We start from the raw sequence: 56,542 nt of genomic DNA, 5'->3' as shown, positions 1-56,542 counted from the left end.
AAAGTTCCCGAGCCATTGTCGGGAGAAAATCCAAAAATGCGTTCAATGAAATCCATTTCGGCCTCCCTCCGATCCTTTGACGCTACAGAAGGGTTTACCTTACGTCAATCAAGGCTTGGTCCGCGCCGTTCCTCACGCCTGAGCCGGGAACCAGGGAAACCGTCAGGGAATTTCGCGGGTCCTCCCGCAAACTTTCGTGATTTGCCCGTAGTTTGGCTTGGACATTATTTCGCCGGCCACGTAACAAATCAGTGCCGAGGCGCGAAGATCGGGGAGTGAACTCTTGTGAGCGGCAAGGACGAGGCCGAGCTTTCCCGGCTGATGCGGGCCGCGATCGCGGGAGATGAAAAGGCCTATGCCGACTTTCTCCACCGGATTGCCGCGCTGATCCGCGGCTTTGTCAGGCGCAAGATCGTGCAGGGCGGGGTCGATCCCGAGGATGTCGTGCAGGAAACCTTGCTGGCCATTCATGTCAAACGACACACTTGGCGCCAGGACGCGCCGGTGTTGCCATGGGTCTATGCGATTGCCCGTTTCAAGCTGATCGATGCATTCCGGCGACGCGGGCGGCGCATCGAAATTGATGTCGACGACATCGCCGAGACTTTCGCCGAGCCGGAAACCGAGACGGTCAGCGAGCGCGACATCAACCGGGCGCTCGACGGGCTGCCGCCAGCTCAGCGGTCCGTGGTTTCGGCCGTGTCCGTGGAGGGCCGTTCCATCGGTGAGACAGCGGCGAAGTTCGGCATCAGCGAGACGGCGGTGCGTGTGTCGCTGCACCGGGGACTTACCGCCATAGCCAAGCGATTCGGACAGGGGCGACTCGGACAGGGGCGGTTCGGACGGGAATGACATGAAGACCGACGATCTCATCAAGGCGCTCGACGCCGATGCTCGCAGCAAGGCGATGTCATTGCGCTCGGCCTGGTGGCTGGCGGCCGGTGCGGCCGTCGTCGCCGCGGCCGCTGTTTTCATGATGACAATCGGGCCGCGCCCCGACTTCATGGTTGCCGCGCACACGATCCGTTTCCTGTCCAAGTTTGTTTTCACCGTCGTGCTCGCCATCAGCGCCTTCGCCCTGATCCGTGCCCTGTCGACGCCGGGTGCTGCGACAGGCCGTGCAATGGCGGCGATGATCGCCGCGCCGCTGCTGGTCGCGGTGGCCGTGGTGCTGGAACTCTTCATGGTGCCGCAGGCGCTATGGGGCACGCGCATGATCGGATCGAACATGATGATCTGCATGAGCTTCATCCCGCTGATCGGCATCGGCCCGCTGGCCATCTTCCTGTGGATGCTGCGCTATGGTGCGCCGACACGGCCGGTGCTTGCCGGCACTGTCGCGGGGCTGCTTGCCGGCGGGCTGGCGGCGACCTTCTATGCGGCGCACTGCTTCGACGATTCGCCGCTTTTCGTTGCCACCTGGTATACGATCGCCATCGCGGCCCTCGCTTTGCTCGGCGCGCTCGGCGGGCGGCTTTTCGTGCGATGGTAACAGGATACCCGCGCCCACACCCCGTTAATACCGGTCCTTAATCATGCCGGCAATTGTTTGCCGGTTTCCCATGTCGCCGATGCCCCGGTCGCAACCATTCCTTAAAATCGATCCTTCAGGGTCTTAACGGAAAAAAGCGATTGCCCACGGGGGTGGCATAAATCGTGACATTGCGAAGTATCATCGGGCCGGGACAGTACAAGCATGCAGCTCTGGCGCTGCTTGTGGCCGGCTTTGCCGTGGTGGCCGCCTCGCTTGTGCCGTCAAGGCTGGACCTCGGCGCGGAAGCCCTCAGACTTTGCCTTCAAATGTCGGTCGCGGTTACGGTCTGCGCGCTTTTCCTGGCTCATCTGTTCATCACGCGCATCTCTGATGACCGGCGGCATATTGCGGAAAGCGAGCAGCGGTTCCGCCGAGCCATGGAAGACTCGGTCATCGGCATCGCCATCGTCAGCCTCGATGGGCGTATTCTCCAGACCAACCCAGCCTTCGCCGCCATGCTTGGCTATAGCCGCGAGGAAATCGAGGCGCTGACCTTCTTCCAGCTCACGCATCCCGACGATCTGCAGATCGGACGCGAAACGATGGCCGGCCTGAAGACGGGCACCGTCGATACTTTCCAATTCGAGAAGCGTTACCTCAAAAAGGATGGCGCACCCATTTGGGCCAATCTTGCCGGCTCCGTCATCCGAGACGAGAAAAGCGGCCGGCCGCTCTATCTCGTTTCGCAGATCGAGGACATCGACGCGCGCAAGCAGGCCGAGGCGCGCATCACGGAGGCGGAAACACGCTGGAATTTCGCGCTGGCCGGCGCCGGTCAAGGCGTCTGGGATTTCGACATGCGCAAGGGGGGCACCACCTATTCCCCCACCTGGGTCAAGATGCTGGGTTATGGGGATGGCGAGCTCGATGGCGACCCCGATCGCTGGCTGACGATGATCCATCCCGACGACCGCGCCGCGGTCGCGGAGGCTGATCGCGCCCATCTCGATGGCCAGACGGAATTTTTCGAGGCCGAGTTCAGGATGCGCCACAAGGATGGCCGCTGGGTTTGGATTCTCGACCGCGGCAAGGCCATCGAGCGCGATGCGGACGGACAGCTGATCAGAGCGATCGGCAGCTTGACCGACATCACCCTGCGCAAGCAGGCCGAAGAACGGCTCATCGTCTCGGCGGCGATGCTGGCCGACGAGAAGGAGCGGCTGAGAGTGACGCTGCAATCGATCGGCGATGCGGTCATCTGCACCGATGCCGCGAACCGCGTCACCTTCATGAACCCGGTGGCCGAAAAGCTGACCGGCGTTTCCGGCGACGAGGCACTCGGCAAGACGCTGAGCCATGTCTATTGGGCAGTCGACGAGGAGACCGGCCACAGGATCGGCATGACGCGGCCCGTGACAGGCGAAGAGGCGCGCTCCGACCAGAACAGCCGCGCGGTCCTCATCCGGTGCGACGACACACGCTGCAGCATCCGCCAGGTCGTGTCGCCGATCATCAACGAGCGCAACGAATTCGGCGGGCTGGTGATCGTCTTCCAGGACTTCACCGATGCGCGCGCCCTGCAGCGCCAGCTTGCCCATGCCGCCGCGCACGATGCGCTCACCGGGCTCGCCAACCGCTCGAGCTTCATCCTCGCCATGGAGGGATTGGTCGATCAGGCGCGCAAGGACGGCACGATGGCCGGGGACCGCCATCAGTTCATGTTCATCGACCTTGACCATTTCAAGCTGGTCAACGACACGGGCGGTCACGCTGCGGGAGACGCCCTGCTGAAGCGGGTCGCGGAGGCAGTGCGCGGCGTGCTTGGTTCTGAAGACATCGTCGCGCGTCTGGGTGGCGACGAATTCGCTGTTATCCTGAAGTCCGGTTCTGCCGCTGGCGCGCGGCTCGCGGCGCGTTCCATCATCGATGCGATAGCCGGCCTCAACTTCACCTGGGAGGGCCGGCCGCACGCGATCGGCGCCAGCATCGGGCTGACGGCGATCTGCGCCAATTGCGGCGAAGTCGACGAGATCATCGCGAGGGCCGATACCGCCTGCTATGCGGCCAAGGCGGCCGGGCGCGGATGCGTTTGCATGGCACCCGACGGCAAAACCGCCGACGACAGGTCAGAACCACCCAAGCCGCTCGCCGCGGCCTCGTGACCGGACGCGTCAGCGCGTCGGAACGGGGTGCTCGCCGCGATAGTCGTAGAAGCCGCGTCCGGTCTTGCGGCCGAGCCAGCCGGCCTCGACATATTTGACCAGCAGCGGGCAGGGACGGTACTTCGAATCCGACAGGCCGTCATGCAGCACCTGCATGATCGACAGGCAGGTATCGAGGCCGATGAAATCGGCAAGCTGCAGCGGTCCCATCGGATGGTTGGCGCCGAGCCTCATGGCGGTGTCGATGGCATCGACCGAGCCGACGCCCTCATAGAGGGTGTAGATCGCCTCGTTGATCATCGGCAGAAGGATGCGATTGACGATAAAGGCCGGGAAATCCTCCGAGACCGTGATCGTCTTGTCGAGCTGCTTCACATAGGTCTTCGCCGCCTCGAAGGTCTGGTCCTCGGTGGCGATGCCGCGCACCAGTTCGACCAGCTTCATCAGCGGAACAGGGTTCATGAAGTGTATGCCGATGAACCGCTCCGGCCGGTCGGTCTGCGCCGCCAGCCGCGTGATCGAGATCGACGAGGTGTTGGTCGCCAGAATCGCTTCGGGGTTAAGCTGCGGGCAGAGCTGCGCATAGATCTTGCGCTTGACGGTTTCGTCCTCGGTCGCCGCCTCGATCACCAGATCGGCGCCGGCAAGATCGGCCATCGTCGGTGCCGACGCGATGCGTGCCATGGCCTGGTTACGGAGTTTCTCGTCGAGCTTGCCGGACCCCACTTGACGGGCCATGTTGCCGCTGATGGTGGCGATGCCCTTCTCGATACGGTCGGGCGATATATCGTAGATCAGCACCTTGTAACCCGAAAGCGCGGAGACATGCGCTATGCCGCCGCCCATCTGGCCCGCACCAATGATGCCGATCGTCTCGATCTTGCTCATTACCCGATCCCGTCCGGAGCGTTTTTCGCCAGAATCGCGAACCGCCCCATCTCTTTGTTTTCCCGCAATTCCCGGCGCAAAAAACCTGCGCACTGCCGCTGGAATTGCTCTCAGCCTTTGTGGCCTGCTTATTGTGCGGTGCAAACTAAAAGGGTGGGGCGACTTCGTCTACCCCACCCCTGGCAATTTAATACGGTTGCGCGGAAGCGTCAAAGTGCCTTCTGTAACTCCGGCAGGATGACGAAGAGGTCGCCGACGAGGCCGTAGTCGGCAACCTGGAAGATCGGCGCTTCCTCGTCCTTGTTGATGGCGACGATGACCTTGCTGTCCTTCATGCCGGCGAGGTGCTGGATGGCGCCGGAGATGCCGACCGCAATGTAGAGATCGGGGGCGACGACCTTGCCGGTCTGGCCGACCTGCCAGTCGTTCGGCGCATAGCCGGCGTCGACAGCGGCGCGGGAAGCACCGACGGCGGCGCCGAGCTTGTCGGCGACAGGCAGGATGACTTCCTGGAATTTTTCCGAGGAACCGAGCGCACGGCCGCCCGAGATGATGATCTTGGCCGAGGTCAGCTCCGGACGGTCGGTCTCCGACAGCTTGTTCTCGACGAAGGTGGACAGGCCGGGATTGGCAGCCGCATGAACCGTCTCGACCGAAGCCGAGCCACCCTCGGGTGCCGCCTGGAAGGAGGCGGTGCGCACGGTGATCACCTTCTTGGCGTCGCTCGACTGCACCGTCTGGATTGCGTTGCCGGCATAGATCGGCCGCTTGAACGTATCCGGCGAGACCACTTCGATGATCTCGGAGACCTGGGCGACATCGAGCAGGGCCGCCACGCGCGGCGCGACGTTCTTGCCGGCGGACGTCGCCGGCGCGATGATCGTGTCGTAGGCGCCAGCCAGCGAGACGACCAGCGCCGCCGTCGGCTCGGCCAGGCGCTCGGCGAGCTCGTCGGCTTCGGCGAGCAGCACCTTGCTCACGCCCTTCAGCTTGGCGGCGGCATCGGCCGCACTCTTGGCGCCTTTGCCGGCCACCAGCACATGAACGTCCAAGTTGATCTGCAGGGCTGCCGAAAGCGCCTTGGCGGTCTGGTCGGAAAGCGTTGCGTTGTCGTGTTCTGCGATGAGGAGAATTGCCATCTTTTTATCCCTTCCCAGCCTTACAGCACGCCGGCTTCGTTCTTGAGCTTGTCGACCAGTTCGGCGACGCTCTTGACCTTGACGCCCGCCTTGCGGCCGCCCGGCTCCTCGGTCTTGATGACCTTGAGGCGCGGCGTGACGTCGGCGCCGTAGTCGGCCGGGCTCTTCTCGTCCAGCGGCTTCTTCTTGGCCTTCATGATGTTGGGCAGCGAGGCATAGCGCGGCTGGTTGAGGCGAAGGTCGGCGGTGACGATCACCGGCATCTTCAACTCCACCGTCTGCAAGCCGCCGTCGACTTCGCGCGTCACCTTGGCATGGTCGCCCTCGAGTACGACCTTGGAGGCGAAGGTGCCCTGCGCCCAGCCAAGTAGGGCGGCCAGCATCTGGCCGGTCTGGTTGGAATCATCGTCGATCGCCTGCTTGCCGAGAATGACAAGGCCTGGCTTCTCCGCCTCGACCACGCCCTTCAGCACCTTGGCGACGCCGAGCGGCTCGGTCTGTTCGTCGGTCTTGACCAGGATGGCGCGGTCGGCGCCCATGGCGAGCGCGGTGCGCAGTGTTTCCTGCGCCTGCTGCGGGCCGATCGACACGACGATGATCTCTTCGGCCTTGCCGGCTTCCTTGATCCGGATCGCTTCCTCGACCGCGATCTCGTCGAACGGGTTCATCGCCATCTTGACGTTGGCGAGTTCCACCGCCGAACCGTCGGCCTTCACGCGAACCTTCACATTCGCGTCCACAACCCGCTTCACGGGCACAAGGATCTTCATTTGCCTGTCACCTCTTCACGCTAGTTGGGCGCGCTATAGCAGCCTGCGCCCTTTCTGAGTTGTCGAAAGCCGACATTCCGGATGGAAATTCTGGTCTTTGCCCGCCTTGCGGCTGCTCCTTAACCGCCTTGGGCTGCGACGGAGACGTTTCCGTAATTGTGGCAACCCTTGTCGTCAATACGCTGGAAGCTGCTCAAATCGGTTCAGTTCGAGCCAGTAGGGTTTCCGCGGCCCCAGCGCGCCGCAGTGACGGACGTTTGGGGGGTGGCTGGTTCGCCAACGGCCGGCGGCTGTTCGGGGGTCGGAGCCACGGCGTCCTCGTCAGCGGGGGCAAACAGCGGCACGCCGCGACTGCGCAGGACCAGCACCAGGACCGCGCCGGCAATGATGCCGCCGATGTGGCAGGCCCAGGAGATCTGATCCTCTCCACCGGCCGCGAACATGACGACCTGGAACAGCACCCACAGGATGAGCGGAATGAAGGCTGGAATACGCAAGGGGATGCGGGCAAAGGCAAGCACCCACACCTTTACCCTGGGGTAGAGGATCAGGTAGGCGACTACCACGCCGGCAATGGCGCCCGAGGCGCCGATCAGCGGCACTTGCGAATCCCAGGCGATGAGTCCCTGGAAAGCGGCTCCGGCGATGGCGCAGAGGAGATAGAAGATCAGGTAGCGGATGTGGCCGAGCGCATCCTCGACATTATCGCCGAACACCCAAAGGAACAGCATGTTGCCGCCGAGATGGAAAATGTCGGCATGCAGGAAGGAGTAGGTGAGGTAGCTCAGGCTCTCGGGGATGATGATAAAGCGAGGGTCAAGCTCGGCCGTGTCGTGAACGACGGAGGGGATGAAGCCGAGGCCAAGCACGGCGGCATTGGTGAAGTTCTCGCCGCCGAGCGCCGTGGCGCAATAGACCACGGCGTTGGCGACGATCAGCCCGATCGTCACATATTGCAGCCTGATGTGGCGCAGCCTGTTGGTGTCGTAAAGCGGGATGAACATTTGTCGTTGGCCTCCTCCCGCCTTTCAGTCCGTTCAGCGGTTCTTGCCGGGAACCCATAGCACGTCGGCATTTCCATTGTCATTGACCGCCCGGGCGGCGACAAACAGGAAATCCGAGACGCGGTTGATGTATTTCAGCCCGTCGTGGTTGACGTGTTCGGCCGGGTCCTGAGCCAGGGCGACCATCAGCCGCTCGGCTCGCCTGGCCACGGTGCGGGCAAGATGGAGGGCGGCCGCCGCCGGCGTGCCGCCGTTCAGCACGAAGGATTTCAGCGGCCGAAGGTCTTTGTTGAGGAGGTCGATGTCGCGCTCGACACGGTCGGTCTGGGCGGCAACGATGCGCAGCGGCTCGTAGCCAAGCGGCTTGCCGTCATCAGGCACGGCGAGATCCGCGCCGAGGTCGAAAAGGTCGTTCTGAATGCGGGCAAGCATGGCGTCGATCGCCTGATAGCTCTGTGCGGTATGCACGCGAGCCATGCCGATGCAGGCGTTGGCTTCGTCGACCGTACCATACGCATCCACCCTGAGATCGGATTTCAGCCGCCGCTCACCAGTGCCGAGCCCGGTGGTGCCGTCATCGCCGGTGCGGGTGTAGATCTTGTTGAGCTTGACCACATCGCCTCCCGAAGGCCCTCACTTGCGGGTGAAATACACGGCAAGCAGGATCAGCGCCAGCGCCACGGCCTGCAGCAGAACGCGCGCCTGCATCAACTTGTTGGAGGTCACGCCGGAGCCGCCGCGCATCATGTTGATGAGGCCCCTGATCAGCACGACCACCACGGCGGCCATGACCAGAATGGCAAGGATATTGAAGGCAGTGGCCATTTTGTGTTTCCAGTTCTTTGCTTGTTCAGGCGCGCTTGGCGAGCAGGCGGTGGAGCATCGAGGCAGGCAGGATGCGTTTGAGCATGGCCCCGATCTTGGCCGATATTGTTACCACATAGTGCGGGCGCGGGCGCCGCGACAGAAGTGCATGGCAAAGCACCTTGTGGACCACTTCCGGCCCGGGCTTCAGTGCCGATTGGCTGCCGCCGGCGCGCATGCGTTCCAGCTGCGCGGCATAGTCGGCGCGATGCACGGAATTCTTGTGATCGATATTCCTGAGGAACCAGGCCAGGCCATTGCTGGCGATCTTCGATTTCACCGGCCCCGGCTCGATCAGCGAGACATGGATGCCGCTGCCGGCCAGTTCCTGGCGCTGGCAGAGCATCAAGGCCTCCAAGGCATGTTTGGACGCCGAATAGGCGCCACGGAAGCGCACAGGCACGAGACCCAGAATCGATGAGCAATGGACGAGGCGGCCGTGGCCCTGGCGGCGCATCACCGGAACCAGACGGCGGGTCAGGTCGTGCCAGCCGAAGAAATTGGCCTCGAACTGCTCCTTGAGCGCCGCAACGGGCAGATCCTCGACGGCGCCTGCCTGCGCGTAGGCGCCGTTGTTGAACAGCGCGTCGAGCCTGCCGCCGGTGCGGTCGAGCACTGCCGCCACCAGGGCGGCGATCGATGCCGGTTCAGTGTAATCGAGATAGAAGGCCTCGATGCCGTCCGCTTCGAGCGCGGCGATGTCTTGCGGCTTGCGCGCCGTCGCGAACACCCGCCAGCCCTCGGCCTTCAACGCACGGGCGCAATAGGCGCCTATGCCGGAAGACGCACCGGTGACGATGATGGTGCGCAACTCTGCCGCTGGAGAATTCGAGGTTTGACGAAGGGTTGCCATTTGTCGCATTCCCTTCCCATATTCGCGGCGTCGAGACAATCGAAGGGAGCGCGCGTTCTTGCTGCGGAATATTGTCGCCCTGCGCCGCGTGCTCTACGACGCGCTCGGCCATTTCAACACCGATGACGGCTGGGCGATGGCCAGCCATCTGGCGATCACCTCGCTGATGGCGCTGTTTCCGTTTCTGATCTTCGCCACGACGCTGGCCAGCTTCCTCGGCGCCCAGGCCTTTGCCGACACCGCCGTGCATCTGGTCTTCGACACATGGCCCGAGCAGATCGCCAAGCCGATCGCGCGCGAGGTGCTGAACGTGCTGACCGTGAGGCGCACCGACCTGTTGACTTATGGCGTGCTGCTTGCCGCCTATTTTGCCTCTAACGGCATCGAGGCGCTGCGCACGTCGCTCAACCGCGCCTATCGGGTCACCGAGACGCGCGGCATCATCTATCGCCGGGTGCAGAGCATCTTCTTCGTGCTGATCGCGACCGCCGGGTTCCTGGCTATCAGCGTGCTCCTGGTGTTCGCGCCCCTGCTGGCGCGGCTGGCGGAAGCCCATTTCGAGTGGATCAAACCCTATACGGGCACGAGCACGCTGTGGCGTTACGTCATTGCCTCAACGGTCATCATCGGCGGACTTTTTGCCGTCCACTACTGGCTGCCGGCCGGCAAGCGCCGTTTCGTATCGCTGATACCCGGCATCATCTTCACACTGGCCGCATGGCTTATCGGCTCGACGATGTTTGCCACCTATCTCGATCACTTCTCGTCCTATGTGACGACCTATGCCGGTCTCGCCTCGATCATGATCGCTGTGGTTTTCCTCTACATCGTCTCGGCGATCTTCATCCTCGGCGGCGAGCTCAACGCCGCGATCAGCCGCTATCTGGAGGCGCGCGCCCGGGTCGGTTGACCGAACTGAAGAACTGAGGAATTGAAGAAATAGGGAAACGAAGAATGGGGAATTAAAGAGTTGAAGAGAAGTACACAGCGCGAGATAGGCCTCAATTCCTCAATTCCTCAATTCCTCAATTCCTCAATTCCTCAATTCCTCAATTCCGCAATTCTTCCCTTGGTCTGACGAACTGTCGCCAGCCCAACGCCGAACGTGGTGATCGCCATGCCGGCGATCTGAAGTGCGTTGAGCTGTTCGTTGAACAGGGCCCAGGCGATGATGGCCGTCACCGCCGGCACGAGGTAGAACAACGACGCCACTTTCGACATCTCGCCGTCGCGGATCATCACCATCAGAAGGAAGATGGCGCCGAGCGACAGCACCAGCAGCAACCAGGCCATGGCGAAGATCAATTCGCCATTGATGACGACGGTTTGCGTTTCGAAGGCAAGCGAAGCCAGGATCATCAGCGAAGCGCCGCCGACATATTGCCACATGGTGGCCGCCACGAGATCACCGCCGGAAGCAAAACGCTTCTGCCAGATGGTGCCGGCACTCATGCCGAGCACGGAGACCAGGGAGGCGATCAGCGTGGCCGCCGTCACGCCGCCGCCGAGCGCCCCGAGTTTTGGCCACAGCACGATGACGATGCCGACAAGGCCGATAGCAAGGCCAAGCCAGTGGCGCGGCAGGATGGCCTCGCCCAGAAACTTGCCAGCGAGCATCGCGGTGATCAGCGGCTGCAGGCCCACGATCAGGGCCGAAAAACCGGCCGGCATGCCCCTATGAATGGCCCAGAAAACGGCGCCGAGATAGACGCCATGCATCAGCACGCCGGCACCGGTGGCATGCAACGCCTCGATGCGGGTGGCTGGTTTCGAGCCCAGCACAAGCATCAGGACGCCAAGCAGGGCGGCGGCCAGCACGAAACGCGCCGCGAGGAAGGTGAACGGCTCCGCCCACGGCATGGCGTAACGCGCACCGATGAAGCCGGTCGCCCAAAGGACGACGAAGGTGGCGGGGATGAACCGCTTGAGGCTGGACATTTTCCGGAAACCGCCGCGCTGGTGAGAATTGACCGTCGAGATGCTCTAATCTCGTTCAACCCTGCACGCAAAACGAAACGATTGATCCATGCGTCATGGGGATTCAACGTGCCCGATCGATTTGACGATCTTCGATCGCGATTGAGATCAAAGCCCGACGGCTCCCTGCCTGCGGCGACGCCCGGACGGCATTTTCTTGGCGAGGCAGCCGCGTCTGTGGCAAAATAGCCGTATGGACAAGAACGACGGCATCTCAGACGACCTCTTGCGGCGCATCGATGCGCTAACGGCACGCTCGACGCTGACGCGTGCCCAGATCATTGAAGACGCGCTTGCGCGCGGACGCTCGCTCGCCTGGCAAGAAAATTGGATCGCTGGCGTCCAATCCGGACTTGAAGAGGCCGACCGTGGCGAGTTCGCCACGGAGGAAGAAATTGCTTTGGTGCTCAACCAATACAGCCAGGCGTAAGCCGGGCGATCATGCGCATCATCTGGACCAGACGCTACCTGACGGAGCTTGAAACTATCGGAGACTACATCAGCGAACGCAATCCACGCGCCGCTGCATGCCCTTACAGTCCGACCATCTTTCTGACATCGTCCGGCGAAGCGCCGGCTTCGCGCAAGGCGGCGAGACCGGTATCCCTGAGGCTCTTCGACAGTTTTCGCCCGTCCGGCCCGAGGATCAGCCGATGATGGAAATAGGCCGGCCGTGGTAACCCCAGAATCTTCTGGAGCAGCCGCTGCACCCCGGTCGCGGAAAACAGGTCCTGTCCGCGTACGACATGGCTGACGCCTTGCAGTGCATCGTCGATGACGACCGCGAGATGGTAGCTGGTCGGGATGTCCCGGCGCGCCACGATCACGTCGCCCCAGTCTTGCGGACAGGCTTCGACCGGGCGCGTCGCGGAAAGCGTCTCATCGGTGAATTCGGCCCATGTGATGTCCTTGCCGGCACGCGCCATGGCGGCGCCGACGTCCAGCCGCCAGGCGAAAGGCGCATTCTCGGCGATGCGCCGTTTGCGTTCCTTCATCGGCAATGCCTTGTCGACCTGGGGATAGAGCGGCACACCGTCGGGATCGCGCGGCCAGTCGCGTCCGCGCCTTTCGCTGGCGATGAAAGCCCTGATCTCGCCACGGCTCATGAAGGCGGGATAGACCAGTTCCTCGCGGATCAGCCGTTCCAGCACCGCTTCGTAGTCGGCGAAATGCTCGGATTGCCGGCGCACCGGCTCTTCCCAGCCCAGGCCCAACCATTTCAGGTCGGCAAACATGCCCGCCTCGAACTCCGGCGTGCAGCGCGTGGTGTCGATGTCTTCGACACGAAGCAGCAGGCGGCCGCCCGTATGCCTCGCCAGCTTCTGATTGAGCAGCGCCGAATAGGCGTGGCCCAGATGCAGTTCGCCGTTGGGGCTGGGCGCGAAGCGGAATGTCAGGAGCGTCATGTCTCAGGCGGCAATCGGGTTGTGCTGCGGTTTTGGCCATTGCTACTTTGCGGCACATTTTCGGACAAGGATATCATGCAGCGCATCGCGACAGTTGACGACGTTGAGCGGGGACTGGACGCGCTTTGCCTCATCGACCCGCGCCTGGAAAAAGTGCGCGGCATGGCCGGCGAGGTGCCGCTCAGGCTTTCGGAGCCCGGCTTCAGGAGCCTGGCCTCGATCATCGTCTCGCAGCAGGTGTCGCGGGCCAGCGCCGATGCCATCTTCGGCCGGCTGACGAAACTGGTCGATCCGCTGACGCCGCAAGCGATCCTGGCCGCCGGCGAGGACATGTTTCGCGAGGCCGGCCTGTCGCGGCCCAAGCAGCGTGGCCTTGTCGCGGTCGCCCAGGCCGTAGCCGACGGGCTCGACCTGCATCACCTTTGTTCGCTGGACGCTGGGGAGGCAATCGCCAGGATGACGGCCGTGCCCGGTATCGGTCCCTGGACGGCGGAAGTGTATCTGTTGTTTGCCGCCGGGCACCCCGATATTTTCCCGGCGCGCGATGTCGCCCTGCAGAGCGCTGTCGGCCACGCGCTGGGCATCGACCCGCGTCCAGCGGAGAAAACACTGATCGCATTGGCCGAATCATGGAGCCCGTGGCGAGGTGTCGCATCGCGGCTTTTCTGGTCCTATTATCGCGAAACCAGGGGCCGGGACGCCGCACCGCCGGCCTGAATTTGCAAAAAAGCATAAAAATCATGCGTTTTTGGCACGTCGCGCGAGCGACAATCCGCTTCACATCCCTGTCATGTCGGGCTTACAGTATCCGCGCCGAACGGTCGGGCTTTTGAAGCAGCGCATGATCCTTTCCGAAAGTCGAATTCGATTTTCGGGATCATGTGCGAACCAAGGAGGTCAACAAGGTGACGGTTGCCGTATCTCCGGATGGGCTTCCAGCGCTGGTGCTGAATGCGGATTACCGCCCGCTCAGCTATTACCCCTTGTCGCTCTGGTCCTGGCAGGATGCCATCAAGGCGGTGTTCCTCGACCGGGTGAACATCGTCGCCGAATACGAGCATGCGGTATCCTCGCCGACCTTCTCGATGAAGCTGCCGAGCGTGGTCAGCCTGAAGGCCTATGTGAAGCCGTCCAGGCATCCGGCCTTTACCCGCTTCAACGTCTTCCTGCGCGATCGTTTCCAGTGCCAGTATTGCAGCACGCCCGACGACCTGACCTTCGACCATGTCATCCCTCGCCATCGCGGCGGTGCCACGACATGGGAGAATGTCGTCGCCGCCTGTTCGCCCTGCAATTTGAGGAAGGGCGGGATGATGCCGTCGCAGGCAAAGATGTGGCCGCTGCAGAAGCCGTATCAGCCAACCGTGCACGATCTGCACAATAACGGCCGGCTGTTTCCGCCCAACCATCTGCATGAAAGCTGGATGGATTATCTCTACTGGGATGTCGAACTGGAGCCTTGAGTCCGTACGAGAATTCGGCAGGCTGGCCGCCTGAAGCGTTTTTTGGGTCTGAGCGGCAACGGGGCAACAAAGGATTTCACGCATCGTCGCCATCGGTGCTTGAGGGTCGCGCAGCAGCCGGTGCTCCCTCGTGCGCTAAAATCCGGTAGTGCGAAGGCATATCGACCGAGCGCCGCATCGTGTCATGGACGTTTAATCCTGAGCGGTCGGCCGGATAACGATGCTGCTCGCCCACAAGCAGACCGGCGCATAAGTCCGACTTCTCCGGCCACAATGGGTCACTCAATCTGCCGAATTCTTGAATGATCTCGCGACGGCGCTGTTGTGTCAGTCACGAGACAGAGCGCCGCGGAAGGCGACGGCGGCGAGGATCAGGCTGGCGATGGCATTCCAACCGGCCAGGGACAGGCCGAGAATGCGCAAGGCGGCCTTGTCGCAGGAGGGCGGCACGAATTTGTCGAGCGCGTCGAGCACGCCTTTGCCGCCGGTGTCGACCGGTCCGGCCCCGGCCGTGCAATCGGCCGGACCCTGCCACCAGCCCCATTCGACGCCGGAGTGATAGACGCCGAGATAAAGGCCGTAGAGCATCAAGAGGCCGCCGATCGCCAGCAGGCCGCGCGTCAGCCATGCCGGTGCGCGCAGCATCGATGCGATCACCGCCAGCACCATCAAAGGCACGCCAATGTAATATGGGGTGCGCTGTTCCAGACAGAGATGGCAGGGTATGTATCCGCCGATGTGCTGGAAACCGAGTGCCGAACCAACGGTCGCGGCCATCGCGACCGCGAGAAACAAGGCAGCGCGTGTCCGCTGGCGGCCGGTATCGGCATTCATGGTCGCTGTCATCGGTCTCTCGTCCATCGTGTTCGCCGTCCGCCAGATCTGCTTGCACGCTCTCGAAACCGTTGCGCGGTTTGAGCGACAAGCGTCAGAGAGCGTATTTGATCAGGATATAGAGCAAAATCAGGGCAACCGCGGCGGCGCCGGCGATCAGGCCCAGGCGTTTTTCGATGAATTCGCGGATTGGCTCGCCATAGCGGCGCAAAAGCCACGCCAGCAGCACGAAGCGGCCGCCGCGCGCGATGATGGCCAGCACGATGAACAGCGCCAGATTGACGCCAAGGGCGCCGGACAGGATCGTCACGACCTTGATGGGCGGCAGATGCGCGGCACCCGAAGTGACCAGCATTAGGGCGATGAATTCGATGCTCACGCCGGCAGAGGAGCGCAACTGCTCGAACTCGTCATACTTGCCGTAGAATTCGAGGATGGGCCGCGCCACCGCGTCATAGGCGTAGTGGCCGATGAACCAGCCGGCAATGCCGCCCAGCACCGAGGCGACGGTGGCGATGAAGGCATAGCGATAGGCGCGATCCGGCCGCGACAACGCCATCGGCAGATAGAGCACGTCGGCCGGCACTAGGAATACCGAGCTTTCGACGAAAGCGATGAAGGCCAGCCACCATTCGGCCGATTTGCGGGCCGCCAGCGACAGGGTCCAGTCGTACAGTCCGCGAAGCATCGGCTCTCCTAGTGCAAGTGACCCAAAACCGCACGGCCGCCCTGGGACAAGGGCATGGATGAAAAAAGGACGCAAAGCGCGCCGCAGCATGTCTCCAGACACGGCGCGCTTTGGTGCGCCGCCTGTCTAGAAAGATTTTCCGCGCTGCACAATGGCAGCACCGCCACGAAATCGAAAGGCGAAGATTGGTCGCATCCAGTGCGATACCGAAAATTGGCCAGTTGACGAACAGGCGTCCGACCGTATAGTCCGCGCCCATCCAGGCCGCCCGGCCTGAGCCCCTATGGCGGAATTGGTAGACGCGCTCGACTCAAAATCGAGTTCCGCAAGGAGTGCTGGTTCGATCCCGGCTAGGGGCACCATTTGATCGCTTTGAAGTCAACAAATCCAACCCCAAGACCGTGGGCGTGAGCCAACTTGGTCAGACCACATTTTAGCTCGCTGACCTCGGGGCTTCGCGCTAGGCTCTATCTTTAACGTTCATCGTTGGGAGGAAACGCGGTGAACAGGACGCGGCATCGGATATTACCCCGCCTGACAAGCGAAGAGCTTGTTTCCATGACGCTATCGGGGTGGGAGGCATTTGCGATAATCTCCACACGGGACGTGATCGCGGAGGTTCGACGCATGGCGCCGGACTGGCCGTGCAGCGATGACGCCCTGGTGGAGGCGGTCGTCAAATTCGCAACTGGTCGGACCATGGCCGTTTGTTTTGATCATCGCGACCAACATCCCCTTTGAAGTTCAGCGAGCATTTCACCGGAGGTGGCGCGCGCGGGAAGGCTTTCAAAGCGGGAGGCGCCCGTTTGCCGGCGTCAGCCAGTTCTCGATCCGCAAGACCAAGCTGAGGACACCGCAGCTGTCTGCCCAGGACGGAGAAGGACGCCGGCCCATGCCGGCGCCCTCTCAACAAAATGGACGTTTGAACGAACTACCAGCTTTGGCGGCGATACCAGTCGTCGACCTCCTGGCGAACGCGATCCTTCGCGATGCCGTAGCGTTCCTGAATCTTGCCCTCCAACTGGTCGCGCCTCCCGGCGATCTGGTCGAGATCGTCGTCGGTGAGGTCGCCCCACTGTTCCTTCACCTTGCCCTTGAATTGCTTCCAGTTTCCTTCGATGCGGTTCCAATCCATGGTTCTCTCCTCGATGGTCTGTCGAAAGCAGGGCGAGCACGGCCCCGTCATGACATCCAAACATCCAGCTCTGCTAAAATGTTCCGGGATGGCTCGCCAATATTCACATACGGATGTCGCATTGAGCGCTTCGGGAGGTGGGCAGCGATGATCGCCGGCTTGGTCGCGCGTTTGCCTATCTGCATGGTCGGCGAAGTATCCATCGGGAAATCAGGAAGTTGAGGATCGTCGTGACGGCAAGGGTCAGGAAGAACGCGACCGCGGTCTTCTGCAGGATGCTTCGCAGAAAGTGAAGACTCGCCAATCCGATCAGGAAGACGACAATGATCGAGCCCCCCATCGCCAGGCGATCGGCAAAACCGGTGCGTCCTCCGGGAAAGACACGCTCGGGATAGAACATCATGACGAACAACAGACCGGCCAGCCAGGCAATGGCATAGGAAAGACCTGAAGGCAGGACAACGAGGCCGGCAAAATAGATGAGGCTGGTCAAAGCTGTGTTGAGACCACCGGCGACGAGGAAGCGGACAGCGTCTGCGCGCATTCGGTCAGCGGCCATCCTGTCTGACTACGCTGAGGAAATCCGCATAATCCCTGATGTAGTCACTGGCGTCATAGTGATGCGAAGCCATGACCAGCAGGACCGTGTCTGGCTGGAATTTGTATTGGATTCCCCAGATGCCTGGCGGCATGTAGAGCCCGATCGACGGTTCGGCCAGTGAAACCTCTTTTCTGTCATGGCCGTTGTCGAGGACAACCGACAGCCGGCCGTGGGCCGCGATGAGGAATTGGTGGCATTCGCGATGCGCGTGCTCGCCTCTGACCTTATCGGAAGGCACGCCGTAGACCAGAAAGGAGCGTGCCGGTTTGAAGGGCAGGTTCGAACCGAACTCCAGCGGTGCGATCTCGCCGCGCAGGTCGCCAAAATGCGGCAGCCGCCAGAGTTCGCCGCCGCCGATGCCAAGCGGCATTCTTTCGCCGGGCGTATCGGGGAATGTCTGGGTCACTGTCGGCTGGATTTGCGGACCGGTCTGGTAGCCGATGATGATGGCTGGATTTCCGACCACCACGGCATTGGGGGGGACGTTTTTGGTCACCACCGCGCCGGCACCGATCATCGCCTGACGTCCGATGACTATGCCTGGCAGGATGGTCGCATTAGCGCCTATCGATGCGCCGTCCTCCACCGTCGTCAGAAGAAATGCCTCAGGATACTCTTTCGAGCGCGGGAAACGATCGTTGGTGAATGTCGCGTTTGGACCAACGAAAACGCGGTTCCCAAGGCGGAGGCCGTCCCACAATTGAACGCCACTTTTTATGGTCACGTCATCACCGATCACCACGTCGTTCTCGATGAAAACATGGTCACAAATGTTGCAGCCCGCACCGATAACGGCGCCCGGCAGAACGTGGGCAAACGCCCAGATGCGTGTTCCCTGGCCGATATGCGGACTTTCGCAGATGCCCTGCTCATGAACAAAAAATGCCTTGTCGGTCATTTCGATGTCCCCTCGACGACGCGGCTGATCACCCGGAGGGGCCGTGACTTGGTGTTTTCAACCGCCCGCCAGAGATAGCAGCCGAGAATGCCCTGGACCATCAGACTGGCCGATCCGAAGCCCACGATCAGCAGCACCAGCGTTGTGTAGCCGGCCGCGTCAATGTTGCCGAGCAACCGCGCCGCGACGGTAACGGCTGCAAACAGCAGGCTGAGCAGGCAGCCCGCAAAGCCCACCCAAAGGGTCAGAATTATCGGGAAGTCGGAGAACGAAAAGATGCTGTCCATCATGTATCTGAACCGACGGGCCATGCTCCAGGCACTCGTTCCGTGCTCTCGTTCGCGGCGGCGATAGGGCACGAATTCCCGCCTGAAGCCGACCCAGAACAATTGTACGACAAGCGAGGAGTTGGGCTCCTCGATGGACAGGATCGCTTCCAGCACCTGGCGGTTGCAGGCAAAAATATCGACCCCGCCGCTTGGCATGCTGGGCAGGACGAGCCTGCGGTAGGCCGCCCAGAACGCTTTCGACAAAAACCGTGTGATCGGCGGATCATTGCGGCCGGTCCTGCGTCCAAATACGACGTCGGCGCCATCCTTATCCAGGATCGAAAAGAACTCCACGATCAGTTCCGGCGGCTCCTGGAGGTCGGCGGCCATGGCGGCGACATGATCGCCAGAAGCATGCTCGAGACCGGTTCGAATGGCGGTGAAAGAGCCGAAATTCCGGCTGTGAAAGATGATCTTGTAGTCGAAGCCGGAGGTCTTCAGCGCATTGAGAAGCAAGGGCCCCGATTCATCCGGCGACCCATCGATGACGAAGACGAATTCGATATCGCCCCCATATCTGGCATGAAAATTGGCGACCGCCTGCATCAGGGAGGGGATATTCGCCTGATTGCGGTAGATCGGAAAAACGATCGAGCGTGTCGTCACATTGCCTCCCATTGGGCGAGCGCCAGACAGACCTGGTCGACCTCGTCATTCGTCATGTCGGGATAGCATGGCACGGTGCAGAGACGGTTTACGCTGGCCCTTGAGACCACCAGATTTTCGGTTCCTTTCATCGGCAGTCCTGCCCAGCCGACCTGGTCGCAGTCAAGGACGGGGTAGTGGATCTCGGTATCGACGCCACGCTCCTTCATGAAAATCCTGAACGCATCGCGCTCGTCGCACAGGGCGACGGCAAGGTGCGCGACCGCGCCGTCACCGCCTTCCACGAACTGCAGCCGCCGCCCGGCGGCCGACTTGTAGCGGCCCAGAATAGCACGGCGCTGTTCGTTTCTATCGCCCAGATCATGCAGAAAGACATCAAGAACGGCCGCCTGGACCTCATCCATGCGGGAATTCCGGCCATAGGGTACGCCGACATGGTATTTTGAAATCCAGCCATATTGCTGCAGCCGCCGTACATGTTCGGCGATCGCCGGGTCCGACGTCAGAATGGCGCCTCCGTCACCCGCCGCGCCAAGATTCTTGGTCGGGTAGAAGCTGAAAGTCGACACGTCCGCGAGTGAACCCGCCACGCGCCCGCCGATACGTGCGCCATGCGCCTGCGCACAATCCTCCACGATCGGAATATGTGAGAGCCCGGCCTCGGCGAGCGCGCTCTTGATGGCACCGACATCGACGACGCCGCCATAAAGATGCGTGACCACGATGGCAGCGGTATCGGTGCCGGCCGCGGCCAGCACCGATGAAACGCTGATCAACTGGCTGGCTGCCTCGACGTCGACATAGTGGGGGACAAGGTCGTTGTGCCAGCAGGCGCAACTTGCGTAGCCGCCGGCATTGGCAGCCATGATGACTTCGCGTCCCCGAGCGCCATTGCGTGCGACAACCGCGGCCAAGGCCAGTTCGAGAGCGTCCGTTCCGTTGGCCACAAGAACGCAATCCGAGACGCCGATGAAGCCCGCAAAGTTGGCGGCAAATTTCTTGCCCATCGCGCCATTGAGCCACCATCCGGAGCGCAGTGTGCTTGTTACTTCACGTTCAATTTCGACCTGGTATCGTTGATACAGTCGCTTGAGGTCGTTCATCGGGACGGAATCTTGTTTCGTCATCGGCGACTCAATGGCTGAATCTGTTTTTCACTTCGAGAGTGGTCGCTGGACACAACTCTTGGCAAGCTGAATTAATGCTGTTGTCAAGAAACCGCGACCTCCATTGCAGAACGCGATACGCCGGCTGCGCGACAGGTTGATTGACCGCGGCCAGGCTCGTCTCGACGGACCCCTTACCGCCTTTTCAGCAAACTCTTCATCCGGTTGCGCAGCAGTCGCGCCATGTTGCGGGTCTCGCGGTAGAGGTGCAACTGGGAGGCGGCCTGGCGGGCGAGGCGGTCGGCGTCGCGAGTCAACCCGATCACCAGCGTGCCGACCGGCTTGCGCTCGCTCCATAGCCGGCTCATCACCGGGTGATCGGGCACGGTGCAGGAATCGGTCATCATGATGTTGGGGTCTTCGAGATGCTGCCTGGTGACCTCGATCATCAGCAGCGTGCCGGGCGAATAGACGGCCAGCGTCTCGTCATAGGCTGTCTTCCAGGTGTAGGCGACGCCGGCCTCGATGAAGACGATCAGGCAAGCGATGGTGCGGCCGTCGAGCGTCAGCGAATGAATGCGGCACATGTCCTGTTCGGCCAGCCGGTGCACAGCCTCGCGGGCGAAGGCGGCGCGGAAGCGGTCGATCGCCATGGCGGTGCGCTCGCGGCCTTTCCAGCCGGACGCTTCCAGCGTCAGGAAGTGCTCGATGGCGTGGCGGATTTCCTCGGGGCCGCGTGCCACGACATGTTCGAGCTTGCCGAGATCGCCGAGGCGCCGCTTCAGGCGGCGAAACTCGCGATAATGGTGCGCGCGCAGCGAAGCCTTCAGATAGTCGTCGCCGTCGAGTTCGCTCTCCAGCACCGGGCGTGAGGTCTGGCCCGTGGTGACCAGCATCAGGCCGCGCGTCTCGGCCACGGTGCCGATCAGGCTCGCCACCGGACCGTCCAGCCTGATGTCGGGCAGGACCATGACTTTCGGCAACTTCAAATGCGGGCGCGACAGCATCGAGAAGAAATCCTCGACCACGCCGACCGGATCGTCGCGGTCGATCAACGGCGTGCCGAGCGGACCGAACGGGCTCGACCATGTGCGCATGACCGGCACGCCCAGCGGCACCACCGGCCGTTCCACCGAGATCGGCACCAGCAGGCGCAGCCGGTTGCGGTATTCATCACCGTCGCGGATCACTGCAAGGCGCACCTCGCGGTCTTCCAGCCGGGGCATGGCCGGCGCCAGGAAGCGTGGGTTGAAGAAGACGTTCGGCTCGATCGTGCGGGCGCAGAGATAATCGAGTTCCTCGACCAGGTCGAAGCCGGCCGATGCCGGGTAGATCGCGAGTTTGCGCTCGGGCCGGTTGTTGGCGAGGATCTCGATATGGGCCGGATCGGCGTCGCGCGCCAGCCCGGCAAGGCCGGACACCATGGCGCCGGCGGAACCGCCGCTGGTTTCCTCGAGCAAGGGGATGGCGGCCATCAGGCGGCTCCTTTGGCTGGCACGAAGATCGCCATGACGATGCCGAGCTTGTGCCGGACCGTGAAGGACAGCGCGCCGGCCTCGAAGATCATGGCGAAGGCGGTGGCCACGGCCGCGCCCNACAGGCCGAAAAACGGGATCAGCACCACGATGAGCCCGATGTTGAAGGCCAGTGTCACGGCATGGACGGCTGCGCGGACATTCTGGTTGCCGCTCATGGCGAGCAGGCTTTCGCAAGGACCGACGGCGGCGCGAGCCACGACGCGCTCGTCAGCGGTAAGCAGCACGGCGTCGATGCGGTCAAGCAGCGGCCCCAGCGCCAAACGCTGCGGCAAGAACCGCCCGGCAGTCGTGGCCGCGGAAAAGCGCACCCCGATTTCTCTCCGTTTTCCGCCTCTTTTCAGGCTTTGGTGTAGCGAAGACACCTTAAGAAACGGTTGGGTGGGGAGCTTTCTTCTACCCGTCACTATACGGGGAGAAGGTGCCGGCAGGCGGATGAGGGGCGGCGCCGGCTTCGGAGATTTACGTCGGGAAGGTTGGAGGAATCCGCCTACAGGCGAGCCGCGGTTGCGAAGTCATCTCCAGGTGGAGACATCAGACAAAATCGCAAGCCTCGGCGCCGCCCTCATCGCGGCCCTTCGGGCCACTTTCTCCCCGTGAAACAGGGAGAAGGAAAGAGCCGCGCCGCTACGCGAACGCGCCGTGGCAGTGCTTGTATTTCTTGCCGGAGCCGCAGGGGCAGGCTTCGTTGCGGCCGACCTTGCCCCAGCTTGCGGGGTTGTTCGGGTCGCGATCTTCGGGCGCGACAATGGCGGTTGTGTCGGGGCGGACCAGAAGGGCGGTCTCGCCGCCATCATTCTCGCCGGTGGTGCCGTCGATATGCGTGCCGAACATGTCGGGCGCTTCGGGCGGTGGGGCTTCGGCGGCCTGGCGGACCAGTTCGACGCGCATCAGCTGCGCGGTGACGGCCTGGCGCAGATTGCCGAGCATCGCCTGGAACAGCTCGAACGCCTCGCTCTTGTATTCCTGCAGCGGATCGCGCTGGGCGTAGCCGCGGAAGCCGACCACCGAACGCAGATGGTCGAGATTGACGATGTGCTCGCGCCACAGATGGTCGAGCGTCTGCAGCACCACCGAGCGCTCGACATAGGTCATCACCTCGGGGCCGAAACGGTCGGCGCGCTCCTTGGCGGCGTCGGCGGCGGCGGCGGAGATGCGCTCGCGGATGTCGTCCTCGGCGATGCCTTCTTCCTTCACCCAGTCCTCGACCGGCAGGTCGAGATTGAGGAATTCGGCGACCTCGGCCTTCAGGCCCGCGACGTCCCACTGCTCGGCATAAGCGTTTTCGGGTATCGCCTTGGCGACGATCTCGTCGATGACGCCTTCGCGCATCTCGCCGATGGTTTCCGAGAGGCCTTCGCCGTCCATCAGCTCGATGCGCTGCTCGAACACCACCTTGCGCTGGTCGTTGGAGACGTCGTCATATTTCAACAGGTTCTTGCGGATGTCGAAGTTGCGCGCCTCGACCTTCTTCTGCGCCTTTTCCAGCGCCTTGTTGATCCACGGGTGGATGATCGCCTCGTCTTCCTTGAGGCCGAGCTTCTGCAGCATGCCATCCATGCGCTCGGAGCCGAAGATGCGCATCAGGTCGTCCTGCAGCGACAGGAAGAATTTCGAGCGGCCGGGGTCGCCCTGGCGGCCCGAACGACCTCTGAGCTGATTGTCGATGCGGCGTGACTCATGGCGCTCGGTGGCGAGCACGTAAAGGCCGCCGGCGGCCAGCGCCTTTTCCTTCAGGCGCTCGACGTCGGCATAAATCTCCTTTTCACGCGCCTCGCGCTCGGGACCCTCCGGCATGTCGCCCAGCTCGTCGGCGATGCGCATCTCGGCATTGCCGCCGAGCTTGATGTCGGTGCCGCGGCCGGCCATGTTGGTGGCGATGGTGATGGCGCCGGGCTTGCCGGCCTGGGCGACGATCGCTGCCTCGCGCTCGTGGTGACGGGCGTTCAGCACCTCGAAATCCGTGAAGCCTTCCTTGCGCAGGCGCTCGGCCAACTGCTCGGACTTCTCGATCGACGTCGTGCCCACCAGCGTCGGCTGGCCCTTGGCGCTGGCTTCGCGGATCTCCCGGACGATCGCCTTGTACTTCTCCTCGACCGTCCGGTAGACCTCGTCGTCCTCGTCCTTGCGGATAACGGGCAGGTTGGTCGGGATCTCGGTGACTTCGAGACCGTAGATGTTGCCGAATTCCTCGGCCTCGGTCAGCGCCGTGCCGGTCATGCCGGAAAGCTTCTTGTAGAGGCGGAAATAGTTCTGGAAGGTGACGGAGGCGAGCGTCTGGTTCTCCGGCTGGATCGCCACATGTTCCTTGGCTTCGAGCGCCTGGTGCAGGCCTTCCGAATAGCGGCGGCCCGGCATCATGCGGCCGGTGAACTCGTCGATGATGACGATCTCGCCGTTGCGCACGATGTAGTCCTTGTCGCGCTGGAACAGCCGGTGCGCCTTCAGCGCGTTGTTGACGTGATGGACGATGGCGACGTTCTCGACGTCGTAGAGCGACTCGCCCTTGAGCAGGTCGGCATCGCGCAGCATGTTCTCCAGCTTCTCGGTGCCTTCCTCGGTGAAGATCGAGGTCTTCTGCTTCTCGTCGATTTCATAATCCTGCGGCTGCAGCTGGATGATGAAGGTGTCGATGGTGTTGTACATTTCCGAACGGTCCTCGAGCGGACCGGAAATGATCAGCGGCGTGCGTGCTTCGTCGACCAGGATGGAATCGACCTCGTCGACGATCGCGTAATTGTGACCGCGCTGCACCATCTGGGCGCGCTCATACTTCATGTTGTCGCGCAGATAGTCGAAGCCGAGCTCGTTGTTGGTGGCGTAGGTGACGTCGGAGGCGTAGGCGACGCGGCGCTCCTCGTCCGACAGGCCGTGGACGATGACGCCGACCGAAAGGCCAAGGAATTTGTAGACGCGGCCCATCCATTCGGAGTCGCGGGTGGCGAGATAGTCGTTGACGGTGACGACATGGACGCCATTGCCGGCAAGCGCGTTGAGATAGACCGGCAGCGTCGCGACCAGGGTCTTGCCCTCGCCGGTGCGCATCTCGGCGATGCCGCCATTGTGCAGCACCATGCCGCCAACCAGCTGGACGTCGAAGGGGCGCATGCCGAGCACGCGGCGCGCCGCCTCGCGGGCGGTCGCGAAGGCAGGGATCAGCAGGTCGTCAAGGCTGGCGCCATTGGCGATGTCCTGGCGGAATTTTTCCGTGCGGCCGGCAAGCTCGGCGTCGGAGAGTGCCCGCATCTCGTTTTCCATGGCGTTGATCGCCTCGACGCGGGGGCGGGTCGATTTGACCCGACGGTCGTTGGAGGAACCGAAAACCTTACGGGCGAGACCGCCGAGACTGACCATCCAATGGTCCTTTCGATAGAATTCTCAATCTTGAGACAGGCGCCGGCCGGCCCCATCACATCCACGTGAACGCACCGCCTGAATGCGGGCAAACACAAAAAGCGCCCGGAAAACGGTTCTGGACGCCAAGTCGATGGACAGATAAGAGGGGGCTCAACTGATGTCAACGCCGCGCTGGCCCTGCCGGTCGCGCCAAATTCCGCCACAATCTGGCTGATCTGGAAGCCGCCCTCCTTACAATCCCTCACCGGAGTCATCCTTATGTCCTTGTTGTTCAGCCGTGCGTCGCTTGCCAGCCTTGGCCTTGCCCTGGGCCTGTCGGCTCTTTGCCTGTCGCCATCGATGGCGCAGGAGACCGCTCCCGCACCGGCTGCCCCGGCGGATGCGGCCGCACCGGCCGCGGCGCCGGTCGACCCGAATACCGTGATCGCCACCGTCAATGGCCAGCCCTTGACCGAAGCCGATCTGGTGCTTGCCGAGGGCGAACTGTCGCAGCAGTTCGCGCAGTTGCCGCCCGAGCAGCGCCGCGCCGCGGCCCTTTCGGCGGCCATCGAAATCCGCGTCATGGCCGCCCAGGCGGTCACCGCTGGCCTCGACAAGGATCCCGACTTCCAGCGCCGCATGGCCTTCCTGCAGCAGCGCGCGCTGCATGGCGAAATGGTCGAGAAGGGCGTCGTCGACAAGGTCACCGACGCCGAGGTTCGCGCCCGCTACGACCAGGAAATCGCCAACACGCCGCCGGTCAACGAGGTGCATGCCCGTCACATCCTCGTGAAGACGAAGGAAGAGGCCGACGCGATCATCAAGCAGCTCGACGGCGGCGCCGACTTCCAGAAGCTCGCCAACGAACACACCAGCGATCCCTCAGGCAAGTCCAATGGCGGCGACCTCGGCTGGTTCGGACCTGGCCAGATGGTGCCGGAGTTCGACAAGGCGGCGTTCGCGCTCGATGTCGGCAAGTATACCGAGCAGCCGGTCCAGTCCCAGTTCGGCTGGCACGTCATCAAGCTCGAGGACAAGCGCGCCAAGCAGCCGCCGGCCTTCGACGAGGTCAAGGACCAGGCCAAGCAGGCTGTCATCCGGGACAAGTATTTCGCACTGGTCAAGTCGCTGCGCGCTGGTGCCAAGATCGAGATCCCCGACGCCAAGCTGAAGAAGGCCGTCGATACGCTGGAAAGCGCCAAGTAAGCCCGAACAGCTTCGAAAAGGGCGCGGCAGCCGAAAGGCGCCGCGCCCTTTTTTCTTTGGCACTTGCCAGCGGTGCCTACCTGCCGGGCGCTGCTATGCCTTGCAGGAGATATCGAACCACCTTGCGGATCGTCGCTTCGGGTTCGCCGAGCCGGTTGGTCAGGAGATGCCGCCAGGCGTAGGAAGCCACGAGATCGGTGACCACGGCCGGATCGATGTCGCTGTCGATCTCGCCCCTTGCGTTGGCGCGTTCGATGATCTGGCGGGTGTGGGCCCGGCGTCCGCCAGCATAATCGGCAAGGGCTTCGGCGGCGGTTTCATCCGACTGCGCCTCGGCGATCAGGGACCTGAACACGCTGCCCGACGATGTCTCGCGCCAGTGCGAGAACAGGTTCATCAAAAAGCCGACGAGGTCCTCCTCCAGTTTTCCCGTATCGGGAACGTCGACGCGCTTCTGGCGCTGATAGACCTCCAGCAGCAGCGCCGCCTTGCTTGGCCACCAGCGATAGATAGTCGGCTTGCCGGCGCGTGCGCGCCGCGCCACCGCTTCGATCGAGAAACCGGCATAACCGGCCTCGACAAGGACTGCCTCGGCCGCCTCCAGTATGGCGTCCGCACTGTCGGGATTGCGCCGCGCACCGATCGATTTGCGCGCCGTATCAGCCTCCTCGGCCATTCTTGTCGTCCTCATTTGAATTCGCTGGCAACGATAAGCGATCCGGCGATGAAACGAAACGACCCGTTTTGTGACGCAGGGGCGCCGCAGTCATCAAGCGGTGTCTCACATCGCCCGCGATGTCTCTGACACGACGCGCCATCCCTTATCGGTCTTGACCAATTCCAGCGTCACCCGCGCCTTGCCGGCCACAGGTGCCGCGGACTTGTCCTTTGGCCTGTAGTCGTAGTTCATGGCAAAGACGGCCTGGGCGCTGCCCTCGCCAAGCGGTGTGACCTCCAGGCTGCCCGGTTCGAGGCCGAGCGACCACGAGGCCCATTGCGCGAACCAGTCGCTCTTCACCTTCACAAGCGTCTCGGCATCGTAAGGCGTGCCGAAGATGGTGGCCGATGGTCCGTAAAGCCGGCGGACGGCGGTGCGCATGTCCTTGACGTCCGGCGACAGGTAGTCGTCGCGCAGGAATTTCTCGATCGCGCTTTTGTCGTTGCCGACCGAACGCTCGAGCGTAGCCACTTGCGTCGAGGGCGCGGGTGGGGTGGCCGGCGCAGGCGTTTTTTCCGGTCCTTCGCCGGGCACAAATTCGAAGCGTTCGAGCAGCGAACCCTGCTCCCAGGGGCGCTGGGCATCGCGGGTTTGCGAAACCACGTCGCGGCGCACCGCGATCATCATGTCGTTGATGCTCTGGCCGGGTTCGGCGATGTGGCGCAGCAGGGCCTGGGCGAAGGGCGAGTTGCGCCCGCTACCGTCCATGGCGACAGCACCCGGCGCGGTCGAAAAGGCGATGAATGAGCCGCGCGTCGAATCGAACTGCGCCAGACCCGCCAGCGCCGCCGCGGAGCGGGTGGAGGCGGTGCGGCTCAAGCTGCGGGCAAACGGGTTGTTGCGACAGGCATCGAGAAAGACCAGGCTGACCTTGGTCTGTTGTTCCATGATGTCGAGGACTTCGTCGATCGGCACTGCTTCGAGCTGCAGCTTCACCGGCATGTCGAGCCTGGCATCGACCGGCACGATATAGTTGCGGCCTTCGACCTGCAGGCCGTGGCCGGCATAATAGAAAAGCCCGACGCCGGCACCTTCGAGCGCATCTGAGAACTCGCCAATGCTGCGTTCAAGCGCGCGCTTGCCGAGATCGTTGCCTTCGATGACCTCGAAGCCGATGGAACGCAGCTTGTCGGCGATGTCGAGCGCGTCGTTGACGGGATTGGCCAGCGTGCCGGCCTCGGCATAGGTGCCGTTGCCGATGACGAGCGCCACGCGCCGCGCCGGCTCGGCGTCGGCGCGCAGCAGCAAAAGCCCCAGAAATGCCCAAGCGAGGATCGCAAGCCTGCCCATGGGGAGGATCATAGCGCCATGGACCCTGGTGACGCCAACAGATTTGAAATGCAAGCTTGATCCTGAACGTGTTTGCCCTGGCGGGAGCGACGAAAACGGCGCTTGCACCGGCGCGCCGTATCGGGCAAACCGGCCTTCCCCTTGCGATTTTCCCGCCCGAGGTTCCATGTCCACGACGATTTCGCCGCTCGCGCCAAAGAAATACCCCAAAATGCCGGAAATCGAAGGGGTGCGCATCGCCACCGCCGAAGCGGGAATAAAGTACAAAAACCGTACGGATCTCCTGGCCATGGTGTTCGACGCCGGCACCGCGGTCGCCGGCGTGTTCACCAAGTCGAAATGTCCCTCGGCGCCGGTCGATTTCTGCCGGCAGAACCTTGGCACCGGCAAGGCGCGGGTGCTGGTCGTCAATTCCGGCAACGCCAACGCCTTCACCGGCAAGAAAGGCCGCGAATCGACCGCGCTGACGGGCCAAGCAGCGGCCAAGGCGGCCGGCTGCACGGCAGCTGAGGTTTTCCTCGCCTCGACCGGTGTCATCGGCGAGCCGCTCGACACGACCAAGTTCAGCCATCTGCTCGCCGGGCTGGTCAGCGACGGCAAGCCGGACCTGTGGACCGAGGCGGCAAAGGCCATCATGACCACCGATACCTATCCGAAGGTCGCGACGCAGACGGTCAAGCTCGGCGACGCCGATGTCACCATCAACGGCATTTCGAAGGGCGCCGGTATGATCGCGCCCGACATGGCGACGATGCTGTCCTTCATCGCCACCGACGCGCCGATCGCGGCACCGGTCCTGCAGGACCTGTTGTCGCGCGGCACGGCCAAGACGTTCAACGCGGTGACCGTCGACAGCGACACCTCGACCAGCGACACGCTGCTGTTGTTCGCCACCGGCAAGGCGGCAAAGCGCGGCGCGCCTGAAATCACCGATCCAAGAGATGCCCGCCTTAGCCAGTTCCGTCGGGCGCTCGGCAAGGTGCTGAAGTCGCTGGCGCTGCAGGTGGTGCGCGACGGCGAGGGCGCCCGCAAGCAGGTCGAGGTCACCGTCACCGGGGCCAAGTCGGCCCGCTCGGCCAAACGCATCGCGCTGTCGATCGCCAATTCGCCGCTGGTGAAGACCGCGGTCGCCGGCGAGGACGCCAATTGGGGCCGCGTTGTCATGGCCGTCGGCAAGGCCGGCGAGCCCGCGGATCGCGACCGGCTGTCGATCTGGTTCGGCGACAACCGGCTGGCGCATGAGGGCGAGCGCGACCCCGGCTATTCGGAAGAGGCGACCTCGGCCTACATGAAACGCGACGACATCCGCATCCGCGCCGATATCGGCATCGGCCGTGGCAAGGCGACGGTTTGGACCTGCGATCTCACCAAGGAATATGTCGCCATCAACGGCGACTACCGGAGCTGATTGCCTTGGGTTCGCGTCATCCTGCAAGCATGCTCGCGACAGTGCGCCGCTACGAGGCGGCCGGCTTTCGCGCCTGGCCCGCGGCCGCCGTTCATTATGACGGCACGTGGGTGGTGCGCCTGACCGCCGGCCATCCGGCCAAGCGGCTGAACTCGGTCAATCCGCTCGATCCCGGCGACATCCAGCACATCGCCGACCGCATCGGTCGCGCGAGCCGCCGTTTCGATGCCTATGGCCGGCCGTTGACGTTCCGCATGTCGCCACTCTCCGGGCCCGATCTTGCCAGCCATCTCGACAAGGAGGGCTGGAGCCGGTTCGACGAATCGCTCGTCATGCGGCTGCCGTTGGCCGACGCGCATCTCGACGCCGCCATGGACCAGATCCCGCTCAAGGACATTAGCCGCTTCATCGGCGCATTGCTCAAGGTCAGCGGCTCTGACGTATCGCTGCGGCCGGGCCTGTCGGAGATCATCGGCGCTATCCAGCCCGAGGCCGGGCTGTTCGCGCTCGAGGATGGGGCGGAGCCGCTGGCGACGCTGATCTGCGTGCATGACGGCGATCTGGCCGGCCTGTTCGAGGTCGCCACCGACAAGGCGGCGCGCAACAAGGGTCACGGCCGCAACCTGATCCTGTCGGCGCTGAAATGGGCGAGGCTGCGCGGCGCGCGGGAAGCCTGGCTGCAGGTCGAGGCGGGTAACGCGCCGGCGCTGGCGCTCTACCGCGCGCTCGGCTTCGAGGAAGTCTATCGCTATCATTACCGCCGGCCGCCCGGACATGAATGATGTGATATCCAGCGGCAAGCGCCTGCTCCTGGTCGCCGCTTGCGCGCTGGTCGATGCCGACGGTCGCGTGCTGCTGGCGCAGCGGCCGCAAGGCAAGCAACTTGCCGGCCTCTGGGAGTTTCCCGGCGGCAAGGTCGAAGCCGGAGAGACGCCGGAACAATGCCTCATCCGGGAACTGCATGAGGAGATCGGCATCGAAACCGAGATCCCATGCCTGGCGCCGCTGACCTTCGCCAGCCATTCCTATGACGACTTCCATCTGCTGATGCCGCTGTTTGTCTGCCGCCGCTTCCGCGGCATCGCCCAGCCGAGGGAAGGGCAGGCGCTGAAATGGGTGCGGCCGAAACAGATGCGCGACTATCCGATGCCGCCGGCCGACGCGCCATTGATCCCCTTCCTGATCGATCTCCTCTGAGAGCTGATTGGACCACGGTCCATGTCGGTTCAGCGTTAATGGAAGATTTATCTCATCATGAAAAATTGATGGATGGCCGTTCTGGTACGGCCGCCGCCATGCGCTGGGGAGCGATAGAATGAGCCTGGACAGGGATTGGGATACGATCCGGCCCGACCGCGGTTTTCGTGCCGCCGATGCCGGCATGGGCGTCCTGCGGATCACGTTGCTGTTCGGATCGGCCGCGGTGGCGCTGGCGCTGATCGCGACCCCCTTCCTCGACAGTCAGACGCGCTCGCAATCGGCCCGCGAAGATTTCCCCGGCCTCGACATGACGGCTACGGGTTCGATCAGTCATCGCAGCACCTATACAGTGCGCCGCAGCGTGCTGCAGGCCGAGCCCGGCGGGGTCTGCATTATCCGCTCCGACGGCAAAAGCAGTGGCGACTGCTGACAAGGTTAAGACATTTCCGAAAGGCGGCGATTTCATCGCCTGTTAAGCCTGTGCCGTTAACCTTTCTTAACAGGTCGGCGGTAGGGTTGCGGCAAGAGGGATGAACGTGATGAAAACAGTGCTGCTACGCTTTCTGAAGGACGAAAACGGGGCCACGGCCATCGAATATGGCCTGATCATTGCCGTGCTGTCGCTGACGATCGTCAGCGGCATCAGTCAGGTCTTCAACGCGATCACTTGGTTGTTCAGCGACAATTCCAGTAGACTTGCCAACGCCTTCGCCCAGTAGGGCGGTCATTGTTTGATAGAACCGCTGGACCGCTCTAACTCCTGTTTTCACGCAATTCCGCAAGGCAAAGCGCTACGCGTTTTCCCGGGGAAAACCGCTACGCGGTTTCCTGGATTGCTCTGGGGCTGATGCCCGCGAACGGGTCAGTGTCCTTCAGGCTTCTCTAATATCGTCTTTAGCGAAACCTTGGCGGAACCGGGCTTCAGCGGCTTTTGCTGCGACGCGTCGGGCGCCCAGCCGGACATCCAGACAATCGAGAAGCTTGCCCTGATGCGACCATCGGAGTCGGAAAAGCGTTCGGCGTAGATTTCCGCGGCGCGGGCAAACAGCCTTCGTGACCCCGGCCGCCGGCTGCGGTCGGTAAGCGCGGTGGTTTCGCCCATGGCACGCAGATCGGCCATAAGCGCAAACAGGTCGGCATAGCGCACGGTCACCGTCTCGACGTCGGCGACCGGCAGTGCGAAACCGGCGCGCTGCAGCAGTGCGCCGGCATCGCGCACATCGGTAAACGGGATGACGCGCGGGCTGGCGCCACCGTAGAGTTCGGTCTCCGCGGCAAGCAGGCTTTCGCGCAGTTCCGCAAGCGTGCCCGCGCCTGCGAAGGCGCCAAGGAAAAGTCCGTCCGGCCGCAGGGCGCGGCGGATCTGGATCAGCATGCCCGGGATGTCGTTCATCGTCTGCAGCGACAAAAGCGACACCACCAGATCGAGATCCTGCGGCTCGAACGGCACGGTCTCCAGCGGCGCAATCAGGCCGGCGGCACCATTCAAGAAAACCGCGTCTGCCTCGACACGGGCGATGTCGGCTACCTTGCCGCTCCGCGCAAGGACGTCGGCCGCGGCCGAGGTCTGGCAAAACAGCACCGCCGCCTTGGCGAACCTACGCTCGACGGCGCCCAGCCGGTCGGCAAGGTCCTCGACGGCGCGATGCATGAGGAAGTCGGCACCGTCAACCGGATGGATGAGCGCACGCCGCTTGTGCGCCAGCCACAGGGAGGTATCCATTATAGGTTGCAAGGGATGGGTCCTTGTATATCCGCGCCCATATGGTTCGTATGGTGGCGACGAGAAACCAACCACGTGGCCGATCCGATGCCCAAGATCAAGTCCGAGGAGATCAGGAAGCTGGCCGGGTCGGCAGCCCGGTCGGCTCTTGGCTGGCCGGCGCGTATCCTGTTTCCGCCGGTCTGCGCCGGTTGCCGCCGGCAGGTGTCGCAGCCCGGCGTGCTGTGCGGCGCCTGCTGGCCGAAGCTGCGGCTCCTGGAGCGGCCCTGGTGCCCGGTAATGGGCACGCCGTTCACCCATCACATGGGCGAGGGTTTTCTGTCGGCGGAGGCGATCGCCGATCCGCCGCCCTTCGAGCGGGCGCGGGCAGCGGTCGCCTATTCCGGCGTCGCCCGCCAGATGGTGCAAGGGCTGAAATACCAGGATCGCACCGATCTCGCTCCCTGGATGGCGCGCTGGATGGTCCGCGTGGGCGCCGACCTCATCGCCGACGCGGATGTGGTGGTGCCTGTGCCGCTGCATTGGCGCCGTTTTTTCAGGCGGCGGTTCAACCAATCGGCGGAACTGGCGCGCGCGGTTTGCGAGCTCAGCGGGCTATCTTTCGCGCCTTCCGCCATGCATCGCGTGAAACTCACCCGCCAGCAGGTGGGGCTGGAGCGGCAGGAGCGCGAGGAGAACGTGCGCGCCGCCTTTCGCGTGCCAGCCGAGGCCGAGATCGAGATTGCCGGCCGCAGGGTGCTTCTGATCGACGATGTCTACACCACCGGTGCCACCGTGCGTTCCGCCACCAAGGCGCTGAAAAAGGAAGGTGCCGCCGCCGTCGACGTGCTGACCTTTGCCCGCGTGTTGCCGGGGGACTTCCGGGCGGACGAGTCCGCGACTATATAAGTCGGCAACGGAAGCGGAATTCGTCATGGTCGATGTCACGATTTATACGCGCATGATGTGCGGCTACTGCACGGCGGCCAAGCGGCTGCTGGAGCGCAAAGGCGTCGCCTATACCGAGCACGATGCGTCCTTCTCGCCGGAACTGCGCCAGGAGATGATGTCGCGGGCTCACGGGCGCACGACCTTTCCGCAGATTTTCATCGGCGACACGCATGTCGGCGGCTGCGACGACCTCCATGAACTGGAGGCGGAAGGCCGGCTGGACAAACTGCTCGCCAACGGCGCGTCGATTTGAGGGTGTGAGAATGGGTGTCTTCAAGGCAGCGGCAGTGCAGATGCGTTCAGGCGAGAGCCCCGAGCGCAATGCGGCCGATATGGAGCGGATGGTGCGCGAGGCGGCAGTCCAGGGCGCGACCTACATCCAGACGCCGGAGATGACCGGCGCGCTGATCCGCGACAGGCAAGCGCGTGCCGCCTCCTTCACCTCCGAGGACAAGGACATCATCGTCTCGACGGCGCGCAGGCTGGCGCGCGAACTCGGCGTGTTCCTGCATATTGGCTCGACTGCCATCCTGCGCGCCGACGGCAAGCTCGCCAACCGCGCGCTCCTGTTCGGACCCGATGGCGCGACGCTCGCCACCTACGACAAGGTCCACATGTTCGACGTCGATCTCGATAATGGCGAGAGCTGGCGTGAATCGGCCGCCTACGAGCCCGGCACAGAGGCCGTCGTCACCGGGATCGGGGGTGCGAAGCTCGGCTTTGCCGTCTGCTACGATCTGCGTTTTCCGCAACTGTTCCGCGCCGAGGCGATGGCCGGCGCCGACCTGCTTTCCGTGCCGGCCGCCTTCACCCGCCAGACCGGCGAGGCGCACTGGCATGTGCTACTCAGAGCACGCGCCATCGAGAACGGCGCCTTTGTCGTAGCCGCCGCGCAAGGCGGTCTGCACGAGGACGGCCGCGAGACCTATGGGCATTCGCTGATCGTCGATCCGTGGGGCCGCATCATCGCGGAAGCCGCGCATGACGAACCTGACGTGATCGTTGCCGAGATCGACCCGGCGCAGTCGATTGCCGCGCGCAAGAAGATCCCCAATTTGAAAAATGCGCGGGATTTCACCATCAACGCCGGCGAGGCGCCGCGTCTCAGGGGTGCCGCCTCTTGATCCGCTTTTCCCTCATCTGCGAAAACGAGCACCAGTTCGAGGGCTGGTTTCGCAGCAATGACGATTTCGACACGCAGAAGAAGCGCGGCTTTGTCGATTGCCCCAGCTGTGGCTCGCACAAGGTCGAGAAGGCCCTGATGGCGCCCGCCGTTTCCACGGCCCGCAAGCAGGAAACCATAGCACTTGCCATGGGCGAGGCGCAGAAGCAGGCCATGGCACAACTGAAGGCGATGGCCGAGAAGGTGCGCGAGAATGCGGACTATGTCGGCGACAAGTTCGCCGAGGAAGCGCGCAAGATCCATTTCGGCGAAACCGATGCCCGCGGCATCTATGGCGAGGCGACGCTGGAAGAGGCCAAGGGCCTGGCCGAGGACGGCGTCGATTTCATGCCGATCCCGGTGTTTCCGGACGACCGGAACTAGCTAGCAATTAGCTTACGCTGCCGATCAGTTTTTCCAGCAGACGCGAAAGTGTTTCTCGTTCGGTTTGTGTCAGGCCGGACAGGATCTGGTGCTCATTGGCCACGTGGGCGGCAACAGCTTCGTCGATCAAGGCGAACCCCTTTTCGGTCAACCGCACGACGATGCCGCGCCGATCGTTGGGGTGTGGCGCGCGCTGGATCAATCCGGATGTTTCGAGCCGATCCAGCCTGTTGGTCATGGCGCCGGAGGTCACCATCGTCGCCTCGTAAAGCGCTGTCGGGGTCAGCGCGTAAGGCGAGCCTGAGCGGCGCAGCGTCGCCAGCACATCGAACTCTCCCGCCTGCAGTCCGAAACGGGCAAAGAGCGGCGCAAGGCGATCGCGGGCGATCAGCGCGGAGACCTCATTCAAGCGCCCGATCACCGCCATCGGCGACACGTCCAGGTCCGGTCGTTCCCGCTGCCATTGCTCGATGGCTTTCCCAGCACGGTCCATCTATCTCACCGTAATGTATCTTGACGCTAAGAATCTTCCCGCTATCTTACCCGAAGATGCAATACCGGCCAAGGGCCGCACGCGACAGGGCTCGATGATGAAGCTTCTCTGGGATTCGGCGCTCGGCCTGCTGGTCGTCACCGGCGGCCTGCTTGGCCTGACGCTGCCTTTCGGCAAGCTCGCCACGGCGGCCGGCGTGCCGGCCATGGTCTGGGCCTTCGTCATCTCGCTCGGCGCCGGCGGTGTGCTTCTCGTCGTATTGCTGCTGCGCGGCCAGCGCATCCGGCTCACCGGGCACAAACTGCGCTATTTCTTCGTCACCGCCGCGGTGTCTTATGCCGTCCCCAATCTCCTGATGTTTTCGGCCATTCCGCATCTGGGCGCCGGCTACACCGGCATCATGTTCACGCTGTCGCCGGTCATCACGCTGGTGTTTTCAATCCTGCTCGGTGTGCGGCGCCCCAACATGCTGGGCATCATCGGCATCGCCGTCGGCTTCGTCGGCGCGGTCATGGTGGCGGTGACGCGCGGCGAGGCCGGCCAGCCGGCCGAAATCTTCTGGGTCGTCCTGGGCCTGCTCATTCCTGTCAGTCTCGCTGCCGGCAACATCTACCGCACCATCGACTGGCCGGAAGGAACCGGTCCTATCGAACTCGCGGTCGGCAGCCATCTGGCGTCCGCGACGATGCTGCTCGTCGGCATCCTGATCTTGCTTGGCGGCAAGGCCTTCATCCAGCTCGGCACCGTGCCGCTCACCGTGGTGGCGCAGATGGCCTCGGCATCGGCGATGTTTGCTTTCTTCTTCCGGCTGCAGGCGGTGGGGGGTCCGGTCTATCTCAGCCAGATCGGCTATGTCGCGGCGGCCGTCGGGCTGTTTGCCGGTACGATCTTCCTTGGCGAACACTATCACCTGCTGACCTGGATCGGCGCCGTCATCATCACCGCCGGCGTGTTCATCACCACCAAGGCGCAGAGCCAGAAAGCCTGACGGGTTCGGGCTTATTTCGCCGGCGTCGCCGCCGGTTCGGACTGTGGCTATCGGCGGCGGCTGAGGATTGGCCGTTCAGACCGATCCCTTTTCCGCCAGCACCATGTAGTTGACGTCCATGTCCTTCGAACGCGACCAGCGGTCGGCAAGCGGATTGTAGGTGACGCCGGTGCGGTCGATGATGGTCAGGCCGGCGCCGCCCAGCGCCTTTTCCAGCTCTTCCGGGCGCACCAGCTTGCCGAACTGATGGGTACCGCGCGGCAGCCAGCGCAACACATATTCGGCGCCGATGATGGCCAGGCCGAGCGCCTTCAGCGTGCGGTTGATGGTGGCCACGAACATGATGCCGCCGGGCTTGACCATCTCGCCGCATTTGGCGACGAACAGGTCGATGTCGGCGACATGTTCGACCACTTCCATGTTGAGGATGACATCGAATTTCTCGCCGGCCTCGGCGAGATATTCTGCCGTCGTGGCGCGATAGTCGATGCTCACATTGCCTTCGGCGGCATGCAGTTTCGCCACTTCTATGTTTGTTTCGGAGGCGTCCGCTCCGACCACCTCGGCGCCGAGCCGCGCCATTGGCTCGCACAAAAGCCCGCCGCCGCAGCCGATGTCGAGGATACGCAGGCCCTCGAACGGCCGCGCTGCGCGCGGGTCGCGGCCGAAGCGCGCCGCGATCTGATCGCGGATATAGGAAAGCCGGATTGGGTTGAATTTGTGCAGCGGACGAAACTTGCCGTTCGGGTTCCACCATTCGGCGGCAAGGGCGGAAAAGCGTTCCACTTCTCCGGCATCGATCGTCGATCGTCGGGGCTCAGGCATCGGTTGGTCTCCTCGGACGCTAGGAAGTCGGGCGTGAGGCATCGAATGTCAAGGCAACATTTTCCCCTGCTGACATCGCGGCGCTCCATGTCAGGCCGTGTCAGCTGCCGCGCATCGCCATGAAACACGATCGGCCTCGCGGACGAATGAGAAGCATCGTTTTGAACCAGAGGAGTGAGCGATGACAGCGACGCCGGTTTCGATCCTTTGGCGGAGGCTTGACCTCGAAGGGCATGACGGATGCCTGCTTTCGCGGACCGATAGCGGTCACAGCCTCGAGGGGCAGGCCATCTTCATCCAGGACGACAAGCCATGCTGCCTTGCCTATCGGGTAGACTGCGATACCGGTTGCGTACCCAGTCGGCGCGCGTCGACGGCTTTGTCGGCAGTCGCAGGCTGCATTATACAATCGAACGGGATTCCGGCGGCCGGTGGATGCTGAACGGCGAACCGCAGCATGATGTGACCGGTCTTATCGACGTCGACCTCGGTTTCACGCCCGCGTCGAATCTGCTTGCGATCCGCCGGTTCGATCTTGGCATCGGCGCAACGACGCCCGCTCCGGCTGCTTACCTGACCTTTCCCAGACTGGAACTGGTGCGTCTCGAGCAGACCTATCGGCGTCTTGATGAGACGCGCTACGCCTACGCCGCGCCCTTATTCGGCTATGACGAAATCCTCGGCGTCTCGCCGCACGGCTTTGTTGTCGACTACCCCGGCCTATGGACAAGCGTGACTGCGTCAGGATGATGCGAGTTCCGGCGCCGCCTATTTCGTGTCCAGCACGTCGCGCAGCTTCGCTGCCAGTTGATCGATGGTGAACGGCTTGGCCAGGAAGTGCACGTCATGGTCGAGCACGCCGTTGTGGACCACGGCGTTCCTTGTGAAGCCGGTGGTGAAGACGACTTTCAGCCCGGGCTGGCGCGCGAGCGCTTCCTCGGCGAGCTTGCGGCCGTTCATCACCGGCATGACGATGTCGGTGAAAAGCAGGGCGATGCCGGGTGTCGCGGCGAGCTTCTGAAGGGCCTCCTGTCCGCCTGCCGCGTGGATGACGGTGTAGCCGAGTTCGCGCATGACGTCCGTCGTGGAAGCCCGCACGCGGGCGTCGTCCTCGACGACGAGGATCGTCTCGGTGACCGTGGCGGCACCCTTGTCGCGCCCGGCTGGAACCGCCGGCTCCTCAGGTCCGAAAAGTCGGGGCAGATAGATCTTGATCGTCGTGCCTTCGCCGGGCTCAGAGTAGATCTTGACGTGGCCGCCCGACTGTTTGACGAAGCCGAACACCTGGCTCAGCCCAAGCCCCGTGCCCTTATTGACCGGCTTGGTCGTGAAGAAGGGCTCGAAGGCCCTGGTGATGATGTCAGGCGACATGCCCGCACCGGTGTCGGTAACCGCGATCATCACGTATTGGCCAGGCGCGACGTCAGCGTGCGTCGATGCATAGGCCTCGTCGAGGTGGCTGTTGACGGTCTCGATGGTCAGCTTGCCGTCATTGTCCATGGCATCGCGGGCATTGACGGCCAGATTGAGGATCGCGTTCTCGAGCTGGTTGGGATCGGCGTGGATTTTCCACAGGCCGCCCGCCAGCACGGTTTCGATGCGGATGCCTTCACCCAGGGCACGGCGCAGAAGATCGGACATGCCGGTCAACAGCCGGTTGGTGTCGACAACCTGCGGCGCCAGAGGCTGCAGACGGGAGAAGGCAAGCAGGCGGGAGGTCAGATTGGCCGCACGGCTGGCCGCGTCCGTCGCGGCCTCGACGAGCTTTTCAATGTCATGTTCGCCCCGCTTCAGCTTGCGCTGGGCAAGGTTCATGGCGCTGAGGATGACCGCCAGCATGTTGTTGAAGTCGTGGGCGATCCCACCGGTCAACTGCCCGACGGCTTCCATCTTCTGCATCTGGCGTATCTGGGATTCGGCATTTTCACGCGTCTGGATCTCATTGCCGAGCTCGATGTTCTTGCGCATCAGCTCTTCCTGGGCGAGGAGCACCTCGCGGAAGCGGCGGCGGGATTGACGAATGGTGTAGACACCAAGCAGGAAAATCCCCAGCAACGCAGCCAGCGAGCCGATGCGCAACCAGGCCTCGACCCGATCGGTATGCTCGTCGCGCGCGGCTACCGCGGCGGCGCCGATACGCCGGATCGTATCCATGCTGGCGCGGATTTCGTCCATGGCTGACTTGCCCTGGCCGCTGCGGACCAGTTGCAGGGCCTTTGCCGCGTCGCCTCGATCATAGAGGGCGATCGTCTGGGACAGCACAGCCTGCTCTTGCGAAAGCGCTTGCTTGATGTGGCTGATCTGCTGGACGATCTGATCATCGGGAGCGGTCGCGCTCTCGATCCGCGCCAGTTGTCCAGGAATTGCCTCGATGGCCTTCCGATAAGGCTCCAGATAGGATTTTTCACCTGTCAGCAGGTAGCCGCGCTGACCACTCTCGGCGTCTTGCGCCAGTGAAAGCAGCCCGGAAAGCTGCTCCTGGTATTCAATTGTCTCGCGCGCGGCGGCACGATTGGCCCTCTGGCTCTCGACGAGCACGGCACGGGCGCCGACGATCAGCGCCAGCGCGGCGAAGCCGGCGATAATCGGGAGCGATTGCAGTCGCATGGCGCGCCGAAGACGAGCAATCATCTGTTATGCCGAACCAAGAGGAATTCCCGCGGGCAGCATTTGGTAAGCGGCACCGGCCTGGAAGGCAATATGTCGTGTTGTTACGCAATCCGCCGTCAGCCTTGCGAAACCTTGCTCATTTGGTTAAGGAGGCCGCGCATTGAGCGGCCGGCGCCAGCCGGGCGCTTTTCTTCCGTTTTCGGCCTCGGGCCGGCTCCAGTCAAAGGCATTTCGCTTCCATGGCGCGTATCGTGATGAAATTCGGCGGAACCTCCGTCGCCGACATCGCCCGCATCCGCAATGTGGCGCGTCACGTCAAACGCGAAGTCGATGCCGGCCACGAGGTGGCGGTGGTGGTTTCGGCGATGGCCGGCAAGACCAATGAACTGGTCGGTTGGACGCGCGAAGCCTCGCCGATGCACGACGCACGCGAATATGACGCGGTCGTCGCTTCCGGCGAACAGGTCACGGCCGGCCTGCTTGCCATCACCTTGCAGAACATGGGCGTGCATGCGCGCTCCTGGCAAGGCTGGCAGATCCCGATCAAGACCGACAACGCGCATGGCGCGGCGCGCATTCTCGACATCGACGGAGCCTTCCTTGTCAAGCGCTTCGGCGAGGGGCAGGTGGCTGTCATCGCCGGTTTCCAGGGCATCGGGCCGGACAACCGCATCGCCACGCTTGGCCGCGGCGGCTCCGACACCAGCGCCGTGGCGATCGCCGCCGCGGTCAAGGCCGACCGCTGCGACATCTACACCGACGTCGACGGGGTCTACACCACCGATCCGCGCATCGAGCCCAAGGCGCGGCGGCTGGCCAAGATATCGTTCGAGGAAATGCTTGAAATGGCTTCGCTCGGCGCCAAGGTTCTGCAGGTGCGTTCGGTCGAGCTTGCCATGGTGCACAGGGTGCGTACCTTCGTGCGATCGTCCTTCGACGATCCCGATGCGCCCGGAATGGGGGATTTGCTCAATCCTCCGGGAACGCTCATTTGCGACGAGGAAGAGATCGTGGAACAGCAGGTCGTCACCGGAATTGCCTACGCCAAGGACGAAGCGCAGATTTCGCTGCGCCGTGTCGGCGACCGGCCAGGCGTCGCCGCCGGCATCTTCGGTCCCCTGGCCGAGGCCAACATCAATGTAGACATGATCGTCCAGAACATCTCCGAGGACGGCAAGCTGACCGACATGACCTTCACCGTGCCGTCGGGCGATGTCGACAAGGCGCTGGCCGTGCTCGACCGGCTGAAAGCCGAGATCGGCTATGATGTCGTGCAGTCGGAAGCCGGCATGTCGAAGGTTTCGGTCATCGGCATCGGCATGAGGAGCCATGCGGGTGTTGCCGCCACCGCCTTCAAGGCTCTCGCCGACAAGGCAATCAACATCCGCGCCATCACCACCTCCGAGATCAAGATTTCGATACTGATCGACGGCCCGTATACGGAACTTGCGGTTCGCACTTTGCATTCCGTCTACGGTCTGGATAAGCAGTAGCAAGACTGAATCAGTTGTTGCGTGCATGCCGGCCGCGGCGGAAACTGCGCCGGCAAGTGTTTCATTGGAGAAGAAGCCGCGATGCGTGACCAGGCCAGCGGCCCGCGCGTTTTGCTGAAACGGCTCCGCGAGCTCATGCAGGAGCCGCTGGAGCCGCAGGAGCGGCTTGACCGGATCGTGCGCGACATCGCCTCCAACATGGTCGCCGAAGTCTGCTCGCTCTATGTGCTGCGCGCCGATTCGGTGCTCGAACTCTACGCCACCGAAGGTCTGAACCCGAACGCCGTCCACCTGGCGCAGTTGCGGCTGGGGCAAGGCCTGGTCGGCACGATCGCGGCGAGTGCCAGGCCGCTCAACCTGTCCAACGCGCAGGAACATCCGGCCTTCGCCTACCTGCCGGAGACCGGGGAGGAGATCTACAATTCCTTCCTCGGCGTCCCGGTGCTCAGGGCAGGGCGCACGCTGGGCGTCCTGGTTGTGCAGAACAAGACCATGCGCCACTACCGCGACGACGAGGTCGAGGCGCTGGAAACCACGGCCATGGTCATCGCCGAGATGATCGCCACCGGCGATCTGGCGCGGCTGACCAGGCCTGGTCTCGAACTCGACCTGCGCCGGCCTGTCAGCTTCACCGGCCTGTCCTTCAACGACGGCGTCGGGCTCGGCCATGTCGTGCTGCACGAGCCGCGCATCGTCGTCACCAATTTGTTCAACGAGGACAGCGAGGAAGAGGTCCGGCGGCTCGAAGCCTCGCTCGGTTCGCTCAGGCTCTCGATCGACGACATGCTGGAGCGCCGCGATGTCGCCTTCGAGGGCGAGCATCGCCAGGTGCTGGAAGCCTACCGCATGTTCGCCAACGACCGCGGCTGGGTCCGGCGGCTGGAAGAGGCGGTCCGCAACGGCCTGACAGCGGAAGCGGCGGTGGAAAAGGTGCAGAGCGACATGCGCGCCCGCATGCTGCACATGACCGATCCCTACCTGCGCGAGCGGATGAGCGATTTCGACGATCTCGCCAACCGGCTGTTGCGCCAGCTGATGGGACGTGGGCCCGAGGATGTCGCGGCCTCGCTGCCGAAGGACGCCATCATCGTCGCCCGCTCGATGGGCGCGGCTGAACTGCTTGACTATCCCCGCGACAAGCTGCGTGGCCTCGTGCTCGAGGATGGCGCGGCGACCAGCCACGTCGTCATCGTCGCGCGCGCCATGGGCATTCCCGTCGCCGGCCAGATGAAGGGCGCCGTTTCCATGGCGGAAAACGGCGATGCCATCATCGTCGACGGCGAGGAAGGCGCGATCCATCTGCGGCCGCAATCCGATCTCGAAGCCGCCTATGCCGAAAAAGTGCGGTTCCGGGCGCGCCGGCAGGAGGTCTACCGCGAGCTGCGCAAGAAGCCATCGACGACCAGGGACGGTGTCCAGGTCGACCTGCTGATGAATGCCGGGCTTGCCGTCGACCTGCCGCAGTTGGCGGAGGCGGGCGCTGCCGGCATTGGCCTGTTTCGCACGGAACTGCAGTTCATGGTCGCCTCGACCTTTCCACGCGCCGAAGCCCAGGAAAAGCTCTATCGCGACGTGCTCGAGGCCGCACGCGGCAAACCGGTCACCTTCCGCACCATCGACATTGGTGGCGACAAGGTGCTGCCCTACTTCAAGGGCGCGATCCAGGAAGAGAATCCGGCGCTCGGCTGGCGGGCAATCCGCCTGACGCTCGACCGGCCGGGCTTGCTGCGCACACAGATCCGCGCCTTGCTCAAGGCCAGCGGCGGGCGCGAGCTCAAGCTGATGCTGCCGATGGTGACCGAGCTTGGCGAAATCGCCCAGGCGCGCGAAATCATCGACCGCGAGGTGCGGCATCTCTCACGCTTCGCCCACCACCTGCCGACCAGTCTCAAAGTGGGCGCCATGCTGGAAGTGCCGTCGCTTCTGTTCCAGCTCGACGAACTGATGAAGGCGGTCGACTTCGTCTCGGTCGGGTCGAACGATCTTTTCCAGTTCGTCATGGCGGTCGACCGCGGCAACACGCAACTGGCCAACCGCTTCGATACGTTGTCGGCGCCGTTCCTGCGCGTGCTCAAGCAGATCGCCGACGCCGGCGTTCGCAATCATACGCCCGTCACCCTGTGCGGTGAACTCGCCGGCAAGCCGATCTCGGCGATGGCGCTGATCGGGCTTGGTTTCCGCTCGATCTCGATGTCGCCAGCCTCGATCGGTCCGGTCAAGGCGATGCTGACGGAGCTGCCGCTGGAGGAGCTGGAGGCTTTCTTCGACGACAATCTGATGGCGCCGGCGCAGGGGCTGCCGATGCGGGCGCTGCTGCAGGCCTTCGCCGACGACCGCTCGATCCCGTTGTAGCACCCTCATCATGGTCAATTTGCCCCGCGATCGTATGGATCAAGTCGTCAAGCGTTTCGAGATGCTCGAAGCGCAGATGTCGGCCGGACCGGCGCCGGATGCCTATGTGAAGATGGCATCCGAATATGCCGAGTTGCAGGAGATGGTGGCCAAGGTCAGGGAATTGCGCTCGGCCGAGCATGAGCAGGCCGATCTCGAAGCGATGCTCGCCGACAAAGGCACCGACGTCGAGATGCGGGCGCTCGCCGAAGCCGATCTGCCCGGCGTCGAGGAGCGCATCGAGGCGCTGCAGAAGGACATCCAGATCCTGCTCCTGCCCAGGGATGCCGCCGACGACAAGAACGCCATCCTCGAAATTCGCGCCGGCACCGGTGGCGATGAGGCAGCACTCTTCGCCGGCGACCTGTTTCGCATGTATGAGCGCTACGCCGCCGAACGCGGCTGGCGGTTCGAAACGGTATCGGCGAGCGACGGCGATGCAGGCGGCTTCAAGGAAATCATCGCCACGATCTCAGGCAAGGGTGTGTTCGCCCATCTGAAATTCGAGTCCGGGGTGCATCGCGTCCAGCGTGTGCCGGCAACCGAGGCCAGCGGGCGCATCCACACGTCCGCCGCCACCGTCGCCGTGCTGCCGGAAGCGGAAGAGGTCGACATCGACATCAGGGCCGAGGACATCCGCATCGACACCATGCGCGCCTCCGGCTCCGGCGGCCAGCACGTCAACACAACCGATTCCGCCGTCCGCATCACCCATTTGCCGACCGGCATCATGGTGGTGCAGGCGGAGAAGTCGCAGCACCAGAACCGGGCCAAGGCCATGCAGATCCTGCGTGCCCGGCTCTACGACATGGAGCGCAGCAAGGCGGACGAGGAGCGTTCCGAATCGCGCAAGTCGCAGGTCGGTTCGGGCGACCGCTCGGAGCGCATCCGCACCTACAATTTTCCGCAAGGCCGCGTCACCGACCATCGCATCAACCTGACGCTCTACAAGCTCGACCGGGTGATGATGGGTGAACTCGACGAAATCGTCGACGCGCTGATCGCCGATCACCAGTCGAAGCTGCTGGCCGATATCGGCCTCGATGGCTGACCATCTGCCCGAGGCGCTGGGACCACTGCTGCGGGAAGCGCGGACACGGCTTGCCGCAGCCGGTATCGATGATCCCGCGCTCGATGCGCGGCTGATCGTCGAGCACTATTCCGGCACCACGCGCACCCAGGCCATTGCCGACCCCGGGCGCAAGATCGACGGCGACGCCATCGCCGCGATCGACGGCGCCCTAATACGGCGAGCCGGTGGCGAACCGGTGCATCGCATCCTCGGCTATCGCGAATTCTACGGTTTGCGCCTGTCGCTGTCGCCGGAGACGCTGGAGCCGCGGCCGGACACCGAAACGCTGGTCGAGGCGGTGCTGCCTTTCGTCAAGGCAATGGTCGCGCGGAAGGGGGCATGCCGCATCCTCGATCTCGGCACCGGGACCGGCGCGATCGCCCTGGCGCTGCTGAGCGTCGTGCCGGCCGCGACCGCCACCGGTGTCGACATTTCCGCCGGCGCGCTGGCAATGGCAGCCCGCAATGCCGGGCAATTCGGGCTCGGCCGCCGGTTCACGACGGTTCAGTCGGACTGGTTCGAAAAAGTTTCCGGCCGGTACCATGTAATTGCCGCAAACCCTCCCTATATACCAACTCAAGAGATTGGAAATCTGCAGGACGAAGTCCGCGATTTCGACCCGCGTATTGCCTTGGATGGCGGCGTGGATGGGCTGAACTCCTACAGGATCATCGCCGCCGAGGCGGCAAGGTTTCTGGAAGCCGAAGGCAGGATTGCGGTCGAGATCGGCCACACACAAAGCAACGACGTCAACGATATATTTCGCGCGGCCGGTTACACGGGCGGCGAGGTGTTTGGCGATCTCGGCGGAAACGACAGGGTTCTTGTTTTTCAACGGGCAACGTCTTGACGCAGTGCAAAAAAAAGCGCTTGGCAATACCGGGGAATGCGGCTAGGGTCGCCTTACCGGATGAGACGAAGCAGGCAGTGCTCTCAGCGATTCGGTTTCCTTGGAAATAGCTGCCTTCTTGCGCAAACGACGCCCAAGCTTCGTGCGGGAATCGTCCGGCAAGTGATGCAACCGGAACAGGATGACACGTGGCGCCAACGCAATCGATGCGGGCGAACGCCGGTGAAGAGACGAAACGGTCGGCTGCATGAGCGCCTCCGTTCGTGAAGAGTTTTTCGAAAATTTCAAGATGAAGAGAGTCGAATGAGGCCACAACAGCAGAACAGGCGCATGCGCGGTCGCAACAACAATGGCGGCGGCGGTGGGAACAACAATAACAATAGCAATAACAACAACCGCAAGGGCCCGAATCCGCTAACGCGCAATTACGAGAGCAACGGCCCAGACGTGAAAATCCGTGGATCGGCTCAGCAGGTCGCCGAAAAATACGCCACCCTTGCCCGTGACGCGCACAGCTCCGGCGACCGGGTGATGGCGGAGAACTATCTCCAGCACGCCGAACACTACAACCGCATCATCGCCGCCGCGCAGGCGCAGATGCCGATCCAGAACGTCCAGCAGTCGCGCGACGAGTTCGACGAGGACGGCGATGAGGATCGCGACGAGTTTGACAATGCGGTCAACAGCGGGGCCGTTAACAGCGGGGCAGGCAATAGCGGGGCAGGCAATAGCAGCGGCAATGCCGGTTCCGATGCGCAAATTCCGGTGGTCAACCATGGCGCCGGTCCTCAGCCAGTGATCGAGGGCATGCCAGCGGAAGTTGCGCTGAACCGGGAAAGCGGTCGTGACAACCGCGACAGTGGCGGGCGCAACAATAGCGGCCGCGACAACAATGGCGGGCGTCATCGCGATCGCCGCCCTAACGGCGGCTACGGCCAGAGCGGCCAGCGCGATTATGCTTCTTCAGCCGAACAAGGCGGCCAGCAGCAGCGCAACGAGGCCTCGGGGCAGACAGAAGTTCAGGCAGAGCCCGCTTCGCCGTCCGAGACTGTCGCGGCAGCCGAGCCGGCTCCACGGTTCGAGAATTTTTCACCGGCAGGTCTGGCCGCCCAGGCCGAACTCAATGAGGCGGCCGCCGAGAGCGGTGCTGCCCGCCGCCCACGGCGTCCGCGCCGTCCGCGCACCAATGCCGATCAAGTCGGGAGCGGCGGCGAAAATGGGGCTGCGGGCGAGACAGCGGCGGCTCCGGTCGACAGCGGCAGTGCCGAACCCGTGGTTTCCGACATCGACAATTGAGCGAACGGCATTTCAAGGCATTGGACGGCGGAGAGAAATCTCCGCCGTTTTCGTTTGGGCTGACGTGGAATATTATGCACCTGCCATGTCGCGACGTCTTGAGGGGCCAGGGTCCGTGCACCATATCTGGCCTGAACAGGATCCGGCTCGAATGGGCGGGTCCGTCACCGCAATCTGATCCGGTGCCGCAAAGCGGGCCGGTGATGGAAGGAGACAAATATGAACCTCGAGAAATACTCCGAGCGCGTGCGCGGCTTTATCCAGTCCGCGCAGACGATGGCGCTCTCCCGGAACCACCAGCAATTCACTCCCGAACACATTCTGAAAGTCCTCGTCGACGATGACGAGGGCCTGGCCGCGTCGCTGATCGAGCGTGCCGGCGGCAATGTCCGCGACGTCAAGCTCGGCGTCGAGACGGCGCTCGAGGCGATGCCCAAGGTGGAGGGTGGCAATGGCCAGCTCTATCTGGCGCAGCCGCTGGCCAAGGTGTTCTCGACCGCCGAGGACCTGGCCAAGAAGGCCGGTGACAGCTTTGTCACCGTCGAGCGGCTGCTGCAGGCGCTTGCCAAGGAAAAATCGGCAAAGACGGCCGAAATCCTGGCCAAGGCCGGTGTCACCGCACAGGCGCTGAACCAGGTCATCAACGACGTCCGCAAGGGCCGCACCGCCGATTCGGCGAGTGCCGAACAAGGCTATGACGCGCTGAAGAAATATGCACGCGACCTCACTGCTGACGCACGCGCGGGCAAGCTCGATCCGGTCATCGGCCGCGACGACGAGATCCGCCGCACCATCCAGGTGCTGTCGCGCCGCACCAAGAACAACCCGGTGCTGATCGGCGAGCCGGGCGTCGGCAAGACGGCCATCGCCGAAGGCCTGGCGCTGCGTATCGTCAATGGCGACGTGCCGGAATCGCTGAAGGACAAGCAGCTGATGGCGCTCGACATGGGCGCGTTGATCGCTGGCGCCAAATATCGCGGCGAGTTCGAGGAGCGGCTGAAGGCCGTGCTCTCCGAAGTCACCTCGGCAAGCGGCAACATCATCCTATTCATCGACGAGATGCACACGCTGGTCGGTGCCGGCAAGGCGGACGGCGCCATGGATGCGTCGAACCTTCTGAAACCGGCCCTGGCGCGCGGCGAACTGCACTGCGTCGGCGCCACCACGCTCGATGAATACAGGAAGCATGTCGAGAAGGATGCCGCACTCGCCCGCCGCTTCCAGCCGGTCTTCGTCGACGAGCCGACGGTGGAGGACACGGTCTCGATCCTGCGCGGCCTGAAGGAGAAATATGAGCAGCACCACAAGGTGCGTATCTCCGATTCGGCGCTGGTGGCGGCGGCGACGCTGTCCAACCGCTACATTGCCGACCGCTTCCTGCCTGACAAGGCGATCGACCTCGTCGACGAAGCCGCCTCGCGGCTCAGGATGCAGGTCGATTCCAAGCCTGAGGCGCTGGATGAGATCGACCGCCGCATCATGCAGCTCAAGATCGAGCGGGAAGCGCTGAAGGTCGAGACGGACGAAGCCTCGAAGGACCGGCTCGCCCGGCTGGAAAAGGAACTTGTCGGCCTGGAGGAGGAATCGACCGAGATTACTTCGAAGTGGCAGGCCGAGAAGCAGAAGCTTGGGCTTGCCGCCGACTTGAAGAAGCAGCTCGACGAGGCGCGCAACGACCTTGCCATTGCCCAGCGCAAGGGTGAGTTCCAGCGCGCCGGGGAGCTTGCCTATGGCAAGATTCCGGAACTGGAAAAGAAGCTGAAGGAGGCCGAGGCCCAGGACGGCAAGGCCGGCATGGTCGAGGAAGTGGTCACGCCCGACCACGTCGCCCATATCGTGTCGCGCTGGACCGGCATTCCGGTCGACAAGATGCTGCAGGGCGAGCGCGACAAGCTGTTGCGCATGGAAGACGAGATCGGCAAGCGTGTCGTCGGCCAGGGCGAGGCGGTGCAGGCGGTTTCCAAGGCGGTGCGGCGCGCGCGTGCGGGCCTGCAGGATCCGAACCGGCCGATCGGCTCGTTCATGTTCCTTGGCCCGACCGGCGTCGGCAAAACGGAGCTCACCAAGGCTTTGGCCAACTTCCTGTTCGACGATGAGACGGCGCTGGTGCGCCTCGACATGTCCGAGTACATGGAGAAGCACTCCGTCGCCCGGCTGATCGGCGCGCCTCCCGGCTATGTCGGCTATGAGGAAGGCGGCGCGCTGACCGAAGCGGTGCGGCGCCGGCCCTATCAGGTCGTGCTGTTCGATGAGATCGAAAAGGCGCATCCCGATGTGTTCAACGTTCTGTTGCAGGTGCTCGATGACGGCCGGCTCACCGACGGGCAGGGCCGCACCGTCGATTTCCGCAACACGCTGATCATCATGACGTCCAACCTCGGCGCCGAATATCTGGTCAATCTTGGCGAGGACCAGGATGTCGATGCCGTGCGAGACGAAGTGATGGGCGTGGTCAGGGCATCGTTCCGGCCGGAGTTCCTCAATCGCGTCGACGAGGTGATCCTGTTCCACCGGCTGCGCCGCAAGGACATGGACCGTATCGTCGAGATCCAGCTCAAGCGGCTGGAGAGCCTGCTGACCGATCGTAAGATCACGCTGTCGCTGGATCCCGAGGCGATCGAGTGGCTGGCCGCCAAGGGTTACGACCCCGCTTATGGTGCGAGGCCACTGAAGCGGGTGATGCAGAAGGAACTGCAGGATCCGTTGGCGGAAAAGATCCTGCTCGGCGAGATCCTGGACGGCTCGACGGTCAAGGTCACGGCCGGTTCCGACCGGCTGAATTTCCGTTCCAAGCCGACGATCGTGGCGGCCGAGGCGGCGGCCTGATCGATGCATGTCGCCCAAAAGTGACCTCGCTTTTGGAACAACGACATGCACAAGACAAAGATCTGAAGCGCGCCGCGCTTTGGAGTGCCGCGCGTCCATTCCGGATGCGCGGCGTTTTCTATGAGAAGTGGGGGGCAGGATTGACGCTGGACGATTACAACGGCTTCTGCGCCTCGCTGCCTGCAACGAACCACGTGGTGCAATGGGGCGGCGCCCATGTCTGGAAGGTCGGGACCAAGGTGTTTGCGATCGGTGGCTGGGATCAGGGCCAGCAGCTCTTCGTCACCTTCAAATGCTCCGACATCGCCTATGACGTGCTCAAGGAGCAGCCGGGCCTGCGGCCCGCACCCTATCTTGCCTCGCGCGGCATGAAGTGGATCCAGCGTCAGACAAGCCAGAGCATGGATGATGGTGCGCTGAAGGACTATCTGCGCGAGAGCCATCGCCTGGTTGCCCTGAAGCTGACGAAGCAGGCGCGCAAGGAATTGGGGCTTGGCGCAGGCTAGCCAATATTCCTCGAGGCGCCGGAAAACCGCCATCTTCATGCCCGGTTCATATCGGAACCATATGGTGGGTAACTGGTTTGCTGGCGAAGGGTTCGCCGAACTGGACAACGCCGGGCGGCGGCACATACGGACCGGAGAGTTTCGCCACTATGCTGCGCACTATTTTCACCCTTTCGGCGCTTGTTGCGGGACTGGTGTTTTCCAACGCGTTCGCCGCGCCGACGCGTGACGGCGCAGCCCAGCCTGTCCGCGCGGCCGGGAGCGGCGGCATTCTGCTCGCCCAGGACGGCAATCTCGATATTTATTACGATGCCAGGGGCAATCGCGTCATCGTCGATGCGGATACCGGCAAGGTGATCGCCATCCAGCCGCCGCAGACACGGCTTGACCGACGCGCGCTACGCCGCGAGACAAGACTGCGTCAACTAGGCCGTGTCCCCGCCGACGACGACCGCTACTATCTCGACGATCCCCAGGACATGGCCCGCTTCCGCCGCAAGCAGCTGGAAGAGGAAGGACGGGTCATTCCGCCCCCAGCCGATGAATATGATTCCGACAATAGCAATTCCGTCGATGCCTATCCGCCGGCGCCGCAGGACGATGGCAGTTACGACAACAATTATCCCGACGCGCCGCCGCCGGCAGAGCCGCGTACGATTCAGCGCCAGCCGCTGAACGAGGCGTCGATAGACCCCGTCCAGCCGGCAGTCCCGACGGAAGAGGCGGCGCCCTCCGGCCAGGCGGCACTGCCGCCAAATGCTGGCGGCAAGACGTCGGTCGATCCGTCGCTTTCGCTGGGCGCACGCCAGGATGTGGCAGCACTGCAGGTGCTGCTCGACCGGGGCGGAGCTTCGCCGGGCGTCATCGACGGGCGCTTTGGTTCGAATGTCGACAAGGCGCTGGCGGCCTACAACCAGATCAACGGCAGCAGCCTCAAATCGACCGATGCGGTCGGCATCCAGTCAGCACTCTCGCAATCCGGCGGCGACGCGTTCGCCAACTATACCATCACGGCGGAGGACGCAGCCGGTCCCTATGTCGCCTCCATCCCGGAAGACTACAGCCAGAAGGCGCAGCTCGACCGCATGGGCTATACGTCAGTGACCGAGGCGCTGGCCGAGCGCTTCCACATGGACGAGAACTATCTCAAGGCGCTCAATCCGGACGCCAACTTCAATCGTCCCGGCACGATCGTCAAGGTCGCGAATTTCGGCAGACTGGTCTCGACGCCGGTTGCCCGCATCGTTGCCGACAAGGGCAAGAAGGAAGTCTTCGCCTATGACGCGTCGGGCAAGCTGGTCGCGGCTTATCCCGCCACCATCGGCTCATCAGACACGCCGTCCCCGACCGGCATCCATGCCGTGTCGCGTGTCGCGCTCGATCCGAACTACACCTACAATCCCAACATCAACTTCAAGCAGGGCGAGAACAACAAGATCCTGACCATTCCGCCTGGGCCCAATGGTCCGGTCGGATCGGTGTGGATCGCCCTAGACAAGCCGACCTACGGTATCCACGGCACGCCGGAGCCGTCGAAGATCGGGAAGACCGAAAGCCATGGCTGCGTGCGGTTGACCAATTGGGATGCACGGGAGCTCGCCAAGCTGGTGTCGCCGGGCGTGCCGGTGGAGTTCGTCGAGTAGGGTATGTCGATAGTCAGGTGACGCCGGCCGCACGTCCGGTGTCCACGTACCCGAAAATACGCTCCGCTCCGGTTCTCGGTATCAACCATTTTCGACTCGGCCTGACCTGAATCTCAACGCATCCCAAGTCAGCTTCGCCAAATTTCAACCAATGATCCTGCGCACCCACTTCACATTCGGCGTTGCCGCATAGATCAACTGCATCACCAGAATGAAGCCGACGCTCAGCAGCGGGGTGATCAGGCAAAGTGCGGCACCGACAGCCCACAGGATCTGCGCCTTGACGATGCGCAGGTAGACGGTGCGCTTCGTGTGCGCGTCGACATCCTCCGCGACAAAGCCGCTCTTCTCCGCATAACGCCAACTGGCGAACAGCGTGATGCCGAGCATCAACAGGTTGAGCCAGTAAACCAGCACCGCGGTCCTGAACTCGAGGAAGTCGGCCAGAAGGTCGGTTGAGAACGGCAAGAGCGCGATGAAGGCGAGAAAGCAGAGGTTCAGCGTGGCCAGCCGTCTGTCGGATTTGGCGATCAAACCATGCTGCGCCTGCTGGCCGAACCAGAAGATGGTCAGGGTCAGGAAACTCAAGGCATAGGTGAGAAAGCGGGGCGCCAGTGCCGCGACGGCGGCGAGAAGATCGTGTTCGGAATGGATGGCCTCATGTGCCGGCACCCTGATCTCGAGCACGATCAGGGTGAGTGCGATGGCGAACACGCCATCGGTGATACCGACGATACGGCCGCGCCCCTCAACCGATGCTTCGAGTGGACGCTTCATCGATTTCTCCCGCCTGCGGCTCTTGGGAAATCTAGCATGACTGCGGCGGTTTGCATCGGGGCAGATGCGATCCCTAGCAATATGGCTGGTTTCAAGGACAACAAGCTTCTGGCTGGTTGTTGCCGGCGCGTCGGCGGTCTAATTAGGGTGGCATGCATTCGCCCAATGAAGCCGCCGTTCCGCTGACCGCTCCGGTCGCGAACGGCACGTTCTGTCCGCGATCGCAGCGCAGGTACGTGCTGATCGCGGCGATACTGGCTTCGGCGCTCGGCTTCATCGACGGTTCCATCCTGGCGATCGCCATGCCGGCGTTGCGCGCCGATCTTGGTGCCAGCCTGGCGCAAGCGCAGTGGATTTCCAATGCCTACGCGCTGACGCTCTCGGCGCTGATCCTCGCCGGCGGTGCCGCGGGCGACCGGTTCGGGCTGCGCCGTGCCTTCGTGGCCGGCATTGGCCTGTTCGTCGCCACCTCGCTTGCCTGTGCGCTGGCGCCGAACGCTGTCGTGCTGATCGCGTTTCGCGCTCTCCAGGGCATCGGTGCCGCGATCATGGTGCCAGGCAGTCTCGCCATCATCGCCAAAGCCTATCCGAAGAAGGAACGCGGCCGCGCGATCGGCATCTGGGCGGCGGCCTCGGCGCTGACGACGGCGCTTGGCCCGGTGCTGGGCGGTTTCGTGCTTTCGACCTTCGGCAACGGCGTCTGGCGCGCCATCTTCGCCATCAATCTGCCGCTCGGGCTGGTTTCGATCTATCTGCTGTTGGCCAAGATCCCGGCGGACCAGCCAGCCGAAAAGCGCAGCCTGGACCTCGGCGGCGCTGGGCTCGCGACACTGGCCTTCGGATCGCTGGCCTACGGGCTGACGGCGATGAGCGCCGAGGGGGGCGGCCTGATGTCGGGCCCGGCGATCGTTGCCGGCGTGATGCTGCTTGTCGTCTTCATCCTCTACGAGCGCTGGCAGCGCGAGCCGATGATCGATCTCAGCCTGTTTCGCGTCAAGGCTTTCGCCGGCGCCAACCTGGCGACCTTCTTCCTCTATTTTGCGCTGTCGGCCAATTTGTTCTACCTGCCGATGCTCTTGATCGCCGGCTGGGGGCTGAGTTCGGCCGAGGTCGGTTTCATCTTCCTACCGCTGTCGGCATTGATCGCGCTGCTGTCAGGGCCGGTCGGGCAGTGGTCGGACCGGATCGGCCCCCGCTTTCCGATCGCCGCCGGCAGTCTCGTCGTCGCCATCGCTTTTGCCGGCCTTGCGCTGCTTACCTATGCCGGCATCCACAATTTCTGGACCGGCACCTTTCCGCTTATGGCGGTGATGGGGCTTGGCATGGCGCTGGTCGTGTCGCCGCTGTCGACAGCGATCATGACTTCGGTCGAGGATAAGGATACGGGTGCCGCGTCCGGCATCAACAACGCCGTCTCGCGCGTCGGCGGCCTGATCGCGGTGGCGGCGATGGGCTCGCTCGCCGCTTGGGTTTATGCGCTGGGCGTGCGCCACGCGTCCGGAATCCCCGGTTTCGGCGAGCCGCCGCCGGCCGGGCTTGCAGCGGATATCAATGCAATAAGGGTTGCCGCCGGAGATTCGGCTTTTTGCGGCGGTTGCCGTGGTCACGGCGCTCCTTTGCCTGCTGTCGGCGATCGTCGCCTGGATTACGGTGCCTGGGCAAGCGTCGCCCTGGCCGGCGCAAACGGAGAATTCGCGCGACTGACTCAGCCTTCGATCTTGGCGCTCGCGACCTTCAGCGAATTGCCGTCTTCCTGTTTCAGCAGATCGTCGATGCGCTCGCGCTCGCGCTTGAAGGCGACGAGATCGTCGCCCTTCAGCACCTTGCCGACCGGCAGACGCACGCGCATCGAATCGACCTTGGTGCCGTTGACGATCAACTCGTAGTGCAGATGCGGACCGGTGGAGAGACCGGTCTGGCCGAGATAACCAATGACCTGGCCCTGGCGAACCCGAACGCCCGGCTCAATACCTTTGGCAAAGGCGCTCTGGTGATTGTAGGAGGTCTCGTAGCCGTTGGCATGGCGCAGGATGATCTGCTTGCCATAGCCGCCGGCCCAGCCCGCCTTCTCGACGACGCCATTGCCGGCGGCGATGATCGGCGATCCGATCGGGGCAGCCCAATCGGTGCCTGTGTGCATGCGGACATAGCCTAGGATAGGATGCTTGCGCGCACCAAAGCCGGAGGTGAATCTCCCGTTGGGCAGTGGGTTGCGCAGTAGAAACTGCTGGGCGCTCGATCCATCCTGGTCGAAATAGTCGGTGCTGCCGTCCTGCATCTGGAAGCGGTAGAAATTGCGCGTCGTGCCGCCAAAGGTTGCCGAGACATAGAGAAGCTCGGAATTGTCCGACGTCTGGTCGTCGCCATCAGGCTGCGAGAACAACACTTCGAGGCGATCCGACGGATTGAGTCGCGACTGGAAGTCGACGCCAGACGCCAGCAGCTTGATCAGCCGCTGGGTCATCGCCTTGGACATGCCATAGGAATAGGCGGTGCGGTAGATGCCGTCATAGACGTTGGGCAGATTGCCGCGCACCACCACCGGCGCCGATGAATCGTCGAATGCCGTCAGCAATTCGGGATTGGGCTCCGGCTCCTGCGCCGGCACGTACTGGCCGCGATCGTCGAGCGCGATGGTGACGATATGCGTGGTCTTGTCGTAGACGCTGGTGCGCACGACCTTGGCGGCATCGCCGTGAACCTCGAGACCGACGCGCAGCACGGTTCCTGCCTTGAGCGCCGGGGCGTTGAGCAGCTTGGCGATCGCTTCGGCCATGCCGGTGGCATCGTCGCCCGTATAGCCCGAATCGGCAAAGGCCTCGGTGAGGTCGGTGTCCTTGGTGAAGGGGATGATTTCCTCGGCGAACGCCGGCGCCTGGTCGTCAGCGTTCGCACGCGGCGACACCGAGACGTTTTCCGGCACGATCTTCACGTCATAGGAGCCGGCCATGCTCTCGGCAAAGGCTTCGCCGAATCGCTGCGGATCGACATAATGGAGTGAAGCCACCTGCACGGCGCCGTCGCTGAGGTCGGTGCCGGCTTCGCGAACCACCTTTTCCACTTCGTCGGCTGACAGGTCGCTCTTTTCGTCGAAGGAAGCCGTCTCGATCGGGAAATCGACGGTCTTCAGGCTCATTTCGCTTTCGACCTTGGCGCCGTAGATCTGGCCGGAAGCGGCCGAGGCCGTCGCCGGCTGCGCCGATGCATCGTCGCCGTCGTCGCCGAACACTTGCATCGGGTCGAAAGGTGGGTAGGCCCGGCTGGTGGTGTGGCTGGCGGCGAGTGCCATCTTGATCTGTACGAAAGGCATGGTGTGGATGACGTCGCGGTCGCCCACCTTGGTGACCATCGACACTTCCATGCGACGACGGTCCTTGGCCTTGGCAATCTGGCGCGGCGCCACCAGCCTGGTGGTCTTGGCCACTTCGCCGGAATCGCCATTGCTGGCAAGTCCGATTAGTTCCGCGATTTCGGGTGGTGTCGCCAGTTGCTGGCGCCCGTCGAGGGCGGCAAACAGCGCGACGCCCATCAGCACGCTCGAGGTCACGCCGGTGAGAAATGTTCCCGACAGCCAGCGCGCAGAAACCTCACGCCGATCGGGCGGGCCGCTGCGGCCGTCCGCGATAAGCGGCGGCTCATTGCCGAGTTCGGCTATGACATCTTCCGTATCTGGCATCCAGAAA

The 56,542-nt window shown here is 63.3% G+C and carries 54 protein-coding genes, 1 tRNA gene and 2 pseudogenes; 30 read left to right on the top strand and 27 right to left on the bottom strand.

The window, feature by feature from the left end; translation table 11 throughout:
• Positions 1-285: 285 nt before the first annotated feature.
• The 3 genes from M653_RS0111365 (at position 286) to M653_RS0111355 (ending at position 3,636) form a co-directional block, all read left to right on the top strand.
• Positions 286-852 (top strand): sigma-70 family RNA polymerase sigma factor, encoded by a 567-nt coding sequence (locus tag M653_RS0111365; RefSeq protein ID WP_027143466.1) that lies wholly within the window; start codon positions 286-288, stop codon positions 850-852.
• A 1-nt stretch (position 853) separates the two neighbouring features.
• Positions 854-1,492, top strand: a complete 639-nt coding sequence (locus tag M653_RS0111360; protein WP_027143465.1) for an NrsF family protein — start codon at positions 854-856, stop codon at positions 1,490-1,492.
• Between the two features lie 164 nt (positions 1,493-1,656).
• Positions 1,657-3,636 carry a PAS domain S-box protein gene (locus tag M653_RS0111355; RefSeq protein WP_027143464.1) on the top strand — a complete coding sequence of 660 codons (1,980 nt, stop codon included), beginning with the start codon at positions 1,657-1,659 and terminating at the stop codon, positions 3,634-3,636.
• A 9-nt stretch (positions 3,637-3,645) separates the two neighbouring features.
• Here M653_RS0111355 and M653_RS0111350 read toward each other — a convergent pair whose 3' ends face one another.
• The 7 genes from M653_RS0111350 to M653_RS0111320 all read right to left on the bottom strand — a co-directional run bounded on the left by M653_RS0111350 (position 3,646) and on the right by M653_RS0111320 (position 9,154).
• Positions 3,646-4,524 (bottom strand): 3-hydroxybutyryl-CoA dehydrogenase, encoded by an 879-nt coding sequence (locus tag M653_RS0111350; RefSeq protein ID WP_015315562.1) that lies wholly within the window; start codon positions 4,522-4,524, stop codon positions 3,646-3,648.
• Positions 4,525-4,733: 209 nt separating this feature from the next.
• Entirely contained in the window at positions 4,734-5,663 is a 930-nt protein-coding gene (locus M653_RS0111345) for an electron transfer flavoprotein subunit alpha/FixB family protein (RefSeq protein ID WP_027143463.1), read from the bottom strand.
• Positions 5,664-5,683: 20 nt separating this feature from the next.
• Positions 5,684-6,433: an electron transfer flavoprotein subunit beta/FixA family protein gene (locus M653_RS0111340; RefSeq protein WP_027143462.1), complete on the bottom strand. Its 750-nt coding sequence runs from the start codon at positions 6,431-6,433 to the stop codon at positions 5,684-5,686.
• 203 nt (positions 6,434-6,636) lie between these two features.
• A complete protein-coding gene (locus tag M653_RS0111335; RefSeq protein ID WP_027143461.1) occupies positions 6,637-7,437 on the bottom strand; it encodes a rhomboid family intramembrane serine protease in 801 nt (266 codons plus the stop codon).
• Between the two features lie 33 nt (positions 7,438-7,470).
• On the bottom strand, positions 7,471-8,052 hold the full coding sequence (locus M653_RS0111330) for a cob(I)yrinic acid a,c-diamide adenosyltransferase (RefSeq protein WP_027143460.1): 582 nt from the start codon (positions 8,050-8,052) through the stop codon (positions 7,471-7,473).
• 18 nt (positions 8,053-8,070) lie between these two features.
• A complete protein-coding gene (locus tag M653_RS0111325) occupies positions 8,071-8,262 on the bottom strand; it encodes a twin transmembrane helix small protein (protein ID WP_015315567.1) in 192 nt (63 codons plus the stop codon).
• 25 nt (positions 8,263-8,287) lie between these two features.
• A complete protein-coding gene (locus M653_RS0111320) occupies positions 8,288-9,154 on the bottom strand; it encodes an SDR family oxidoreductase (protein ID WP_084636597.1) in 867 nt (288 codons plus the stop codon).
• Between the two features lie 58 nt (positions 9,155-9,212).
• Between M653_RS0111320 and M653_RS0111315 the strand changes: the two genes are divergently transcribed.
• The gene (locus M653_RS0111315; RefSeq protein WP_027143458.1) at positions 9,213-10,064 is read left to right on the top strand and encodes a YihY/virulence factor BrkB family protein; all 852 of its coding nucleotides are present in this window, start codon (positions 9,213-9,215) and stop codon (positions 10,062-10,064) included.
• A 131-nt stretch (positions 10,065-10,195) separates the two neighbouring features.
• Here M653_RS0111315 and M653_RS0111310 read toward each other — a convergent pair whose 3' ends face one another.
• Entirely contained in the window at positions 10,196-11,092 is an 897-nt protein-coding gene (locus M653_RS0111310) for a DMT family transporter (RefSeq protein ID WP_027143457.1), read from the bottom strand.
• 232 nt (positions 11,093-11,324) lie between these two features.
• Here M653_RS0111310 and M653_RS0111305 point away from each other — a divergent pair, with 232 nt between their 5' ends.
• Positions 11,325-11,561: a ribbon-helix-helix protein, CopG family gene (locus M653_RS0111305; RefSeq protein ID WP_027143456.1), complete on the top strand. Its 237-nt coding sequence runs from the start codon at positions 11,325-11,327 to the stop codon at positions 11,559-11,561.
• A 103-nt stretch (positions 11,562-11,664) separates the two neighbouring features.
• Here the strand turns inward: M653_RS0111305 and gluQRS are convergent, their stop codons facing one another.
• Complete coding sequence (gene gluQRS, locus M653_RS0111300) at positions 11,665-12,537, bottom strand: tRNA glutamyl-Q(34) synthetase GluQRS (protein WP_027143455.1); 873 nt, start codon at positions 12,535-12,537, stop codon at positions 11,665-11,667.
• Between the two features lie 75 nt (positions 12,538-12,612).
• Between gluQRS and M653_RS0111295 the strand changes: the two genes are divergently transcribed.
• Positions 12,613-13,254, top strand: a complete 642-nt coding sequence (locus tag M653_RS0111295) for a DNA-3-methyladenine glycosylase (RefSeq protein WP_027143454.1) — start codon at positions 12,613-12,615, stop codon at positions 13,252-13,254.
• 188 nt (positions 13,255-13,442) lie between these two features.
• On the top strand, positions 13,443-14,000 hold the full coding sequence (locus M653_RS0111290; protein ID WP_027143453.1) for an HNH endonuclease: 558 nt from the start codon (positions 13,443-13,445) through the stop codon (positions 13,998-14,000).
• A gap of 327 nt (positions 14,001-14,327) precedes the next feature.
• Here the strand turns inward: M653_RS0111290 and M653_RS0111285 are convergent, their stop codons facing one another.
• Both M653_RS0111285 and M653_RS0111280 read right to left on the bottom strand, forming a co-directional pair.
• Positions 14,328-14,846 carry a disulfide bond formation protein B gene (locus M653_RS0111285; RefSeq protein WP_027143452.1) on the bottom strand — a complete coding sequence of 173 codons (519 nt, stop codon included), beginning with the start codon at positions 14,844-14,846 and terminating at the stop codon, positions 14,328-14,330.
• A gap of 82 nt (positions 14,847-14,928) precedes the next feature.
• Positions 14,929-15,522, bottom strand: coding sequence for a YqaA family protein (locus tag M653_RS0111280; RefSeq protein WP_027143451.1), 594 nt, complete (start codon positions 15,520-15,522; stop codon positions 14,929-14,931).
• A 277-nt stretch (positions 15,523-15,799) separates the two neighbouring features.
• Here M653_RS0111280 and M653_RS0111275 point away from each other — a divergent pair.
• A tRNA-Leu gene (locus M653_RS0111275) sits at positions 15,800-15,884 on the top strand.
• Positions 15,885-16,453: 569 nt separating this feature from the next.
• Here the strand turns inward: M653_RS0111275 and M653_RS0111265 are convergent.
• The 8 genes and pseudogenes from M653_RS0111265 to secA form a co-directional block, all read right to left on the bottom strand.
• A complete protein-coding gene (locus M653_RS0111265) occupies positions 16,454-16,657 on the bottom strand; it encodes a CsbD family protein (RefSeq protein ID WP_027143449.1) in 204 nt (67 codons plus the stop codon).
• 175 nt (positions 16,658-16,832) lie between these two features.
• On the bottom strand, positions 16,833-17,201 hold the full coding sequence (locus M653_RS0111260) for a GtrA family protein (protein WP_198028765.1): 369 nt from the start codon (positions 17,199-17,201) through the stop codon (positions 16,833-16,835).
• Positions 17,202-17,205: 4 nt separating this feature from the next.
• Positions 17,206-18,156 carry a WxcM-like domain-containing protein gene (locus M653_RS0111255; protein ID WP_027143447.1) on the bottom strand — a complete coding sequence of 317 codons (951 nt, stop codon included), beginning with the start codon at positions 18,154-18,156 and terminating at the stop codon, positions 17,206-17,208.
• Entirely contained in the window at positions 18,153-19,091 is a 939-nt protein-coding gene (locus tag M653_RS0111250; RefSeq protein ID WP_198028764.1) for a glycosyltransferase family 2 protein, read from the bottom strand. Before M653_RS0111250 ends, M653_RS0111255 begins: the two co-directional genes overlap by 4 nt.
• Positions 19,088-20,194 (bottom strand): DegT/DnrJ/EryC1/StrS family aminotransferase, encoded by a 1,107-nt coding sequence (locus tag M653_RS0111245; protein ID WP_245262106.1) that lies wholly within the window; start codon positions 20,192-20,194, stop codon positions 19,088-19,090. The genes M653_RS0111250 and M653_RS0111245 overlap by 4 nt, the downstream gene beginning before the upstream one ends.
• Positions 20,195-20,391: 197 nt before the next feature.
• Positions 20,392-21,672: a GNAT family N-acetyltransferase gene (locus M653_RS0111240; protein ID WP_027143444.1), complete on the bottom strand. Its 1,281-nt coding sequence runs from the start codon at positions 21,670-21,672 to the stop codon at positions 20,392-20,394.
• Positions 21,672-21,935: pseudogene (locus M653_RS0111235) on the bottom strand (polysaccharide biosynthesis C-terminal domain-containing protein); the annotation flags it as partial. The pseudogene M653_RS0111235 and the gene M653_RS0111240, both read right to left, overlap by 1 nt.
• A 424-nt stretch (positions 21,936-22,359) precedes the next feature.
• Entirely contained in the window at positions 22,360-25,086 is a 2,727-nt protein-coding gene (gene secA / locus M653_RS0111230) for a preprotein translocase subunit SecA (protein ID WP_027143442.1), read from the bottom strand.
• 261 nt (positions 25,087-25,347) lie between these two features.
• On the opposite strand from secA, the gene M653_RS0111225 reads away from it, so the two are divergent.
• Positions 25,348-26,274, top strand: a complete 927-nt coding sequence (locus M653_RS0111225) for a peptidylprolyl isomerase (RefSeq protein WP_027143441.1) — start codon at positions 25,348-25,350, stop codon at positions 26,272-26,274.
• Positions 26,275-26,350: 76 nt separating this feature from the next.
• Here M653_RS0111225 and M653_RS0111220 read toward each other — a convergent pair whose 3' ends face one another.
• Both M653_RS0111220 and M653_RS0111215 read right to left on the bottom strand, forming a co-directional pair.
• Complete coding sequence (locus M653_RS0111220) at positions 26,351-26,950, bottom strand: TetR/AcrR family transcriptional regulator (RefSeq protein WP_027143440.1); 600 nt, start codon at positions 26,948-26,950, stop codon at positions 26,351-26,353.
• Positions 26,951-27,055: 105 nt separating this feature from the next.
• Positions 27,056-28,336: a caspase domain-containing protein gene (locus M653_RS0111215; RefSeq protein WP_245262094.1), complete on the bottom strand. Its 1,281-nt coding sequence runs from the start codon at positions 28,334-28,336 to the stop codon at positions 27,056-27,058.
• 112 nt (positions 28,337-28,448) lie between these two features.
• On the opposite strand from M653_RS0111215, the gene argJ reads away from it, so the two are divergent.
• The 5 genes from argJ to M653_RS0111190 all read left to right on the top strand — a co-directional run bounded on the left by argJ (position 28,449) and on the right by M653_RS0111190 (position 31,609).
• A complete protein-coding gene (gene argJ, locus M653_RS0111210) occupies positions 28,449-29,690 on the top strand; it encodes a bifunctional glutamate N-acetyltransferase/amino-acid acetyltransferase ArgJ (RefSeq protein ID WP_027143438.1) in 1,242 nt (413 codons plus the stop codon).
• Positions 29,691-29,719: 29 nt separating this feature from the next.
• On the top strand, positions 29,720-30,472 hold the full coding sequence (locus M653_RS0111205; protein WP_027143437.1) for a GNAT family N-acetyltransferase: 753 nt from the start codon (positions 29,720-29,722) through the stop codon (positions 30,470-30,472).
• Complete coding sequence (locus tag M653_RS0111200) at positions 30,465-30,887, top strand: (deoxy)nucleoside triphosphate pyrophosphohydrolase (protein ID WP_027143436.1); 423 nt, start codon at positions 30,465-30,467, stop codon at positions 30,885-30,887. Before M653_RS0111205 ends, M653_RS0111200 begins: the two co-directional genes overlap by 8 nt.
• A 118-nt stretch (positions 30,888-31,005) precedes the next feature.
• Positions 31,006-31,320, top strand: a complete 315-nt coding sequence (locus tag M653_RS0111195) for a hypothetical protein (RefSeq protein WP_027143435.1) — start codon at positions 31,006-31,008, stop codon at positions 31,318-31,320.
• Positions 31,321-31,429: 109 nt separating this feature from the next.
• Positions 31,430-31,609 carry a Flp family type IVb pilin gene (locus M653_RS0111190; protein ID WP_027143434.1) on the top strand — a complete coding sequence of 60 codons (180 nt, stop codon included), beginning with the start codon at positions 31,430-31,432 and terminating at the stop codon, positions 31,607-31,609.
• Positions 31,610-31,752: 143 nt separating this feature from the next.
• Here the strand turns inward: M653_RS0111190 and M653_RS0111185 are convergent, their stop codons facing one another.
• Positions 31,753-32,625, bottom strand: a complete 873-nt coding sequence (locus M653_RS0111185; protein ID WP_027143433.1) for a methyltransferase domain-containing protein — start codon at positions 32,623-32,625, stop codon at positions 31,753-31,755.
• A gap of 63 nt (positions 32,626-32,688) precedes the next feature.
• On the opposite strand from M653_RS0111185, the gene M653_RS0111180 reads away from it, so the two are divergent.
• The 4 genes from M653_RS0111180 to M653_RS0111165 are packed head-to-tail and all read left to right on the top strand — an operon-like array spanning position 32,689 to position 35,089.
• A complete protein-coding gene (locus M653_RS0111180) occupies positions 32,689-33,501 on the top strand; it encodes a ComF family protein (RefSeq protein WP_027143432.1) in 813 nt (270 codons plus the stop codon).
• Between the two features lie 25 nt (positions 33,502-33,526).
• Positions 33,527-33,796: a glutaredoxin 3 gene (gene grxC / locus M653_RS0111175; protein ID WP_027143431.1), complete on the top strand. Its 270-nt coding sequence runs from the start codon at positions 33,527-33,529 to the stop codon at positions 33,794-33,796.
• A gap of 10 nt (positions 33,797-33,806) precedes the next feature.
• Complete coding sequence (locus M653_RS0111170; RefSeq protein ID WP_027143430.1) at positions 33,807-34,667, top strand: carbon-nitrogen hydrolase family protein; 861 nt, start codon at positions 33,807-33,809, stop codon at positions 34,665-34,667.
• Complete coding sequence (locus M653_RS0111165; RefSeq protein ID WP_027143429.1) at positions 34,664-35,089, top strand: DUF1178 family protein; 426 nt, start codon at positions 34,664-34,666, stop codon at positions 35,087-35,089. The genes M653_RS0111170 and M653_RS0111165 overlap by 4 nt, the downstream gene beginning before the upstream one ends.
• A 7-nt stretch (positions 35,090-35,096) precedes the next feature.
• On the opposite strand, the gene M653_RS0111160 is transcribed toward M653_RS0111165, so the two are convergent.
• The gene (locus tag M653_RS0111160; protein WP_027143428.1) at positions 35,097-35,582 is read right to left on the bottom strand and encodes a MarR family transcriptional regulator; all 486 of its coding nucleotides are present in this window, start codon (positions 35,580-35,582) and stop codon (positions 35,097-35,099) included.
• Between the two features lie 97 nt (positions 35,583-35,679).
• On the opposite strand from M653_RS0111160, the gene M653_RS0111155 reads away from it, so the two are divergent.
• Entirely contained in the window at positions 35,680-36,570 is an 891-nt protein-coding gene (locus tag M653_RS0111155; protein WP_027143427.1) for a DMT family transporter, read from the top strand.
• A 75-nt stretch (positions 36,571-36,645) separates the two neighbouring features.
• On the opposite strand, the gene ubiG is transcribed toward M653_RS0111155, so the two are convergent.
• The gene (ubiG, locus tag M653_RS0111150; RefSeq protein WP_027143426.1) at positions 36,646-37,395 is read right to left on the bottom strand and encodes a bifunctional 2-polyprenyl-6-hydroxyphenol methylase/3-demethylubiquinol 3-O-methyltransferase UbiG; all 750 of its coding nucleotides are present in this window, start codon (positions 37,393-37,395) and stop codon (positions 36,646-36,648) included.
• A gap of 181 nt (positions 37,396-37,576) precedes the next feature.
• Here ubiG and M653_RS1000000137585 point away from each other — a divergent pair, with 181 nt between their 5' ends.
• The gene (locus M653_RS1000000137585) at positions 37,577-37,837 is read left to right on the top strand and encodes a putative glycolipid-binding domain-containing protein (protein ID WP_245262093.1); all 261 of its coding nucleotides are present in this window, start codon (positions 37,577-37,579) and stop codon (positions 37,835-37,837) included.
• The gene (locus M653_RS1000000134365; protein WP_245262092.1) at positions 37,744-38,145 is read left to right on the top strand and encodes a putative glycolipid-binding domain-containing protein; all 402 of its coding nucleotides are present in this window, start codon (positions 37,744-37,746) and stop codon (positions 38,143-38,145) included. The genes M653_RS1000000137585 and M653_RS1000000134365 overlap by 94 nt, the downstream gene beginning before the upstream one ends.
• A gap of 18 nt (positions 38,146-38,163) precedes the next feature.
• Here the strand turns inward: M653_RS1000000134365 and M653_RS0111140 are convergent, their stop codons facing one another.
• Positions 38,164-40,002: a CHASE3 domain-containing protein gene (locus M653_RS0111140; RefSeq protein ID WP_027143425.1), complete on the bottom strand. Its 1,839-nt coding sequence runs from the start codon at positions 40,000-40,002 to the stop codon at positions 38,164-38,166.
• Between the two features lie 242 nt (positions 40,003-40,244).
• On the opposite strand from M653_RS0111140, the gene M653_RS0111135 reads away from it, so the two are divergent.
• From M653_RS0111135 to M653_RS0111100, 8 genes are all read left to right on the top strand, one after another.
• Positions 40,245-41,498, top strand: coding sequence for an aspartate kinase (locus M653_RS0111135; RefSeq protein WP_015315600.1), 1,254 nt, complete (start codon positions 40,245-40,247; stop codon positions 41,496-41,498).
• A gap of 81 nt (positions 41,499-41,579) precedes the next feature.
• Complete coding sequence (gene ptsP / locus M653_RS0111130; RefSeq protein ID WP_027143424.1) at positions 41,580-43,850, top strand: phosphoenolpyruvate--protein phosphotransferase; 2,271 nt, start codon at positions 41,580-41,582, stop codon at positions 43,848-43,850.
• Between the two features lie 10 nt (positions 43,851-43,860).
• Positions 43,861-44,940: a peptide chain release factor 1 gene (prfA, locus tag M653_RS0111125; protein WP_027143423.1), complete on the top strand. Its 1,080-nt coding sequence runs from the start codon at positions 43,861-43,863 to the stop codon at positions 44,938-44,940.
• Complete coding sequence (gene prmC, locus M653_RS0111120; RefSeq protein ID WP_027143422.1) at positions 44,933-45,811, top strand: peptide chain release factor N(5)-glutamine methyltransferase; 879 nt, start codon at positions 44,933-44,935, stop codon at positions 45,809-45,811. The genes prfA and prmC overlap by 8 nt, the downstream gene beginning before the upstream one ends.
• A 303-nt stretch (positions 45,812-46,114) precedes the next feature.
• Complete coding sequence (locus tag M653_RS0111115; protein WP_027143421.1) at positions 46,115-47,107, top strand: DUF4167 domain-containing protein; 993 nt, start codon at positions 46,115-46,117, stop codon at positions 47,105-47,107.
• Between the two features lie 219 nt (positions 47,108-47,326).
• On the top strand, positions 47,327-49,933 hold the full coding sequence (gene clpB / locus M653_RS0111110) for an ATP-dependent chaperone ClpB (RefSeq protein ID WP_027143420.1): 2,607 nt from the start codon (positions 47,327-47,329) through the stop codon (positions 49,931-49,933).
• Positions 49,934-50,073: 140 nt separating this feature from the next.
• A complete protein-coding gene (locus M653_RS0111105) occupies positions 50,074-50,439 on the top strand; it encodes an MmcQ/YjbR family DNA-binding protein (protein ID WP_027143419.1) in 366 nt (121 codons plus the stop codon).
• Between the two features lie 149 nt (positions 50,440-50,588).
• Positions 50,589-52,082, top strand: a complete 1,494-nt coding sequence (locus M653_RS0111100; protein WP_027143418.1) for a L,D-transpeptidase family protein — start codon at positions 50,589-50,591, stop codon at positions 52,080-52,082.
• A gap of 144 nt (positions 52,083-52,226) precedes the next feature.
• On the opposite strand, the gene M653_RS0111095 is transcribed toward M653_RS0111100, so the two are convergent.
• Positions 52,227-52,859 (bottom strand): TMEM175 family protein, encoded by a 633-nt coding sequence (locus M653_RS0111095; RefSeq protein WP_027143417.1) that lies wholly within the window; start codon positions 52,857-52,859, stop codon positions 52,227-52,229.
• A gap of 152 nt (positions 52,860-53,011) precedes the next feature.
• Here M653_RS0111095 and M653_RS1000000134360 point away from each other — a divergent pair.
• A pseudogene (locus tag M653_RS1000000134360) lies at positions 53,012-54,563 on the top strand (MFS transporter).
• A gap of 1 nt (position 54,564) precedes the next feature.
• Here the strand turns inward: M653_RS1000000134360 and M653_RS0111055 are convergent.
• Positions 54,565-56,535: a M23 family metallopeptidase gene (locus M653_RS0111055; RefSeq protein WP_027143415.1), complete on the bottom strand. Its 1,971-nt coding sequence runs from the start codon at positions 56,533-56,535 to the stop codon at positions 54,565-54,567.
• Positions 56,536-56,542 lie beyond the last annotated feature (7 nt).

The sequence above is a fragment of the Mesorhizobium sp. WSM3626 genome, from assembly GCF_000513935.1.
GTDB lineage: Bacteria > Pseudomonadota > Alphaproteobacteria > Rhizobiales > Rhizobiaceae > Mesorhizobium > Mesorhizobium salmacidum.
This window is presented reverse-complemented; position numbering and strand designations above follow the sequence as displayed.

Bases quoted from the DNA above. Each gene is read 5' to 3' on its own strand.
- prmC (WP_027143422.1), top strand. From the start codon at position 44,933: ATGGCTGACCATCTGCCCGAGGCGCTGGGACCACTGCTGCGGGAAGCG.
- M653_RS0111160 (WP_027143428.1), bottom strand. From the start codon at position 35,582: ATGGACCGTGCTGGGAAAGCCATCGAGCAATGGCAGCGGGAACGACCG.
- M653_RS0111205 (WP_027143437.1), top strand. From the start codon at position 29,720: ATGCTCGCGACAGTGCGCCGCTACGAGGCGGCCGGCTTTCGCGCCTGG.
- M653_RS0111190 (WP_027143434.1), top strand. From the start codon at position 31,430: ATGAAAACAGTGCTGCTACGCTTTCTGAAGGACGAAAACGGGGCCACG.
- M653_RS0111140 (WP_027143425.1), bottom strand. From the start codon at position 40,002: ATGCGACTGCAATCGCTCCCGATTATCGCCGGCTTCGCCGCGCTGGCG.
- clpB (WP_027143420.1), top strand. From the start codon at position 47,327: ATGAACCTCGAGAAATACTCCGAGCGCGTGCGCGGCTTTATCCAGTCC.
- M653_RS0111280 (WP_027143451.1), bottom strand. From the start codon at position 15,522: ATGCTTCGCGGACTGTACGACTGGACCCTGTCGCTGGCGGCCCGCAAA.
- secA (WP_027143442.1), bottom strand. From the start codon at position 25,086: ATGGTCAGTCTCGGCGGTCTCGCCCGTAAGGTTTTCGGTTCCTCCAAC.
- M653_RS0111200 (WP_027143436.1), top strand. From the start codon at position 30,465: ATGAATGATGTGATATCCAGCGGCAAGCGCCTGCTCCTGGTCGCCGCT.
- M653_RS0111155 (WP_027143427.1), top strand. From the start codon at position 35,680: ATGAAGCTTCTCTGGGATTCGGCGCTCGGCCTGCTGGTCGTCACCGGC.
- M653_RS0111350 (WP_015315562.1), bottom strand. From the start codon at position 4,524: ATGAGCAAGATCGAGACGATCGGCATCATTGGTGCGGGCCAGATGGGC.
- M653_RS0111225 (WP_027143441.1), top strand. From the start codon at position 25,348: ATGTCCTTGTTGTTCAGCCGTGCGTCGCTTGCCAGCCTTGGCCTTGCC.
- M653_RS0111285 (WP_027143452.1), bottom strand. From the start codon at position 14,846: ATGACAGCGACCATGAATGCCGATACCGGCCGCCAGCGGACACGCGCT.
- M653_RS0111055 (WP_027143415.1), bottom strand. From the start codon at position 56,535: ATGCCAGATACGGAAGATGTCATAGCCGAACTCGGCAATGAGCCGCCG.
- M653_RS0111100 (WP_027143418.1), top strand. From the start codon at position 50,589: ATGCTGCGCACTATTTTCACCCTTTCGGCGCTTGTTGCGGGACTGGTG.
- M653_RS0111260 (WP_198028765.1), bottom strand. From the start codon at position 17,201: ATGCGCGCAGACGCTGTCCGCTTCCTCGTCGCCGGTGGTCTCAACACA.
- M653_RS0111320 (WP_084636597.1), bottom strand. From the start codon at position 9,154: ATGGCAACCCTTCGTCAAACCTCGAATTCTCCAGCGGCAGAGTTGCGC.
- grxC (WP_027143431.1), top strand. From the start codon at position 33,527: ATGGTCGATGTCACGATTTATACGCGCATGATGTGCGGCTACTGCACG.
- M653_RS0111295 (WP_027143454.1), top strand. From the start codon at position 12,613: ATGCAGCGCATCGCGACAGTTGACGACGTTGAGCGGGGACTGGACGCG.
- argJ (WP_027143438.1), top strand. From the start codon at position 28,449: ATGTCCACGACGATTTCGCCGCTCGCGCCAAAGAAATACCCCAAAATG.
- M653_RS0111335 (WP_027143461.1), bottom strand. From the start codon at position 7,437: ATGTTCATCCCGCTTTACGACACCAACAGGCTGCGCCACATCAGGCTG.
- M653_RS0111360 (WP_027143465.1), top strand. From the start codon at position 854: ATGAAGACCGACGATCTCATCAAGGCGCTCGACGCCGATGCTCGCAGC.
- M653_RS1000000137585 (WP_245262093.1), top strand. From the start codon at position 37,577: ATGACAGCGACGCCGGTTTCGATCCTTTGGCGGAGGCTTGACCTCGAA.
- M653_RS0111195 (WP_027143435.1), top strand. From the start codon at position 31,006: ATGAGCCTGGACAGGGATTGGGATACGATCCGGCCCGACCGCGGTTTT.
- M653_RS0111265 (WP_027143449.1), bottom strand. From the start codon at position 16,657: ATGGATTGGAACCGCATCGAAGGAAACTGGAAGCAATTCAAGGGCAAG.
- M653_RS0111115 (WP_027143421.1), top strand. From the start codon at position 46,115: ATGAGGCCACAACAGCAGAACAGGCGCATGCGCGGTCGCAACAACAAT.
- M653_RS0111305 (WP_027143456.1), top strand. From the start codon at position 11,325: ATGGACAAGAACGACGGCATCTCAGACGACCTCTTGCGGCGCATCGAT.
- M653_RS0111170 (WP_027143430.1), top strand. From the start codon at position 33,807: ATGGGTGTCTTCAAGGCAGCGGCAGTGCAGATGCGTTCAGGCGAGAGC.
- M653_RS0111340 (WP_027143462.1), bottom strand. From the start codon at position 6,433: ATGAAGATCCTTGTGCCCGTGAAGCGGGTTGTGGACGCGAATGTGAAG.
- M653_RS0111220 (WP_027143440.1), bottom strand. From the start codon at position 26,950: ATGGCCGAGGAGGCTGATACGGCGCGCAAATCGATCGGTGCGCGGCGC.
- M653_RS0111135 (WP_015315600.1), top strand. From the start codon at position 40,245: ATGGCGCGTATCGTGATGAAATTCGGCGGAACCTCCGTCGCCGACATC.
- M653_RS0111095 (WP_027143417.1), bottom strand. From the start codon at position 52,859: ATGAAGCGTCCACTCGAAGCATCGGTTGAGGGGCGCGGCCGTATCGTC.
- ptsP (WP_027143424.1), top strand. From the start codon at position 41,580: ATGCGTGACCAGGCCAGCGGCCCGCGCGTTTTGCTGAAACGGCTCCGC.
- M653_RS0111325 (WP_015315567.1), bottom strand. From the start codon at position 8,262: ATGGCCACTGCCTTCAATATCCTTGCCATTCTGGTCATGGCCGCCGTG.
- M653_RS0111310 (WP_027143457.1), bottom strand. From the start codon at position 11,092: ATGTCCAGCCTCAAGCGGTTCATCCCCGCCACCTTCGTCGTCCTTTGG.
- gluQRS (WP_027143455.1), bottom strand. From the start codon at position 12,537: ATGACGCTCCTGACATTCCGCTTCGCGCCCAGCCCCAACGGCGAACTG.
- M653_RS0111345 (WP_027143463.1), bottom strand. From the start codon at position 5,663: ATGGCAATTCTCCTCATCGCAGAACACGACAACGCAACGCTTTCCGAC.
- M653_RS0111255 (WP_027143447.1), bottom strand. From the start codon at position 18,156: ATGACCGACAAGGCATTTTTTGTTCATGAGCAGGGCATCTGCGAAAGT.
- ubiG (WP_027143426.1), bottom strand. From the start codon at position 37,395: ATGCCTGAGCCCCGACGATCGACGATCGATGCCGGAGAAGTGGAACGC.
- prfA (WP_027143423.1), top strand. From the start codon at position 43,861: ATGGTCAATTTGCCCCGCGATCGTATGGATCAAGTCGTCAAGCGTTTC.
- M653_RS0111245 (WP_245262106.1), bottom strand. From the start codon at position 20,194: ATGAACGACCTCAAGCGACTGTATCAACGATACCAGGTCGAAATTGAA.
- M653_RS0111240 (WP_027143444.1), bottom strand. From the start codon at position 21,672: ATGGCCGCCATCCCCTTGCTCGAGGAAACCAGCGGCGGTTCCGCCGGC.